The organism is Agrococcus versicolor (assembly GCF_039531815.1).
Taxonomy (GTDB): Bacteria; Actinomycetota; Actinomycetes; order Actinomycetales; family Microbacteriaceae; genus Agrococcus; species Agrococcus versicolor.
Genome location: NZ_BAAAQT010000001.1, coordinates 241,807 through 299,477, shown reverse-complemented (window position 1 = coordinate 299,477; position 57,671 = coordinate 241,807). Strand labels below are relative to the sequence as shown.

General features: G+C 72.5%; 49 protein-coding genes (1 of these 49 running past the window's edge). 28 read left to right on the top strand and 21 right to left on the bottom strand.

What is annotated here, in order from left to right:
- Together ABD249_RS01430 and ABD249_RS01425 are read left to right on the top strand one after the other, a co-directional pair.
- Positions 1 to 515, top strand: partial view of a hypothetical protein gene (locus ABD249_RS01430; RefSeq protein WP_344339556.1) — the 3' portion only. Its footprint begins 127 nt before the window's first position; 515 of the gene's 642 nt are visible here — the last part of the coding sequence; its start codon lies beyond the left edge, outside the window; its stop codon occupies positions 513 to 515.
- Positions 512 to 2,536, top strand: a complete 2,025-nt coding sequence (locus ABD249_RS01425; RefSeq protein WP_344339554.1) for a YhgE/Pip family protein — start codon at positions 512 to 514, stop codon at positions 2,534 to 2,536. The genes ABD249_RS01430 and ABD249_RS01425 overlap by 4 nt, the downstream gene beginning before the upstream one ends.
- A gap of 570 nt (positions 2,537 to 3,106) precedes the next feature.
- Here ABD249_RS01425 and ABD249_RS01420 read toward each other — a convergent pair.
- Positions 3,107 to 4,609, bottom strand: a complete 1,503-nt coding sequence (locus tag ABD249_RS01420; protein WP_344339551.1) for an Ig-like domain-containing protein — start codon at positions 4,607 to 4,609, stop codon at positions 3,107 to 3,109.
- A gap of 180 nt (positions 4,610 to 4,789) precedes the next feature.
- Here ABD249_RS01420 and ABD249_RS01415 point away from each other — a divergent pair, with 180 nt between their 5' ends.
- Positions 4,790 to 6,022, top strand: coding sequence for an Nramp family divalent metal transporter (locus ABD249_RS01415; protein ID WP_344339549.1), 1,233 nt, complete (start codon positions 4,790 to 4,792; stop codon positions 6,020 to 6,022).
- Positions 6,023 to 6,028: 6 nt separating this feature from the next.
- Here the strand turns inward: ABD249_RS01415 and ABD249_RS01410 are convergent, their stop codons facing one another.
- Positions 6,029 to 6,691 carry a TrmH family RNA methyltransferase gene (locus tag ABD249_RS01410; protein ID WP_425546268.1) on the bottom strand — a complete coding sequence of 221 codons (663 nt, stop codon included), beginning with the start codon at positions 6,689 to 6,691 and terminating at the stop codon, positions 6,029 to 6,031.
- Positions 6,692 to 6,791: 100 nt separating this feature from the next.
- On the opposite strand from ABD249_RS01410, the gene ABD249_RS01405 reads away from it, so the two are divergent.
- Positions 6,792 to 7,616 carry an HAD-IIA family hydrolase gene (locus ABD249_RS01405; RefSeq protein WP_344339547.1) on the top strand — a complete coding sequence of 275 codons (825 nt, stop codon included), beginning with the start codon at positions 6,792 to 6,794 and terminating at the stop codon, positions 7,614 to 7,616.
- A 79-nt stretch (positions 7,617 to 7,695) separates the two neighbouring features.
- Here the strand turns inward: ABD249_RS01405 and ABD249_RS01400 are convergent, their stop codons facing one another.
- From ABD249_RS01400 to ABD249_RS01385, 4 genes are all read right to left on the bottom strand, one after another.
- Positions 7,696 to 8,346 carry a hypothetical protein gene (locus ABD249_RS01400; RefSeq protein ID WP_344339545.1) on the bottom strand — a complete coding sequence of 217 codons (651 nt, stop codon included), beginning with the start codon at positions 8,344 to 8,346 and terminating at the stop codon, positions 7,696 to 7,698.
- Positions 8,343 to 8,702, bottom strand: a complete 360-nt coding sequence (locus tag ABD249_RS01395; RefSeq protein ID WP_344339543.1) for a PadR family transcriptional regulator — start codon at positions 8,700 to 8,702, stop codon at positions 8,343 to 8,345. The genes ABD249_RS01400 and ABD249_RS01395 overlap by 4 nt, the downstream gene beginning before the upstream one ends.
- 85 nt (positions 8,703 to 8,787) lie before the next feature.
- On the bottom strand, positions 8,788 to 9,384 hold the full coding sequence (locus tag ABD249_RS01390; protein ID WP_344339541.1) for a hypothetical protein: 597 nt from the start codon (positions 9,382 to 9,384) through the stop codon (positions 8,788 to 8,790).
- Positions 9,385 to 9,388: 4 nt separating this feature from the next.
- Positions 9,389 to 10,813, bottom strand: a complete 1,425-nt coding sequence (locus ABD249_RS01385; RefSeq protein ID WP_344339538.1) for a sugar porter family MFS transporter — start codon at positions 10,811 to 10,813, stop codon at positions 9,389 to 9,391.
- Positions 10,814 to 10,913: 100 nt separating this feature from the next.
- On the opposite strand from ABD249_RS01385, the gene ABD249_RS01380 reads away from it, so the two are divergent.
- Positions 10,914 to 11,303, top strand: coding sequence for a hypothetical protein (locus ABD249_RS01380; protein WP_344339535.1), 390 nt, complete (start codon positions 10,914 to 10,916; stop codon positions 11,301 to 11,303).
- 11 nt (positions 11,304 to 11,314) lie between these two features.
- Positions 11,315 to 13,132 (top strand): GAF domain-containing protein, encoded by a 1,818-nt coding sequence (locus ABD249_RS01375; RefSeq protein WP_344339533.1) that lies wholly within the window; start codon positions 11,315 to 11,317, stop codon positions 13,130 to 13,132.
- A gap of 125 nt (positions 13,133 to 13,257) precedes the next feature.
- On the opposite strand, the gene ABD249_RS01370 is transcribed toward ABD249_RS01375, so the two are convergent.
- A complete protein-coding gene (locus ABD249_RS01370) occupies positions 13,258 to 13,620 on the bottom strand; it encodes a hypothetical protein (protein WP_344339531.1) in 363 nt (120 codons plus the stop codon).
- Between the two features lie 384 nt (positions 13,621 to 14,004).
- Here ABD249_RS01370 and ABD249_RS01365 point away from each other — a divergent pair, with 384 nt between their 5' ends.
- The 5 genes from ABD249_RS01365 to ABD249_RS01345 all read left to right on the top strand — a co-directional run bounded on the left by ABD249_RS01365 (position 14,005) and on the right by ABD249_RS01345 (position 19,884).
- The gene (locus ABD249_RS01365; RefSeq protein WP_344339529.1) at positions 14,005 to 15,618 is read left to right on the top strand and encodes an LPXTG cell wall anchor domain-containing protein; all 1,614 of its coding nucleotides are present in this window, start codon (positions 14,005 to 14,007) and stop codon (positions 15,616 to 15,618) included.
- A gap of 237 nt (positions 15,619 to 15,855) precedes the next feature.
- Positions 15,856 to 17,124 carry a hydroxymethylglutaryl-CoA reductase, degradative gene (locus ABD249_RS01360; RefSeq protein WP_344339527.1) on the top strand — a complete coding sequence of 423 codons (1,269 nt, stop codon included), beginning with the start codon at positions 15,856 to 15,858 and terminating at the stop codon, positions 17,122 to 17,124.
- The gene (locus ABD249_RS01355) at positions 17,121 to 18,071 is read left to right on the top strand and encodes a hydroxymethylglutaryl-CoA lyase (protein ID WP_344339525.1); all 951 of its coding nucleotides are present in this window, start codon (positions 17,121 to 17,123) and stop codon (positions 18,069 to 18,071) included. Before ABD249_RS01360 ends, ABD249_RS01355 begins: the two co-directional genes overlap by 4 nt.
- Positions 18,068 to 18,502: a hypothetical protein gene (locus tag ABD249_RS01350; RefSeq protein WP_344339523.1), complete on the top strand. Its 435-nt coding sequence runs from the start codon at positions 18,068 to 18,070 to the stop codon at positions 18,500 to 18,502. Before ABD249_RS01355 ends, ABD249_RS01350 begins: the two co-directional genes overlap by 4 nt.
- Complete coding sequence (locus ABD249_RS01345; RefSeq protein WP_344339521.1) at positions 18,502 to 19,884, top strand: tripartite tricarboxylate transporter permease; 1,383 nt, start codon at positions 18,502 to 18,504, stop codon at positions 19,882 to 19,884. Before ABD249_RS01350 ends, ABD249_RS01345 begins: the two co-directional genes overlap by 1 nt.
- Positions 19,885 to 19,964: 80 nt before the next feature.
- Here the strand turns inward: ABD249_RS01345 and ABD249_RS01340 are convergent, their stop codons facing one another.
- From ABD249_RS01340 to ABD249_RS01315, 6 genes are all read right to left on the bottom strand, one after another.
- The gene (locus ABD249_RS01340; RefSeq protein ID WP_344339519.1) at positions 19,965 to 20,240 is read right to left on the bottom strand and encodes a hypothetical protein; all 276 of its coding nucleotides are present in this window, start codon (positions 20,238 to 20,240) and stop codon (positions 19,965 to 19,967) included.
- 592 nt (positions 20,241 to 20,832) lie between these two features.
- The gene (locus tag ABD249_RS01335) at positions 20,833 to 21,756 is read right to left on the bottom strand and encodes an AEC family transporter (protein WP_344339517.1); all 924 of its coding nucleotides are present in this window, start codon (positions 21,754 to 21,756) and stop codon (positions 20,833 to 20,835) included.
- A gap of 95 nt (positions 21,757 to 21,851) precedes the next feature.
- Positions 21,852 to 22,403, bottom strand: a complete 552-nt coding sequence (pyrE, locus tag ABD249_RS01330) for an orotate phosphoribosyltransferase (RefSeq protein ID WP_344339515.1) — start codon at positions 22,401 to 22,403, stop codon at positions 21,852 to 21,854.
- 61 nt (positions 22,404 to 22,464) lie between these two features.
- Positions 22,465 to 22,806: a hypothetical protein gene (locus ABD249_RS01325; protein WP_344339513.1), complete on the bottom strand. Its 342-nt coding sequence runs from the start codon at positions 22,804 to 22,806 to the stop codon at positions 22,465 to 22,467.
- A gap of 57 nt (positions 22,807 to 22,863) precedes the next feature.
- Positions 22,864 to 23,415 (bottom strand): maleylpyruvate isomerase N-terminal domain-containing protein, encoded by a 552-nt coding sequence (locus ABD249_RS01320; RefSeq protein ID WP_344339511.1) that lies wholly within the window; start codon positions 23,413 to 23,415, stop codon positions 22,864 to 22,866.
- A 231-nt stretch (positions 23,416 to 23,646) separates the two neighbouring features.
- Positions 23,647 to 24,336, bottom strand: a complete 690-nt coding sequence (locus ABD249_RS01315) for a metal ABC transporter ATP-binding protein (RefSeq protein WP_344339509.1) — start codon at positions 24,334 to 24,336, stop codon at positions 23,647 to 23,649.
- Between the two features lie 43 nt (positions 24,337 to 24,379).
- Here ABD249_RS01315 and aztB point away from each other — a divergent pair, with 43 nt between their 5' ends.
- The 7 genes from aztB to ABD249_RS01280 all read left to right on the top strand — a co-directional run bounded on the left by aztB (position 24,380) and on the right by ABD249_RS01280 (position 32,660).
- Entirely contained in the window at positions 24,380 to 25,276 is an 897-nt protein-coding gene (aztB, locus tag ABD249_RS01310; RefSeq protein WP_344339507.1) for a zinc ABC transporter permease AztB, read from the top strand.
- Positions 25,273 to 26,472, top strand: a complete 1,200-nt coding sequence (locus ABD249_RS01305) for an ABC transporter (RefSeq protein ID WP_344339505.1) — start codon at positions 25,273 to 25,275, stop codon at positions 26,470 to 26,472. Before aztB ends, ABD249_RS01305 begins: the two co-directional genes overlap by 4 nt.
- The gene (aztC, locus tag ABD249_RS01300) at positions 26,469 to 27,383 is read left to right on the top strand and encodes a zinc ABC transporter substrate-binding protein AztC (protein WP_344339502.1); all 915 of its coding nucleotides are present in this window, start codon (positions 26,469 to 26,471) and stop codon (positions 27,381 to 27,383) included. The genes ABD249_RS01305 and aztC overlap by 4 nt, the downstream gene beginning before the upstream one ends.
- An 83-nt stretch (positions 27,384 to 27,466) precedes the next feature.
- Positions 27,467 to 28,684 (top strand): hypothetical protein, encoded by a 1,218-nt coding sequence (locus tag ABD249_RS01295; RefSeq protein WP_344339499.1) that lies wholly within the window; start codon positions 27,467 to 27,469, stop codon positions 28,682 to 28,684.
- A gap of 639 nt (positions 28,685 to 29,323) precedes the next feature.
- Complete coding sequence (locus ABD249_RS01290; RefSeq protein WP_344339496.1) at positions 29,324 to 30,136, top strand: exodeoxyribonuclease III; 813 nt, start codon at positions 29,324 to 29,326, stop codon at positions 30,134 to 30,136.
- Positions 30,137 to 30,379: 243 nt separating this feature from the next.
- Positions 30,380 to 32,194, top strand: a complete 1,815-nt coding sequence (locus tag ABD249_RS01285; protein WP_344339494.1) for an LPXTG cell wall anchor domain-containing protein — start codon at positions 30,380 to 30,382, stop codon at positions 32,192 to 32,194.
- 112 nt (positions 32,195 to 32,306) lie between these two features.
- On the top strand, positions 32,307 to 32,660 hold the full coding sequence (locus tag ABD249_RS01280) for a hypothetical protein (RefSeq protein ID WP_344339493.1): 354 nt from the start codon (positions 32,307 to 32,309) through the stop codon (positions 32,658 to 32,660).
- Positions 32,661 to 32,715: 55 nt separating this feature from the next.
- On the opposite strand, the gene ABD249_RS01275 is transcribed toward ABD249_RS01280, so the two are convergent.
- Entirely contained in the window at positions 32,716 to 33,258 is a 543-nt protein-coding gene (locus tag ABD249_RS01275; RefSeq protein ID WP_344339491.1) for a hypothetical protein, read from the bottom strand.
- A gap of 240 nt (positions 33,259 to 33,498) precedes the next feature.
- Here ABD249_RS01275 and ABD249_RS01270 point away from each other — a divergent pair, with 240 nt between their 5' ends.
- Positions 33,499 to 34,875, top strand: coding sequence for a DUF6421 family protein (locus ABD249_RS01270; RefSeq protein WP_344339488.1), 1,377 nt, complete (start codon positions 33,499 to 33,501; stop codon positions 34,873 to 34,875).
- A 311-nt stretch (positions 34,876 to 35,186) separates the two neighbouring features.
- Positions 35,187 to 41,243, top strand: a complete 6,057-nt coding sequence (locus tag ABD249_RS01265) for a cell wall-binding repeat-containing protein (RefSeq protein ID WP_344339486.1) — start codon at positions 35,187 to 35,189, stop codon at positions 41,241 to 41,243.
- Between the two features lie 249 nt (positions 41,244 to 41,492).
- On the opposite strand, the gene ABD249_RS01260 is transcribed toward ABD249_RS01265, so the two are convergent.
- Complete coding sequence (locus ABD249_RS01260; RefSeq protein WP_344339484.1) at positions 41,493 to 41,987, bottom strand: DUF427 domain-containing protein; 495 nt, start codon at positions 41,985 to 41,987, stop codon at positions 41,493 to 41,495.
- Between the two features lie 506 nt (positions 41,988 to 42,493).
- On the opposite strand from ABD249_RS01260, the gene ABD249_RS01255 reads away from it, so the two are divergent.
- The 3 genes from ABD249_RS01255 to dcm all read left to right on the top strand — a co-directional run bounded on the left by ABD249_RS01255 (position 42,494) and on the right by dcm (position 45,371).
- Positions 42,494 to 43,279, top strand: a complete 786-nt coding sequence (locus ABD249_RS01255; RefSeq protein ID WP_344339482.1) for a DUF998 domain-containing protein — start codon at positions 42,494 to 42,496, stop codon at positions 43,277 to 43,279.
- A gap of 38 nt (positions 43,280 to 43,317) precedes the next feature.
- Complete coding sequence (locus ABD249_RS01250) at positions 43,318 to 43,929, top strand: SDR family NAD(P)-dependent oxidoreductase (protein WP_344339479.1); 612 nt, start codon at positions 43,318 to 43,320, stop codon at positions 43,927 to 43,929.
- 77 nt (positions 43,930 to 44,006) lie between these two features.
- Entirely contained in the window at positions 44,007 to 45,371 is a 1,365-nt protein-coding gene (gene dcm / locus ABD249_RS01245; protein WP_344339477.1) for a DNA (cytosine-5-)-methyltransferase, read from the top strand.
- Here dcm and ABD249_RS01240 read toward each other — a convergent pair.
- The 4 genes from ABD249_RS01240 to ABD249_RS01225 all read right to left on the bottom strand — a co-directional run bounded on the left by ABD249_RS01240 (position 45,368) and on the right by ABD249_RS01225 (position 49,371).
- The gene (locus ABD249_RS01240) at positions 45,368 to 46,573 is read right to left on the bottom strand and encodes a hypothetical protein (RefSeq protein ID WP_344339476.1); all 1,206 of its coding nucleotides are present in this window, start codon (positions 46,571 to 46,573) and stop codon (positions 45,368 to 45,370) included. The two genes, dcm and ABD249_RS01240, sit on opposite strands and share 4 nt — an antisense overlap.
- A gap of 9 nt (positions 46,574 to 46,582) precedes the next feature.
- Positions 46,583 to 47,044 carry a very short patch repair endonuclease gene (locus ABD249_RS01235; RefSeq protein ID WP_344339474.1) on the bottom strand — a complete coding sequence of 154 codons (462 nt, stop codon included), beginning with the start codon at positions 47,042 to 47,044 and terminating at the stop codon, positions 46,583 to 46,585.
- A gap of 5 nt (positions 47,045 to 47,049) precedes the next feature.
- The gene (locus ABD249_RS01230; RefSeq protein WP_344339472.1) at positions 47,050 to 48,906 is read right to left on the bottom strand and encodes a DUF262 domain-containing protein; all 1,857 of its coding nucleotides are present in this window, start codon (positions 48,904 to 48,906) and stop codon (positions 47,050 to 47,052) included.
- A gap of 171 nt (positions 48,907 to 49,077) precedes the next feature.
- Positions 49,078 to 49,371 (bottom strand): hypothetical protein, encoded by a 294-nt coding sequence (locus tag ABD249_RS01225; protein WP_344339471.1) that lies wholly within the window; start codon positions 49,369 to 49,371, stop codon positions 49,078 to 49,080.
- Between the two features lie 161 nt (positions 49,372 to 49,532).
- On the opposite strand from ABD249_RS01225, the gene ABD249_RS01220 reads away from it, so the two are divergent.
- The 5 genes from ABD249_RS01220 (at position 49,533) to ABD249_RS01200 (ending at position 55,281) form a co-directional block, all read left to right on the top strand.
- A complete protein-coding gene (locus tag ABD249_RS01220; protein ID WP_344339469.1) occupies positions 49,533 to 50,981 on the top strand; it encodes a sensor histidine kinase in 1,449 nt (482 codons plus the stop codon).
- A complete protein-coding gene (locus tag ABD249_RS01215) occupies positions 50,978 to 51,658 on the top strand; it encodes a response regulator (protein WP_344339468.1) in 681 nt (226 codons plus the stop codon). Before ABD249_RS01220 ends, ABD249_RS01215 begins: the two co-directional genes overlap by 4 nt.
- Positions 51,659 to 51,854: 196 nt before the next feature.
- Entirely contained in the window at positions 51,855 to 52,739 is an 885-nt protein-coding gene (locus ABD249_RS01210) for an ABC transporter ATP-binding protein (RefSeq protein WP_344339467.1), read from the top strand.
- Positions 52,736 to 53,848, top strand: coding sequence for an ABC transporter permease (locus ABD249_RS01205; protein ID WP_344339465.1), 1,113 nt, complete (start codon positions 52,736 to 52,738; stop codon positions 53,846 to 53,848). Before ABD249_RS01210 ends, ABD249_RS01205 begins: the two co-directional genes overlap by 4 nt.
- A 134-nt stretch (positions 53,849 to 53,982) precedes the next feature.
- Entirely contained in the window at positions 53,983 to 55,281 is a 1,299-nt protein-coding gene (locus ABD249_RS01200) for a heparan-alpha-glucosaminide N-acetyltransferase domain-containing protein (protein WP_344339464.1), read from the top strand.
- Between the two features lie 85 nt (positions 55,282 to 55,366).
- Here ABD249_RS01200 and ABD249_RS01195 read toward each other — a convergent pair whose 3' ends face one another.
- Positions 55,367 to 57,340, bottom strand: a complete 1,974-nt coding sequence (locus ABD249_RS01195; RefSeq protein WP_344339462.1) for a primary-amine oxidase — start codon at positions 57,338 to 57,340, stop codon at positions 55,367 to 55,369.
- Positions 57,337 to 57,671, bottom strand: a 335-nt coding sequence (locus ABD249_RS01190; protein ID WP_344339460.1) for an aldehyde dehydrogenase family protein, incomplete at its 5' end; no start/stop codon positions are given. The genes ABD249_RS01190 and ABD249_RS01195, both read right to left, overlap by 4 nt.

Here is a 57,671-nt window from a genome sequence, read left to right as displayed (position 1 = left end):
TCGCCGCGGGGCGCATGGTGCCGAGGGCGGGGCGCGTGCTGCTCGACGGCGTGGAGGATCGCCGCGGGCTGCGCGCACGCGTCGCCCTCGTCGACGCCCCGCGCGCCTCCGACCCCGACCCGGCCATCACGCTCGCGGGCGTGCTGGCGGAGGAGCTGCTCTTCGCGGGCGTGCCCGGCAGCCCGCGCAGCGTCCGAGGCTGGGCGGCGCAGCTCGACGTGCTCGCCGACCTCGACGTGCCGATCGCCGACGTCGCCCCCGCCGTGCGCACCCGGCTGCTCGCCGAGCTCGCGATCCTCCGCGACGACGTCGAGGCGATCGTGCTCGCGAGCCCCGATCGCCACGGCGGCGATCCGCACGACTGGTGGGCGCTCGCGCGCTCGCTCGCCGACCGCGGCTTCGCGGTGCTCGTGCTCGCGAGCCCCGCCTCGGCGCGCGTGCTGTGTGCCGCCGACGCATCCGCGCGGCATGCGGCGCCCCGCACCGCGCTCGAGACCCAGGAGGCAGCGGCATGACCGTGCCCCAGATCGTGCTCGCCGAGCTGCGCAGGCTCGTCGCGACGCCCATGGCCCGCATCGCGCTGCTCGCGCTGTGCACCGTGCCGCTGCTCTACGGCGGCCTCTACCTGTGGGCGAACCAGGACCCCGAGGGCAGCCTCGACGCCGTGCCCGTCGCGCTCGTCGTCGCCGACGCAGGCGCGACCGACGCCGACGGCGCCGCACGCGTCGTCGGCGACGAGGTGGCCGAGCGGCTCGTCGCCTCCGACGACTTCGACTGGCATCGCGTGACCGCCGCGAGCGCCGCCGCCGGCGTCGAGGACGGCACGTACGACTTCGCCGTGACGCTGCCGACGACCTTCTCCGCCGACCTGCTGAGCGCCGCCGGCGACGACCCGCGCCGTGCTCGCGTCGTGCTCGAGACGAACGACGCCAATGGCTACCTCGCGGGCACCATCGGCGAGCGCGCGACCGACGCGATCCTCGCCTCCGTGCGCGAGTCGGTCGGCGAGGAGGCGGCCGGGCGACTGCTGCTCGCCATCTCCGACATCCGCACCGGGCTCGTCGACGCGTCCTCGGGAGCGACGAGCCTCGCCTCGGGCGCGACGCAGGCGCATGACGGGTCGACGGCCCTCGCCGACGGCACGGCGCAGCTGGCGACCGGTGCGGATGCGCTCGCCGCGGGCGCAGGCGACCTCGCGTCGGGCGCACAGCAGGTGGCCGACGGCGCGGCACCGCTGGCCTCCGGGCTCGCGGCCCTGCAGTCGTCCACCGCCTCCCTGCCGGCCGACGCCGCCGCGCTCGCCGCCGGCACGCAGCAGGTCGCGGACGGCGACGCGCAGGTCGCGACCGTCGGCGCGCAGGTCGCCCAGGTCACGAGCGGCCTGGCCGCCGACGTGCCGCAGACGCGCGCCGACGTCGTCGCCGCGCTGCAGGCGGCGGGGCTCGACGACGCGCAGGTCGCGGACGCCCTCGCACCGCTCGACGCGCTCGGTGCCGCGATCGTCGACGGCGACGGGCAGGTGCAGGCCGCCTCCGGGCAGCTGCAGCAGCTCGCCGCGGGCGCCCAGCAGGTCGCCGACGGTGCGAATCGGCTCTCCGCCGCCGCCCCGCAGCTCGCCGACGGCATCGCGCAGGCGTCCTCGGGGGCGTCGCAGCTCTCGTCGGGTGCGACGACGCTCGCCTCCGGCGCCGCGTCGGCGTCGGCCGGAGCGACGACGCTCGCCTCCGGCGCCCACGACGCCGCCGACGGCGCCGCGAGCCTCGACGCCGGCATCGCGCAGCTCGACGACGGCGCGTCGCAGCTCGCATCGGGCCTCGACGACGCCGTCGCCGAGATCCCCGACTCGAGCGCATCCCTGCGCACCGACCAGGCGCAGACCATCGCCGATCCCGTCGGGCTCGACGCCGACGCCGTCACGAGCGCCGGCTCCTACGGCGAGGGGCTCGCGCCCTTCTTCCTGTCGCTCGCGGCCTGGATCGGCATCTACGCGCTGCTGCTCATCGTGCGTCCCGTGTCGCGACGGGCCGTGACGGCGCTGCGCTCGCCCATCCGGGTGGGCATCGCCTCCTGGCTCGCGCCCGCGTCGCTCGGCGCGCTGCAGATGGTCGCGCTCTTCGGCATCGTGACGCTCGCCCTCGGCTTCACGCTCGCGGTGCCGCTCGGCGTGCTCGGCGTCATGCTGCTCGCCTCGGCAGCGTTCGCGGCCATCATCGTCGCGCTCAACGTGTGGCTCGGATCCGTGGGCCAGTTCCTCGGGCTCGTGCTCATGGTGGTGCAGCTCGTCACCGCGGGCGGCACCTTCCCCTGGCAGACGCTGCCCGGTCCGCTCGCGGCGCTGCACCACGCGATGCCGATGACGTACGCCGTCGAGGCGCTGCGCCAGGTCATGTACGGCGGATCGTCCGCCGTCGCCTGGCACGACGTGCTCGTGCTCGCGCTCTTCGGGGCCGGGGCGCTCGTGCTCGTCATCCTCGGCGTCGCGCGGATGATGGATCACCGCACGCTGCGGGACCTGCAGCCGAGCCTGATCGGCTAGCCCTTCGAGACGGCTGCTCGCTCCGCTCGCGGCCTCCTCAGGGAGCGGGTGGGGCGACCCCCCAAACCGCTCCCCGAGGCGCGAGCGCAGCGAACGAACGGGGCGCAACCGCCCCCCGAGGTGCGAGCGCACCCCCAACCGCCCCCTGAGGCGCGAGCGCACCCCCAACCGCTCCTGAGGTGCGAGCGCACCCCGAACCGCCCCCTGAGGTACGAGCTACCCCGAACCGCTCCCTGAGGTGCAAGCGCACCCCGAACCGCTCCCTGAGGTGCAAGCGCACCCCGAACCCTGAGGTGCGAGCGCACCCCGAACCGCTCCCTGAGGTGCGAGCGCAGCGAGCCTCGAAGGGCAGCCGCTCAGCGCCACGGGCGACCCACCCGGCGCCCGCGCCGCGCGCGGCCACCCCAGGAAGCGGACGGGCGACCCCGAACCGCTCCCCGAGGCGCGAGCGCGCCCCCAACCGCTCCCTGAGGTGCGAGCGCACCCCGAACCGCCCCCGAGGCGCGAGCGCACCCCCAACCGCTCCCTGAGGTGCGAGCGCAGCGAGCCTCGAAGGGCAGCCCGTCCGCGTCAGGGGCGACGCACCCGGCGCGCGACGAGCCCGGCGGCACCCGCCGCGACGAGCAGCATCGCGAGCCCTGCGAGCCACATCTCGACGCCGTCGCCGGTGCGCGGCAGCGCAGCACCGGCCTGATGCGCAGCGACGGCGGGCGCCGTCGCGGCGGGCGTCGCAGCCGGTGCGGACGGCGAGGCGGACGGAGCCGGGACGGCCGGCTCCGACGGCGGGGTGGACGGGACCGGAGCGGCCGGAGCGGTGGCGGTCGCCGTCGTGGTCGCGGTGCCGGTCGCGTAGGTCGCGTCGCCCGAGTACGTCGCCGTCACGGTGGTGGCGCCTGCGGGGAGGGCGATGCGACAGGTCGCGACGCCGTCGACGAGCGGCGCGGCGGCGCACACGGCGTCGCCCGCACCCGTCCCGATGGCGACGGTGCCCGTGGGCGTGTCGAGCTCGCCGTCCACGCGCACCGTCGCGAGCACGACGTCGCCCGCCGTCGTCGTGGCGGTCGCATCCGTGGTCACCGTCACGGTCGGCGTCGCGCCCTGCACGACGACGCGCTGCGGAGCGGAGGTCGACGCGAGCCGGAGGTAGTCGCCGCTGTACGTCGCGGTGATGTCGGACGTGCCGACCGGCAGCGAGATCTGGCACTCGATGGGGGCGTCCGTGATCGTGATGGAGCAGAGCACGGCGTCACCGGCGCGCACCTCCACGGTGCCGGTCACCGGGTTGAAGTCGAAGACGTCGGTGTCGGTCGGTGGGTTCTGCACGTCGACGCGCACGGTCGTGGGCTCACCGATGGACGGCGTGCCGTCGGTCACGACGGTCGCGGTCGTCGTGGTCTGCGCCCTGAGCACGGAGATGGACGCCGGCTCGCTCACGGCCTCCCCGTAGGTCGCGTCGCCGCTGTAGACGGCCCGGATGCCGAAGGTGTTGGGGAAGGCGGTGCCGAGGGACGTGCATCGCGACGTGCCCTGCTGCAGCGGGGTGCAGGAGAAGAGGACGCCGCTCAGGTACACCGAGCCCGTCGGCGTGCCGTCGGCACCCGTGACGGTGACGTCCGCGACGATCCGGTCGCCGACCGCGATCGGATTCCGGACGTACGTCAGGGTGACGGCGGCCTGCGGCACCACGTCGTACGTGACGGGCGTCCCGAATCCCGAGGTCTCGTAGAAGCAGGCGAGCAGGATGTCCGCGGACCGCGGACCCGAGTAGTCGAATCGGTACCGGTCGTCGCCGAGCGGCGACGCCAGCAGCTCGTTCGCGCCGTCGACGATCGCGTAGGCGAGGGTGAAGTCGCGGTCGCCGTCCGTCGGCGCGCAGGTGAACTCGTAGGTGACGGTGGCGCCGGGCGCGACCGCACCCTGCGGGGTGGTCACGACGGAGGTCGGCGCGTCGGCGCGCGCGGCCGGAGCGGAGGCGACGAGCGCGAACGCGGCCAGCAGGCACGCGAGCACGAGGAGCACGGTCGCTCGCAGCGCGGGCAGGCGCGATGCGGCGAAGGCGGAGGAGGGGGACATGCACGGCCTTTCGAACCCGGCATGAGCGATCCTCATGCGTGGCCGAACCTATGCCCCAGGGCACGGTCCTCCAATGCAACGCCGTCCGCTTCGTCCCCCGAATCGCCTCGTGTCGAGCCGTCCCCCTGCCCGTGACGAGACGGGTTGCCCTTTCGCTCGGCCTCCGTCTACAGTTTCGGCATGCCGAAACTCGCCGCGCTCGGCCGCCCCCGCCCGCTCTGGCTGCTCGGGCCGGCCCTCGTCGCGGGCGTCGCGTACCTCGACCCCGGCAACGTCGCCGCGAACATGACGGCGGGCGCCCGCTTCGGCTACCTGCTGCTCTGGGTCGTCGTGCTCGGCAACCTCATGGCCTGGCTGATCCAGTACCTCTCGGCGAAGCTCGGCATCGTCACGGGCAGGTCGCTGCCCGAGGTGCTCGGCGAGCGGTTCGGCTCGCGCGCCGGGCGCATCGCGTACTGGCTGCAGGCGGAGGCCGTGGCCATGGCGACGGACGTCGCGGAGGTCATCGGCGGCGCCGTCGCCCTCTGGCTGCTCTTCGACATCCCCCTCGTCGCCGGTGGCGCCATCACCGGTGCGATCTCGATGGCGCTGCTGTGGATGCAGACGCGGCGCGGGCCGAAGGTCTTCGAGGTCGTCGTCACGGGGCTGCTCGTCGTCATCGCCGTCGGCTTCACGGCCGGCGTCGTCGTCGCCCCGCCCGGCGCAGAGGCGCTCGGCGGGCTCGTGCCGCGGTTCGAGGGGCCCGACACCGTGCTGCTCGCTGCATCCATCCTCGGCGCCACGGTCATGCCGCACGCGATCTACGCGCACTCGAGCCTCACGCGCGACCGCTTCCAGCATCGCGAGCGCGACGGCCTCGCCATCCCCCGCCTGCTGCGCGCGACGCGCTGGGACGTCTCGATCGCGCTCGCCATCGCCGGCACCGTCAACGTCGCGATCCTCGTGCTCGCCGCCGCGAACCTCGCCGGCGTCGAGGGCACCGACTCCCTCGAGGGCGCGCATGCCGCCATCGGTGCGGCGCTCGGCGCCGGCATCGCGACCCTCTTCGCCGTCGGGCTGCTCGCCTCCGGCCTCGCCTCGACGGCGGTCGGCGCCTACGCGGGCTCGGAGATCATGCAGGGGCTCGTGAAGGTGCGGGTGCCCGTGACGACGCGTCGGCTCGTGACCCTCGTGCCGGCCCTCGTGATCCTCGCGCTCGGCGTCGACCCGACGCTCGCGCTCGTGCTGAGCCAGGTCGTGCTGTCGTTCGGCATCCCGTTCGCGCTCGTGCCGCTCGTGTGGCTCACGTCGCGTCGCTCGGTGCTTGGCGAGCACGTGAACCGCTGGTGGACGACGGCGCTCGGCGCGCTCTTCGCCCTCGCGCTCGTGACCCTCAACGTGCTGCTGCTCATCCTCACCCTCACGGGCGCCTGAGCGGGCTCAGCCGACCGGCGCGTGCACCCGCAGCCACTCGTGCATGACGACCGCCGCCGCCGCGGCCGCGTTCAGCGAGCGCGTCGAGCCCAGCTGCCGCACGTGGACGTGCTCGACCGCGGCGGCGATCGCCGCCTCCGTCAGCCCGGGGCCCTCCTGCCCGAGCAGCAGCACGCACGTCCGCGGCAGCGGCGCCGCGTCCACCGGTCGGGAGGCCGGATGCGTGTCCACGGCGACGATCGGCAGGCCCGCCTCGGCCGCCCAGGCGGCGAGCGCCTCCACCGTCTCGTGGTGCCGCACGTGCTGGTAGCGGTCGGTGACCATCGCGCCGCGACGGTTCCAGCGCCGCCGGCCGACGATGTGCACCTCGGCGGCGAGGAACGCGTTGGCCGTGCGCACGATCGAGCCGATGTTGAGGTCGTGCTGCCAGTTCTCGATCGCGACGTGGAACGGATGCCGTCGCCGGTCGAGGTCGGCGACGATCGCCTCCATGCTCCAGTACCGGTAGGCGTCGACGACGTTGCGGCGATCGCCGTGCTCGAGCAGCTCGGGGTCGTACCGGTCGCCGCTCGGCCACGCGCCGACCCAGGGGCCGACGCCCACCTCGGGCGCGGCCTGGTCGGGCGCGGCGTCCTCCGGCGGCACGTCCTCGGGTGGCGATGCGTGCACCGTGCACCTCCCCCGCGTCGACGGGAGCGCCCCGTGCGTGCATGCGACCAGCATCCCACCGGCACTGCCGCGCCGGCGGCATCCGCGCTAGCGTCGAGGAATGCGCGATCGCACCGACATCGAGTGCTGGCTGACCGACATGGACGGCGTGCTCGTGCACGAGAACCATGCGCTGCCAGGAGCTCAGGCCCTCATCCAGCAGTGGACCGACGCGGGCACCGAGTTCCTCGTGCTCACGAACAACTCCATGTTCACGCCCCGCGACCTCGCCGCGCGCCTGCGAGCCTCCGGCCTCGACGTGCCCGAGTCGCGCATCTGGACGTCGGCGCTCGCGACGGCCGACTTCGTCAAGCAGCAGATGCCGGGCGGATCGGCGTACGTGCTGGGGCAGGCCGGCATCATCACCGCCCTGCACGACGCGGGCTTCACCATGACCGAGACCGACCCGGACTTCGTCGTGGTCGGCGAGGTGCGCGACTACTCGTTCGAGGCGATCACGAAGGCGATCCGCCTCATCGACGGCGGCGCGCGCTTCATCACGACGAACCCGGACGCGACGGGCCCAAGCCCCGAGGGCCCCCTGCCCGCGACGGGATCGGTCGCAGCGCTCATCACGGCGGCCACGGGCAAGCTGCCGTACGTCGTCGGCAAGCCCAACCCGATGATGTTCCGGTCGGCGCTCAACAAGATCGGCGCGCACTCGGAGACGACGGGCATGATCGGCGACCGCATGGACACCGACATCATCGCCGGCATGGAGGCGGGCCTGCACACGGTGCTCGTGCTCACGGGCATCACGACGCAGTCGTCGATCGACCAGTTCCCGTTCCGCCCCGACGAGATCGTGTCGGGCGTGCACGAGCTCGTCGAGGCGGAGCCGCATGAGTCCGACGTCGACGCGGAGCCGCCGCACGCCGACGTCTGACCGCGGGACCGCCTGACGCCGCGACGCGTCGGGGCGACCCCGACGCGACGCGCATCGCAGGCGCCCGCCCGCCTCGCGATCAGGCCTGCGGGAACCGGATGGGGTCGTCGAGCTCGCTGCCGCGACGCCTGGCGACGAGCATGAGCGCGCCGAAGCCACCGAGCAGCAGGATGCCGGCGCCGAGGACCGGCACGGCGGGGAGCGCGAGCGCGGGGCCCGCGAGCGCCACCGCCAGCAGGACGACGAGGGCGCTCGCTCCGCCGAGGAGGAGGATTCCGAGCACCGGGCGCTCGACCGCGAGACGCAGCACGACCTCCCCCTTCGCGACGAGCGCCAACGCCACGACGACGCTCGAGAGGACGAGCGCGACGGTCGTGCCGATGGCGATGCGGGCATCGCCCCCGGATGCGAGCGCCGCGGCGCCGCCGACGAGCAGCTGGATGCCCAGCGTCACGAGGGCGCTCTGCGCGCAGACGCGGACGACCTGCGGTGCGGTCCATCGCGCCGTGTCGGGAAGGTCGAGGGATGCGGCGTACTCCTTCGCCTCGCCGAAGGCCTCGACGACGGATCCTCCCTGCTCGGCCATGTGGGTCTCGACCTCGAGCAGGGCGTCGCCCACCGTCGCGCCCGAGACGCCGCGCAGGCGCAGCTCGACGATCAGCGCCTCCGCCCATGCGGCGTCCACGTGCGGCGCGCGCTCGCGCACCTCGTCGTCCAGCGAGATCCTCATCGGTGCCTCTCCTCCTGCGATGCGGTGACCACGGTGCTCGTGATCGTGGCGAATGCCGACCAGCGCGCGGCGTCCTGTCGGAGCTGCTGCGCGCCGTGCGCGGTGATGACGTAGACCTTCCTCGCCGGGCCGTTCGCCCCGGCGAGCCACTCGGTGGTCACGAGCTCGTCGCGCTCGAGCCGAGCCAGCAGCGGGTAGAGCGTGCCCCCGCCGATCGCCCCGAGCCCGGCCTCGTCGAGCCGCTGCGCGATCGCGTAGCCGTGCAGCGAGCCGTGCTCGGCGATCACCGCCAGCGCGCACAGCGCCAGCGGCCCGCGCAGCCATTGGGCCGGCCACTCCTGGATCTCGTCGGTCACGAGATGAGCATATGGCGACCTAGATGGCGATGCAACCTAGATCGCGACGAGACCTTCCGCGGCCGCAGCCGACCGCTCGTGCACGTCAGCCGGACGCGAGCAGCCGCGCCGTGTGCACGGCGAACGCCGCCGCCGCGGCGAACGACGCGACCGCGACGACGGGCAGCAGCGCCTCGACGCCGCGCATCGGCACCTCGCGGCCCGAGAGGCCGTCGAGGCGCACCCAGCCGTAGACGGCGGCCTTGCCCTGGGAGAGGGCGACGATGCCGAGCAGCAGCGCGAGCGCGAGCACCGCGGCTCCCGCGACGAGCAGGCCGAGCGGCACCTCCCCCTCGCCGAGCAGCGCGCCCAGCAGCATCCCGGCGCCGAGCGCCGCCGCGCCGACGGGCAGCGCCCACCAGCGCACGGGCGGACCGAAGCCGCGAGCGATGACGATCGAGAACAGCAGCGAGACCGCCACCGACGTGACGCCGGCCACGACGCCGCCCCACGCCGCAGCGCCGCACACGCGCTCGGAGGCGGCGCATGCGAGCGTCAGATCCGCGAGGCCCGAGCCGGACAGCGCTGCGAGCACCGCGCCGAAGCCCAGCAGCACCCACGACGAGACGAGCCCGAGCCAGCCCGTGCCCGCCTGACCGAGGACGACCCGCCGCGGCGTCGGGTAGAGGCGATCGCGCAGCATCCGGCTACGAGCGTCCCTTGCGCGCGGCGAGCTCCTCGGGCATGTCCTCGAGCTCGACGCCCTTCGTCTCCGGCACCTTCAGGAACACGAACACGAACGAGAGGGCGGCGAACAGCGCGTAGAACCCGTAGGCGAACGTGAGGCCGATCTCGGCGAAGACGGGGAAGGTCGTCGAGATGAAGAAGTTGGCGAGCCACTGCGCGGCCGCCGCGACCGCGAGCGCACCCGCGCGGATGCGGTTCGGGAACATCTCCCCCAGCAGCACCCACACGACCGGGCCCCACGTCGCGCCGAAGCCGACGACGAAGAGGTTGGCGGCGACGAGCGCGATCGTCGACCACGGCGCCGTGAGCACCGCCTCGCCGTCCTGCAGCGTCGCGAACGAGAACGCGAGGGCCATCGTGCCGAGCGAGACGGCCATGAGCGCCGAGCCCGCGAGCAGCATCACGCGCCGACCGACCTTGTCGATGATGAGGATGGCGACGATGGTGACGGCGATGTTCGTCACCGAGGTGATGACGCTCGTGAGCAGCGCATCCGACTCGTCGAAGCCCACCGAGCGCCACAGCGTCGTCGAGTAGTAGAAGATCACGTTGATGCCCACGAACTGCTGGAACACCGACAGCAGGATGCCGACCCAGACGATGGGCTTCAGGCCGAGCGTCTTCCCCAGCAGGTCGCGCAGCGACTCGCGGTCCTCGCGCTCGAGCGACGTGCGGATCTGCTCGATGCGCAGGTTGACGTCGGGCTCGCCCGTGAAGTCGAGCAGCACCTGCGAGGCCTTGTCGACGTCGCCGCGCGCCACGAGGAAGCGTGGCGACTCCGGCAGCCGGATGGCCATCACCCCGTAGATCACGGCCGGGATGGCCTCGGCGATGAACATCCAGCGCCAGGCCTGCAGCCCGACCCACAGCTCGCCTGCCGCACCGCCGGCGAAGGCCGCGAGCGCCGCATTCGACAGCAGCGCCGTGAAGATGCCGAGCACGATCGCGAGCTGCTGCAGCGAGCCGAGCCGGCCGCGCACGTGCGCGGGCGACACCTCGGCGATGTAGGCGGGGGCGATGACGGAGGCGGCGCCGACGCCGAGGCCGCCGATGACGCGCCACACGATGAGGTCGACGACGCCGAATGCGAGGCCCGAGCCGATCGAGGAGGCGAGGAAGAGCAGCGCGGCGACCATCATCACGGGGATGCGGCCGAAGCGGTTCGCGATCTGCCCGGCGAACCAGGCGCCGGCGACGCAGCCGAGCAGCGCCGACGACACGGCGAAGCCCTTCACCGCCGCCGAGAGGTCGAACTCGCCGGCAAGCGCATCGACGGCGCCGTTGATGACGGCGGTGTCGAAGCCGAAGAGGAAGCCGCCGAGGGCTGCCGCGATCGCGATGCCCACGACCCTCGCGTTGACCCGCCTGTGCCCGTCGCTCGCCATGGCATCCTCCTCGTCGCCCCGTCTGCCTCGGTACGGTACGCCCCTCGCGCGCGAACCGCGCAAGGCTGCGGCGCCGGGTCTCGCGCGGTAGGGTCGCGCCGTGATCCCCGACGAATGGATGCCGCATCGGCGCGCCGACGGCGAGACCGTCGGGTACGTGCACCTCGCCGACGGCGGCCTCTTCCAGGGCATCGACCTGCTGGGTCGGCCGCTCGGCGAGCCGGGCGAGTGGCTCGCGGTCGAGACGATGCTCGACGACCACTCGATCGCGTGGCTCGACGGCTCGTGGTCGCTCGCGCTGCCCGACGGTCGCACGGTGCGGGCGCGCATCGCCGAGCTGTCGAGCGCCCACGTCGTGCTCGTGGAGGACCGCCTCGGCTCGATCGACGGCGCACCGCCGGCACGCTTCGAGGTGCCCGTGCCCGTGGCCGAGGGCGTGCTCGAGCCGGCGCCGCCGCTCACCGAGTGGCCGCCCGCGGCCACGGCGTAGGCGCACCGGCCGTGGAGGCGTCGCCGCTGTCGCGGATCCTCGACGACGCGCTCGCAGGCGCCTCCGTCGACGACGCGCGCATCCGCGAGGCGCTGCCGCAGCCGGAGGAGGCGGCGGCGATGCGGCGGCTGCTCGACGAGCGCGAGCGCCTCGTGCGGCGCGACCTGCAGCTCGGCGCCATCATGGCCTCGACGCGCGACCTGCTCGACGTGCACGAGGTCGACGCGATGCTGCAGCGCATCGTCGACCGGGCGTTCGAGCTCATGGGCGTCGACGTCGCGTACCTGTCGACGTACGAGCCGCACGAGGATCAGCTGTACGTGCGGGCGACGCGCGGCATCGCGTCGCCGCGGTTCCTCGGCATGGTCGTGCCCGCCGGCGTCGGCGTCGCGAGCCTCGCCGTGCGCACGCGGACGCCGCAGTGGGTGCTGGAGTACGCGCGGACGACGCTGCCCCACGACGCGATCATCGACGACGTGCTCGCGGAGGAGGGCCTGCGCTCGCTGCTGGGCGTGCCGCTCGTGGCGCACGACCGCGTGCTGGGCGTGCTGTTCGCGGCGACGCGGCACGCGCACCGGTTCTCCGCCGACGAGATCGCGCTGCTGTCGACGTTCGGCGGTCACGCGGCGATCGTGCTGCAGGTCGCGAGCCTCTTCGAGGACGTCGCATCGGCGTCGCAGCTCGCCGAGGATCGCCGCAGGCATACCGAGTGGGCCGCCGACCTGCATGCCGAGCTCGCGCGCGCCGCCGTCGACGGCGCCGATCCCGCAGCGCTGACCGCCACCCTGTCGGCGGCGCTCGAGCGACCCGTCGCGCTGCTCGACGCCGACGGCCGGCTCGTCGCGGGCGACGGGATGCTCGCGGATGCGGTGCCGTCGCTCTCGCGCGCGCTCCGGGCGTCGCGTCGCGAGGGGGTCGCGGTCGTCGTGGCGGGCGCGGTCGAGCTCGTCGCACCCGTGCTCGCGAGCCGCGAGCGCCCGGGCGCGCTGCTCGTCGGCCGGGCGACCGATCAGGTGGCGCTCGACGGCGTGCGGCGCCGCACGGTCGAGCGCGCGGCCCTCGTGCTCGCGTTCCTCGCGGTGCAGCGCGACGCGGTCGCGGATGCGGAGGATCGCGTGCGCGGCGAGCTCGCGCTCGACGTGCTCGACGGCGCCCCGCCCGCGGCCGTGCGTCGCGCGGCGGCCCGTGGCTTCGCCGTCGACGCGCCCTGGGTCGCCGTCGCCGTGCCTGCGACCGCCGAGACCCGCGCCCGCTGGGTCGCGGTGTCGGGGCGCCGTGCGGCGTGGCTCACGGCGGCCACGCCCGACGGCCTCGTCGTGCTCGTGCCGCACGCATCCCCCGCCGCCGCTGCCGCCGAGGTGCTCGCGACGCTCGGCGCCGAGGGCGCGCTCGCCGTCGGCGCCGCATCGACCGCCCTCTCCGGCGCCGCGACGGCGGCGACGCTCGCGACGACGACCGCGCGCCTCGCCGCCGGGCTCGGCCTCGACGGTGCCGTCGACGCGGCGAGCCTCGCTCCCTACGCGGGGCTCTTCGGCGGCGACGGCGCCGCGGCATCCGCCTCCATCGCCGCGGTGCTCGCGCCCGTGCTCGCCTGGGACGCCGAGCGCGGCACGGCCCTCGTCGAGACGATGCGCGCCCTCCTCGACGCGCGCGGATCGGTGCAGTCGGCGGCAGCGGCCCTGCGCGTGCATCCGAGCACCGTCAAGCAGCGCGCCGCCCGCGTCGGCGTGCTGCTCGGGCCCGCGTGGACGGACCCCGAGGCGCGCTTCCGCGTCGAGGTCGCCGTGCGGCTCGAGCTCGCGCGCCGTGCGCTGCGGTCTCCGGGCTGACCCGCGCCGCGTCGCTCCCTCCTCCTCCTCCGAGGTGCGCTTCCTGCAACCAGGGGCGGATGCATCCGCACCCCGGCGCAGCAGGCGCACCTCGGAGGGGCGGGCGTCGGGGCGAGCGCGAGGGCTCAGACGTCGTCGGGCGTCTGCCCCGCCTCCGTCGCCGTGAACCAGCCGAGCCATCCGGCGTCGGTCTCGACGACCTCGTACGGTCCGCACAGCAGCACGGTGTCGGGCAGCTCGTCGCCGGAGGCGAAGCCGCCGTAGCGACCGTCGAAGGGCAGCGAGCGACGCGTCCCCTCCTCGCAGCCGACCGGCGCGGTGCCGCCCCGCACCGCGATGACCGCGTTCGTCTCGTCGTTCGTCGCCGTCGTCTCGATGCCCTCGGCGTCGGCCGGCAGCCAGGCCGGCGCCGAGACGCCGACCCACCCCTGCTCGGCGGCGGCCACGTCGTCGTACGACTCCGAGTGCACGTGCTGCATCGCGTCCATGGCGCTCGTGCAGCCGCCGAGAGCCAGGGCGAGGGTCGCGCCGACGGATGCCGCGAGCGCGGCGCGATGCCGCCGACCCGATCGCGAGGAGCCGACGTGACGGTCGGAGGAGGCGGGGAGGGGAGACGGTGAGGTTCGCATGCTCACAGCCCACCGCAGGCCGCGTCGCCGCGCGTCCTCCGCGGAGCCCGTCCCCGTCATCCGGGAGGACGACCGCGGGATCCCGCACGCCCGCCTCCCACGACACGCCGGGCGTGAGGAATGTTCGACTCGGCCGGTAGGCTCGCGATCATCCGGGCCTCCTCGCGCCGGCTCACCTGCCGCCGGAGCGCTCGGATGCGTCCTGCGCGGCTCGATGCGGCCTGGCCGCACAGGAGTGGATCCATGCGTCGGACCCTGCACCGCACGGCGGCAGCCGTGCTCACCGCCGTGGTGGCGATCGGCGGCGCGCTCGCGCTCGGCGTCGCACCCGCGAGCGCCGCCACCTTCGGCTACTCGGGCTCGCTCTCCGACGGCGTCACGACCCTCGGACCGGGCTGCGCCACCTTCCCCGAGTCGTCGGCCTTCTCCGACGTCCAGCAGTTCGCGGTCACCGCCGCCGGCGAGTACGACCTGTCGATCACGCAGGCATCGCGGATCGGCCTCGAGCTGCATCTCTTCCAGGGCGCGTTCGACCCGCAGTCGGCCAGCGGATGCATCGCGGCCGCATCGAGCTCGCAGACGGCGCTCGCATCGATCGACGCGACGCTCGCCGCGGACACCCAGTACTTCCTGGTCACGAGCGGCCAGTCGAGCCAGGGGCAGGCGTCGTTCACGAACGCCATCTCGGGCCCGGGCGACATCGTGCCCGTCGCGCCGACGGTCGCCGTCACCCTCGCGGAGGGTCAGCCCTTCAACGCCGCTCGGCTCCCCATCCGTCTCGCCGTGACGTTCTCGGAGCCCGTCACGGGCTTCGGCCTCGACGACGTGCGCGTGCTCGGCGGCGCGACGAGGCCCGATCCGGCGTACGTCGAGGCCGGGATGCGCCTCACCGGCTCGGGCGCAGCCTACGAGCTCACGATCCTCGACCTGCCGAGCGCATACCTGGGCAACCACTCGGTGACCGTCGTCGCGGGCGCGGCCGTGACCGCGCGCGGTGCAGCGAACCTCGCGTCGCCCGAGACCATCACCTTCGGCTTCTCCCCGACCTCGCCCACCGCGCAGGTCCGGGCGATCACGGCGCCCGTCGTCGAGCTGCCCGCCACCTTCGAGATCGTCTGGTCGACGTGGGTGCAGGGCTTCGACCTCTCCGACGTCCAGGTCTCCGGCACCGCCGGCCCGTCGGACGTGACGCTCTCGGGCGAGGGCGACACGTTCCTCGTGACGGTGCGCGCTGCCGAGCAGCCCGGCACCATCACGGTCGGAGCCGCCAACGACGGCGCGACGTCGGCGGGCCTCACGAGCCTGTTCGTCATCCCCGCGACGCTCGAGTACCAGCCGACGGCACCCGGCGTCACCATGACGCCGTCGGCGGAGCAGCCCGACCCCGCCGCCGTCGTCTTCGACGTCGTCTTCTCGCAGTCCGTCACGGGCGTCGAGGCGAACGACTTCAGCGTCTCCGGCACGGCAGGCGCGACGACCGTCGCCGTGACCGGCTCGGGCACGACGTACGTCGCGACCGTCACCGGCGCGACCCAGGTGGGCACCGTCGTCCTCGCGATCGCCGAGGGCGCCGGCACGACGACCTCGGGCTTCGGCTCCCTCGCCGCGACGTCGACCGTCGGCGCCGTGACCGCGGTGCCCGTCGTCGAGCCCACGCCGGGCACCCCGGCGCCGTCCGCCCCCGCGCCGTCCGCATCCGCGCCCGGCGCATCGGCACCCGCCGTCGCCGGCGGGCAGGCAGCCGCAGGCGCGGCGTCGCTGCCGCGGACGGGCTTCGAGTCGACGTGGATGCTGCTCGCAGCCGCCATGCTGCTGCTCGGCGCCGGTGTCGGCGCGCGCAGGCTCGCGCGCCGCTGACGGGCCACGGGTCGGCGCCGCCGACCCCGCCACGGCCGTCCGCTCGAGCACGAGCGGGCGGCCGTCGTCGTTCGTGGGGCCTGCGTCGCGCGCGCACGTCACGCGCGACCCTGGCCCGGAGTCGACGAGGACACACCCGTGGCCCGGAATGCATCCGCTCGAGACACATGCCGTGCCGTGCACCACTGCTTGCATTGCCGAGGCAGCGCGACGTCGCGCGCCAGGAAGGCATGCATCGTGGCACGCACCTCCCGCCTCAGCGGGCTCCGCTCCCTCGCACCGCACGAGCGACGCGCCGCCATCGCCGCCGAGCTCGGCATCGAGCCGGGCGACCTCGGCGCCTTCCTCGACGGCGGCATCGACCTCGAGCAGGCCGACCGCATGGTCGAGCACGCGATCGGCACGATCGGCATCCCCGTCGGCGTCGCGACGAACTTCGTGATCGACGGCCGCGAGATCCTCGTGCCCATGGCGACCGAGGAGCCCTCCGTCATCGCCGCCGCGAGCAACGTCGCGCGCATGGCGCGCCCGCTCGGCGGCTTCACGACCACGACGACCGGCCCGATCATGCAGGCGCAGGTGCAGCTGCTCGACGTCGCCGACGTGCACGCCGCCCGCGCCCGCATCCTCGAGCGCGAGGCCGAGGTGCTCGAGCTGGCGAACGCGCAGGATCCACGACTCGTCGAGCACGGCGGCGGAGCCCGTCGCGTCGACGTGCGCATCGTCGAGGGCGAACGGCGCGTGCACCTCGTCGTGCACCTCGTCGTCGACGTGCGCGACGCCATGGGCGCCAACGCCGTGAACACCATGGCCGAGGCCACCGCTCCCCTGCTCGCGAGCATCGCGCAGGGCAGGCACCTGCTGCGCATCCTCACGAACAAGGCCGACCTGCGCCTCGCCCGCGCTCGCGTCGCGATCCGCGCCGAGGACATCGGTGGCCCGCAGGTCGTCGCCGACATGCTGGAGGCGGGCGCGCTCGCCCACGACGATCCGTACCGGGCGGCGACGCACAACAAGGGCATCATGAACGGCGTCACGGCCGTCGTGCTCGCGACCGGCAACGACACCCGCGCCGTCGAGGCGGGCGCCCACGCGCACGCCGCACGCGACGGGCGGTACCGGTCGCTGTCGACGTGGGAGCGGGATGCCGACGGCAACCTGGCGGCGACGCTCGAGCTGCCGATGCCCGTCGGCCTCGTCGGCGGCGCCACGCGCAGCCACCCCGCGGCGCAGGCGGCCGTGCGCATGACGGAGGTGACGACGGCCGACGAGCTCGCGCGCATCGTCGTCGCCGTCGGCCTCGCGCAGAACGTCGGCGCGGTGCGCGCGCTGTCGGCCGAGGGCATCCAACGCGGCCACATGGGCCTGCATGCCCGCAACGTCGCGGTCTCCGCCGGCGCGGCCGGCGACGAGGTGGATGCGCTCGCCGCCCGCATCGTCGCGGCGGGCGCCGTGCGCGCCGACGTCGCCGAGCGCGAGCTCGCCGAGCTGCGAGCCGGCCGATGAGCGTGCGCGACGTGGGGCTGCCGCAGCGCGAGCCCATGCGCGGCACGCCCGACGACGTGACGATCTGGGAGGTCGCGCCGCGCGACGGCCTGCAGGCCGAGGCGACGACGCTCGACGTCGACGATCGCATCCACGCCATCCGCATGCTCGCCGCCGCCGGCCTGCCGGTCATCGAGGTCGGCTCGTTCGTGCGCGCCGACCGCGTGCCGCAGATGGCGCACTCGGATGCGGTGCTCGCGGGGGTCGCGGACCTCGGCATCCGCACGCCCGTGCTCACCCCGAACCTCCACGGCTACCACGACGCCGTCGCCGCCGGCGCGCGTGACGTCGCGGTGTTCCTCAGCGTCACCGAGACGTTCTCGCGCGAGAACCTCGGCGCGAGCCGTGCGGCGACGGAGGCCGCGGCGCGCGAGGTCGTGGCGCATGCGCGAGCCGACGGCGTGCGCGTGCGAGGGTATCTGTCGATGGTCTTCGGCGACCCCTGGGAGGGACACGTGCCCCTCTCGGACGTCGTCCGCGTCGCCACCCTGCTGCGCGGCTGGGGCGTCGACGAGCTGTCGCTCGGCGACACGATCGGCGTCGCGACCCCCGGGCAGGTGCGCGTCGTCGTCGACGCGCTCGCCGCCGAGGGCATCGCACCCGACTCGATCGCCCTCCACATGCACGACACCTACGGCATGGCCCTCGCCAACGTGCTCACGGGCCTCGAGGCCGGCGTGCGCACGTTCGACGCCGCCGCGGGCGGCATCGGCGGCTGCCCCTTCGCGCGCAGCGCCACCGGCAACCTCGCCACCGACGACCTCGTCTGGATGCTCGACGGCATGGGCATCCGCACCGGCGTCGACCTCGACGCCCTCACCGACGCGAGCGCGTGGCTGTCCTCGGCCCTCGCTCGCCCCATGTCGTCGCGCGTCGCACGCGCGCTGTCCACGAAGGAGCACGCATGAGCGAGCAGTCCCGCCTGCTGGAGGTGTGGGGCGACACCGTCGACTCCCGGCACCTCGTCTGGTCGATCGTGCTGGGCGTCGGCCTCGGCGCCCCCACGTACCTCCTGGCCGCGTGGGCGTTCGGGCAGCTCGAGGTCGATCCCGGCCTGCAGCGCTCGTACGCGCTGCTCGCGGGCATCGCGGCGTGCATCGTGGCCGCCGTGATCGCCGCGCGGCTCTTCGCGCCGAAGCGCATCGTCGAGATCGGCCAGGAGACGGCGGGCTCGCGCGACGAGGCGATGGACCGCATCGAGGCTGAGATCGGCCCGCTCGGCGACCCCGACGAGCTGCCCGCACGCCTCGTCGCCGAGGTGAAGGCCCTCGGCCTGTACGACGACCTCGCCGCGCAGCACCGTCGCCGCACCGAGGCAGCGCGGGCGGAGGGCGTCTGATGGATCTCCTCGCCCTCATCCCCTGGGCCATCGGCATGGCCGTCGTCGGCGCGATCGTCTTCGGCCTCCTGGGCCTCGTCTCCGGCACCGACGAGACAGCGACCATCGCCCCCATCACGCTGCTCGTGATCCTGCTGGGCGTCCCGCCCGTCGGCGTCTTCGCGTTCTTCATGGCCGCCATCTCGGCGAAGCACATCACGCACGCCATCCCCACGACCCTGCTGGGCATCCCGGGCGACACGCTCGCCGCGCCGCTCCTGCGCGACGCGCAGCTGCTGCGCGAGCTGGGCGTGCCCCACATCGCGTTGCGCAAGGCCATCTCGGGCGGCGTCATCGCCGCGCTCATCGCCGTGCCCGTCGCCGTGCTGTTCGCCTGGATCCTCACGCCCTTCTCCGACGCGATCACCGCCGTCGCGCCGTGGCTGTTCCTCGCGGCCGCCGCGGCGATCGCCGTGCTGTCGAAGGGCCGCTGGGCGGCGCTCGTCGCGCTCGTGCCGTTCGTGCTGCTCGTCGTCGGCCTGCAGGCGTTCGCGACCGAGGCGCTCGGCAAGGGCCTCTCGATCGCGTTCTTCCTCGGCATCGCGACGGGTCCGCTCATCGCCGACCTGTTCCTCGCCCTCTCCCCGAGCGGCCGTGCCGGCATGCGCCGGGACGCGCCGCGCACGTTCGAGCTCGCCGCCGACTCCCGCACGTGGTCGGGTCGCATGCCCAACCCGCTGCAGGTGCTCGACGCGCGCCAGGCGGCGTCGACCGCCGGCGCCGCGGTCGTGTCGAGCGCGACGTTCGTCTTCTCGCCGGTCGCGATGACAGTGCTCATGGGCGAGACGTTCGCAGGCCGCATCAAGAACGGCTACCGCCGCCTCACGTCGATGATGGCGATCAAGAACGGCACGACCGAGTCGACGTACATCGCCGAGACGCTCATCCCCCTCATCGCCATCGGCCTGCCCCTGTCGCCCATGGCCGCGGGCCCCGCCAACCCGCTCTTCAACGCGCCGCCGGTCTACACGATCGACGCCGAGGCGGGCACGTCGAACAACCTGCACGACCTCCTCGAGCCGTGGCAGTTCCTCGTGTTCGGCCTGCTCGCGGTCATCATCGCCGTGCTCATGACGTACCCGTTCGCCATGACGCAGGCGCACCGCGCGGCCTCGTGGATCATGCGGAAGGTCTCGCACGAGGCCGTCATCGGCGCCTTCGCCGGCCTCATCGCCGTCATCTGCCTCTACGAGGGCGGCCTCATCGCCCTCCTCGTCGCGATCACGGTCGGCCTCGTCGGCGGCATCCTGAACAAGCTGTTCCAGATGCACACGGGCGTCCAGTTCATGGGCTACTACGTCGCGGTGCTGACGGTGCCGGCGATCACGGCGCTGCTCGGCTGATCGGCCGCCTCTCTCGCATGATCGGACAGCTGCGGCTAGTGAGACGCCGCGTCGCGAGCCACGGCTGACCGATCAGGGGCCTAGGCGGACTCCGAGGGCATCTGCGCGAAGATGATCCCTGCGACCTCGTAGCGCTCGCGGAGCGTGATGTCGACGCCGGTGAAGTCGACGAGGACGAACCGATCCCACTCGACCTCCGAGTGTCCGCCCGCATAGGACTCGGCGTCTGCAACGGTCTCGAACCTCAGGAAGAGCCCGACATCAGAGGACCACGCCTCGACACACCGGACCTCGGACGTGCACTCGGTCGCCGTGACGTAGCGAAGGGATGCGGAGGCCCCGTCGGGCAGGGGCATGTCCTCGTTCGTCAAGGGACCTGCGAGCTCGAAGTCCTGAGAGACCGGTGGCTGACCGCAGCCAGCGAGCCCGAGCGACGTCAGGCCGGCTGCGATGCCTACAGCACAAAGCAGCACACGCGGTCTCATCACACGCCACCATCCGCGCGGTTCCAATTGCATCGTTGGTGGACCACATTGTTGACCCAATGTGGATTCAGCTGGTACTCGAAAGACGTCGGCGCCTCAGCGCCATCGATCACGTTGATGAGCTGCGCGCTACCCATGTACGCCTCCCATCAGCTCCAGCAACCGCTGATGCGGCGCATCCGAGGCCATCATGAGCGCGAGAGGCGGTCGAGAGGCCGGTTGAGCAAGAGGTCCGTCAACCTGAGGTGACCACGAGCGCATCAGCGCTCGAACGGATGCCCGAGAGGCGTCGATGGACGGGGCTGGATCGCGGTGCCGACGTCAAGCCATCTACGCTCACGTGGCTGCTCGAGCGGCCCGCGACGAGCGACGCTTCGACGGATGCGTAGACGACGCCATGCCCACCCATCGATTGGTCAGCTGTGGCTCGCCAAGAGGCGTGTCGCGAACCACAGCTGATCAATCACCCGCGGAGGACGAACGCGATCAGCAGCATCACCGGCAGCGACAGGATCGTCGTCAGCAGCACGACGTCGCGGGCGACGACCTGCCCCGTCTCGTACCGGAGCGCGTACTGGTACATGTTCTGCGCCGTCGGCAGGGCGCCCATGATCGTGCAGGCGTAGACGAGCTCGTCGGAGAGGTCGAAGGCGTAGCGGGCGAGCACGAAGGCGATCGCGGGCGCCGCGAACGACTTGAGCGCCGTCGCGAGCAGCACCTCCTTGCGGCCGGTCCCGGGCGACAGCGGCCGATCGCCGCCGAGCGAGATGCCGAACGCCAGCAGCATGAGCGGCACCGCCGCCCCACCCAGGATCTCGAGGGGCGCGAGCACGGGATCCGGGATCTCGAGGCCCGTCGCCGACACGACGGCGCCCAGCACGGACGCGATGAGGATCGGGTTGCGCAGCGGCTGCGTCACGATGCCCCAGAACGACGCCTTGCCCGCCCGCACGACGTCGAGGATGCCGAGCAGCACGGGAGCGAGCACGAGCAGCTGCAGCATGATCATCGGCCCGACGAACTGCGCGTCGCCGATGACGTAGACGGCGACGGGGAGGCCGATGTTGTTGACGTTCGAGTAGCCGGACGTCGACGCGCCGATCGCGATGCGGCCGACGTCCTTCGTGAAGAGCAGGCGCGCGACGAGGGCGTAGATCGCCGCGACGGCCACGAACGACACGAGCGCCACGAGCAGCACGCCGGAGAAGAGCACCGAGATGTCGGACGAGGCGAGCACCGTGAACAGCAGCGCGGGGCTCGCGGCGAAGAACGCGACCTTGTTGAGGACGAGCCGGTCGTCCTGCGACACCACGCGTGCCCGGGCGAGCAGCCAGCCGACGAGGATGACGAACGCGATGATCGCGAACCCGATGAGCACGCCGCCCATCCCGCTCCTCCCGCTCCGCCTGCTTGCTCCGACCCGATCCCTGCGCCCAGCCCGGCGCGCGACCGCTCAGGACGAGCGGGGCGCCGGCGTGCGGGTCAGGAGGGGTCGAGCCCCAGGTCGGCGAGGCCGATCGCCGCGCGGTACTCGACGCCCGTCGCCTCGATCGCGGCCTGCGCGCCCGTCGACCGGTCGACGATGACGGCGACGGCGACGACCTCCGCGCCCACCTTCCGCAGCGCCTCGATCGCGGCGATGGGGCTGCCACCGGTCGTGGAGGTGTCCTCGAGCACGACGACGCGCTTGCCGGCGAGGTCCGGGCCCTCCACCTGGCGGCCGCGCCCGTGATCCTTCGGCTGCTTGCGCACGACGAACGCGTCGATGGCGAGACCGCGCGCGAGGCCGCGGTGCAGCACGGCGTTCGCAAGCGGGTCGGCGCCCATCGTGAGCCCGCCGACCGCGACGATGTCCGGGATGTCGGCGATGAGGTCGAGCAGCACGTCGCCGATGAGCGGCGCCCCGCGGTGGTCGAGCGACAGCTTGCGCATGTCGACGTAGTACGTCGCCCGCTTGCCGGAGGTGAGCACGAAGTCGCCGTGGAACACGGCCTCGTCGCGGATGAGCTGGATGAGGTCGTCGCGCGCGGTCACGCTCCCAGGCTACCCAGGACGCGCGCCGTCGCTTGCGCCGACGGCGATCCCGCTCCTCGCGTCAGCCCAGCCGCGTGATGCTCACCTCGTCGCGACCCCGATACACGAGGTGCATCGCATCCGGCGATGGAGGGATGATCGCGATGGCCACCTGCTCGACCTCGGAGTTGCCTCGCAGCGTGCTGCCGTCGACGTGCTGGAGGTGCACGGAGCAGTGCACCGGGCGCTCGGCCGGGATCTCGAAGAGGCTGCGACCGTGAGGGGAGCGGAACGCTCGACCATCGATCGCGACCACGACGGAGGTCGACCGGCTGCGCTCGGCATCGACGATGACGTCGACGGTCACCAGCCGGCGGCGCCCGTCGTACGCCTCGACATACGGGATGGCCCATGCGTGCTCCATGCCGACAGCGTGCCATGCCTCGCTCGGGACACGGCGGGTTCGACGCGCACGCGCGCCTCAGACCTCCCGGCCCGCCCACGCCATGACGACGGCGGTGCGCGAGGCGCCGGCGGGCGCGGTCAGCGCCGGGGCGAACACGACGTCGTTGCGCACGTGCTCGTCGTGCACGCGCGACGGCAGCCCCTCGGCGAAGGCGAGCAGCGGGTCCGGGAGGTCGAGCGGCGACGCGAGCCCGATGCGAGCGATGCCCCACCGCACGTCCCACGCGTGCATCACGAGGTCCATCGTGGGGAAGTACAGGAGGGCGACCTCGTCGTCGGCGCACGCGTCGACGATCGTCATCGCCTCGCGGGCGGTGCGCTCCCACGCGCCGATGGCGCGGACGGCGGGGAGGTCGGCGCGCTCGGAGGTGGGTCCGACGGGATCGGCGGTGCGTTCGAGCGGGGCGATCACGTTGCTGCGCTGGGTGGCGACCACGTGGAGCACGACGTCGGCGATCGTCCAGCCATCGCACGCGGACGGGAGACCGATCGAGTCCGCGGCCGCGAGCGCCTCGGCGGTGAACAGCTCGAGCGCGTCGAGGTAGAGCTCGCGGAGCGGCAGCGCCATGTCGCCATCCTGCCCGATCGGAGGGCATGGGCTGCGCATGCGCCTCGCGGGTGCGCCGCGGCGAGATGCGTCGCCGAGCGGCGCGGCGCTGGCCATGCGTCCGCGCCTCACCGCTGAGCGGCACATCTCACCAGCCTCGCGCCGAGCGAGCGCGCTGAGATGCGCGGTTGAGCGAGGCGGCGAGGACGATGCGTCCACGGCACACCGCTCAGCCGCGCATCTCGGCGAGCCTCACCCGAGGGCGAGCGCCTCCGCCGCCCGGCGGGCCTGCGCCGCGGCGACGACCGCCGGTGCCCCCTCCACCACGACGCGGCCCCGGTCGAGCAGCACGGCGTGGTCGGCGCGCGCGAGGCTCGCGCGGTCGTGGGTGGCGACGACGACCGTGGCGCCGCGCAGCGCGAGGGCGCGCAGCGCGGCGTCGATGCGGTCGCGCGAGGCGGCGTCGGCGGAGGCGGTCGGCTCGTCGAGGAGCACGAGGGATGCGTCCTGCACGATGCCCTGCGCGACGAGCACGCGCTGCCGCTGCCCGCCGGAGAGGGTCGAGAGCCCGGCGCCGGCGAGCTCGCGCATGCAGACGGCGTCGAGCGCGGCATCGACGCGCGCACGGTCGGCGGCACGCAGGCGGCCGAGCAGCCCGCGCTCGGCCCACAGCCCCATCGCGACGGTCGCGTGCGCCGTGAGCGGCAGGCGGTCGCCGAGGTCGGTGCGCTGCACGACGAGCGCGCGGCGAGCCGGCAGCCCGTCGATGCGGCCGGCGTGCGGCAGGGTGCCGGCGAGGACCTCGAGCAGCGTCGACTTGCCCGAGCCGTTGTCGCCGACGAGCGCCGTGATCGCGCCGCTCGGCAACGACGCGCCGACGTCGTCGAGGGCGGGCCGGGCGCCGCGATGGGCGGTGACGTGATGGAGCTCGATCGTCCTCATCCTCCGATTGTACTTTGAGAATCGTTATCGTTACCGTGTGATCGTGTCCTGGATCCTGGAGCCGTTCGAGACGGCCTTCTTCGCTCGCGCGCTGCTCGGCGGCGTCCTCGCCGCGACGATCTGCGCGATCGCCGGCGCGTGGGTCGTCGCGCGCGGCATGGCCTTCCTCGGCGAGGCCCTCGGCCACGGGATGCTGCCCGGCGTCGCGATCGCGACGCTCGTCGGCGCATCCCCGCTCGTCGGCGCCGCCATGAGCGCCGCCGTCATGGGCCTCGGCATCGGCTGGCTCACGCGCCGCTCCCGCATGCAGCACGACACGGCGATCGGCATCGCGTTCGTCGGGATGCTCGCGACCGGCGTCATCGTCGTGTCGCACTCCGGCTCCTTCGCCACCGACGTCACCGCCATGCTCTTCGGCGACGTGCTCGCGATCCGCGGCGGCGAGCTCGTCGCCCTCGGCGCGGGCCTCGTCGCGACGATCGTCGTCGCCGCCGCACTGCACCGACCGCTCGTCGCCCTCGCGTTCGACGAGCGCGTCGCCACGACGCTCGGCATGCGCCCCCGCCTCGCACGGCTCGGCCTCTCGGCGCTGGTGATCGTCGCCGTCGTCGCCTCGTACCAGGCGGTCGGCACGCTGCTCGTCGTCGCGCTGCTCGTCGCGCCGCCGGCCGCGGCGGCGCTCTGGGCGCGCAGCATGCCCGCCGCGATGGTCGGAGGCGCCGCGATCGGCGCGCTCGCCGTCGTGGGCGGCCTCCTCGCCTCCTGGCATCTCGCGACGGCCGCGGGCGCGTCGATCGCGCTCGTCGCGGTCGGGCTGCTCGTCGCGTCGGCGCTCCTCCACGCGCTCGTCGGCCGCACCGCCCGGGAGACCACCGCCGCCGACGCGGCCGCGACCTCCCCCATCCCGCACCCCGTCACCGTCCCCGAGAGGACCGCATGACCCGCAGCATCCCCCGCACCACGAGCCGCGCCGCGCACGTCGCCGCCGTCGCCGCTGCCGCGTCGCTCACCCTCGTGGCGTGCTCCGCGCAGCCGCCGGGCGGCGGAGCGAGCGCCGAGTCCACGCCCCACGGCTACGTCGCGGGCGCGAGCGAGCACGAGGAGCCGCAGCTCGGCCTCGTGGGCGTCGGCGACGACGGCGCGGTGACGATGCTCGACCTCCTCACGGAGGAGTCGGCGGAGGTCGCGGGGCTCGCTTTCGTGCAGCAGACGGACGCCGACGGCCGCTTCGTCGCCGCCTCGACCGACGACGGCATCGCGATCGTCGACTCGGGTGCCTGGACGGTCGAGCACGGCGACCACTCGCACTACTACCGGGCCGAGCCGCGCGTCGCCGCGACGCTCGACGCCACCGGACCCGTGCGCATCGCCTCGACCGAGACCGTCACGGTCGTCGTGGCGAGCGGCTCGGACGAGGTCATCGTGCTCGACCGCGCCGACCTCGGCCAGGGCGAGGTGACCGAGCTGGGGCGCATCGACGCGGATGCCGTGGCCGCGATCCCGTTGGGCGACGCCATCCTCCTCGCCGACGACGCCGGCGTGCGGCTCGTGGACCACGCGGGCGAGAAGCTCGGCGAGCCCGCGACCTGCACGAGCCCGACGGATGCGATGACGACGCGCGTCGGCATCGCCGTCGCCTGCGCCGAGGGCGCCGTGCTCGCGACCGCCGAGGACGCGCCGCTCGAGGCCATCCCCTACCCCGCTGGCACCGATCCGTCGACGATCGCGACGACCCTCGACGGCCGCCCCGGCCGCCCCTCGGTCGCCGCCGTCGGCGGCACGGTCGGATTCTGGCTGCTCGACACCCGCGAGCGCACCTGGACGCTCGTGCCCACGCCGACGCCGCTCGCGCACGTCGCCGCCGTCGACGACGCCGACGGCCACGTCGTCGCCGCCGCGACGGATGGTCGCATCCTCGCCCTCGACGCGACGGGCGCGCAGCTCGGCGCGACCGAGCCCGTGCTCGCCGCCGCGCTCGCGCGGGGCCTGACGCCGACGATCGAGGTCGACGCCAGCCGCGCCTACGTGCCCGTCGCCACCGACGGCACGGTCCTCGAGATCGACTACGCCGACGCCGCGCGCATCGCCCGCACGCTGCCGCTGGCCGCCGCCCACGTCGCGGAGGTCGGACGATGAGGCGCACCGCCCGCACGCTCGCCGCCATCGCGAGCGCCGCGCTCGCCGCCGGCGCCCTCGCCGCGTGCGCCCCCGCATCCGAGGGGCCGCGCATCGTCGTGACGACGAACATCCTCGGCGACGTCGTCGACGCCCTCGTAGGCGATCAGGTCGAGGTCGCGACCCTCATGCCGCCGAACTCCGACCCGCACTCGTTCGAGATCTCGGCGCAGCAGGCGGCGGCCATGGAGGGTGCCGACCTCGTGGTCGCGAACGGGCTCGGCCTCGAGGAGGGGCTGACGCAGCACGTGGAGGCCGCCGAGGCCGCGGGCGTTCCCATCGTCGAGGCGGGCGACGCCGTCGACGTGCTCGAGTACGCCACGGAGGATGCGTCGGGTCCCGACCCGCACTGGTGGACGGATCCGACGCAGATGCGCTCGGTCGTCGACGCCCTCGAGGCCGAGCTCGCCGAGCACGTCGACGGCATCGACGTCGCGGGCCTCGCCGAGGCCGCGGACGCCTACCGCGCGGACGTCGAGGCGCTCGACGCCGACCTCGCGGCGGCCTTCGAGACGCTGGGGCCGGAGCGACGCGTGCTCGTCACGAACCACCACGTGTTCGGCTACCTCGCCGAGCGCTACGACTTCCGCATCGTCGGCGCCGTCATCCCCGGCGGCTCGACGCTCGCGGCGCCGAGCGCCTCGGACCTCGACGAGCTCGCAGACGCGATCCGCGAGGCGGCAGTGCCCGTGCTCTTCGCCGAGTCGTCGCAGCCCGACCGCCTCATCCAGGTGCTCGCGGAGGAGGCGGGCCTCGACGTGCGCGTCGAGTCGCTCTTCACCGAGTCGCTCACCGAGCCCGGCGGCGGCGCCGCCACCTACCTCGAGCTCATGACCGCGAACGGCGAGCGCATCGTCGACGCCCTCGGCTGAGCCGACCCCACCACCGCCCGCCCCGGTCGGGCGGGCGCATCGACCCCGCGGCATCGCCGCACTCCCCCACCGAGAGGAATCCCATGACCATCCCCCAGCACCGACTGCGACGGCGCGCCACGAGCGCCTTCGCCATCGCGGCCGCGGCGGGCCTCGCCCTCGCCGCCTGCTCGACGGGCTCCGGCGAGCCCGCCGCCTCCGAGTCGCAGTCCGCAGAGGCAGCGGAGGCGAGCGCGCGTCTCGCGCTCACGACCGACGGCGGCGTCGTCGTGCTCGACGCCGAGACGCTCGAGCCGGTCGGCGACGTGCCGATCGACGGCTTCCTGCGCGTCAATCCCGCGGGCGACGGCGAGCACGTCTTCGTCACGACGAGCCAGGGCTTCGAGGTGCTCGCCACCGGCGCCACCTCCGGCGACGAGCCGTCCCTCACCGGCGCCGTCTTCGAGGGCGACGCGGCAGGCCACGTCGTGCTGCACGACGGCCGCACCGTGCTCTTCGACGACGCGACCGGCGACTACTGGGCGTTCGACACGGATGCGCTGACCGACTCGGATGCGCTGCCCGCCGACATGGACGCGTACGAGTCGGCCGCCGCCCACCACGGCGTCGCGGTCGAGCTCGCCGACGGCACGCTGCTGTCGACGCTCGGCGACGAGGAGTCGCGCACGGGCGTGCGGCACCTCGACGCCGACGGCACCGAGCTCGCACGCTTCGAGGAGTGCCCCTCGGTGCACGGCGAGGGCGTCGCGGCCGACGAGCACGTGCTCTTCGGCTGCCAGGACGGCGTGCTGCTCTTCACGGGCGGCGAGTTCCAGAAGCTCGACAGCCCCGACGAGTTCGGCCGCGTCGGCAACGCGTACGTGACCGACGAGTCGCCCATCGCCTTCGTCGACTACCGCGACGACCCCGACGCAGAGGGTTCGCTGCTGCACCGCGTCGGCATGGTCGACACCGCCGCCGGCACGTGGGAGATCCTCGACCTGCCGGAGGGCGTGGAGTACACGTGGCAGGGCGTCGAGCGCGACCACCATGGCGACGCGTGGCTCATCGGCACCGACGGCGCGCTGCACATGCTCGACGGCGAGACCGGCGAGCTCGCGCGGTCCATCCCGGCGATCGACGCGTGGGAGGGCCCGGCCGAGTGGCAGGACGCGCACCCGTACCTGCTGATCGACGACCACACCGCCTACGTGACCGATCCGGCCTCGAGCCGCATCGTCGCCGTCGACCTCGAGTCGGGCGAGATCGTCGCCGAGGGCGAGCTCGACGCGGCGCCGAGCGAGATGGCGCTGGCGGGCTGACCCTTCGAGGCTCACTCCGTTCGCACCTCAGGGAGCGGGTGGCGGACGCTCCGTTCGCACCTCAGGGAGCGGGCGGGAGGACGCCGCACGCCATCCCCTCCCGCTCCCTGAGGAGGCCGCGAGCGCAGCGAGCAGCCGTCTCGAAGGGTCCCTTCGAGGCTCACTCCGTTCGCACCTCAGGGAGCGGTGGGTGGACGCTGCGCTCGCACCTCAGGGAGCGGCGGGCGGGCACTGCGTTCGCACCTCAGGGAGCGGGCGGGAGGAGGAGGCACGCCATCCCTCCCGCTCCCTGAGGAGGCCGCGAGCGCAGCGAGCAGCCGTCTCGAAGGGTCCCTTCGAGGCTCGCTTCGCTCGCACCTCAGGGAGCGGTGGGCGGACGCAGCACTCGCACCTCAGAGAGCGGCGGGCGGACGCAGCACTCGCACCTCAGAGAGCGGCGGGCGGACGCAGCACTCGCACCTCAGAGAGCGGCGGGCGGACGCTGCACTCGCACCTCAGAGAGCGGCGGGCGGACGCTGCACTCGCACCTCAGGGAGCGGCGGGTGGGCACTGCGCTCGCACCTCAGGGAGCAGGTGGTGGAAGCTCCGTTCGCACGGGTGGGAGGCGGGCCGCGGCGCTCGACGAAATAGGCTGGCACCATGCGCGTCGCGACCTGGAACGTGAACTCCGTCCGCACCCGTGTCGGGCGGATCGTCGACTGGCTCGAGCGTTCGGACGTCGACGTGCTGGCGATGCAGGAGATCAAGTGCCGCGTCGACCAGTTCCCGTACGAGGCCTTCGAGGCCGCCGGGTACCACGTGGAGGCGCACGGCACGAACCAGTGGAACGGCGTCGCGATCGCCTCCCGGCTGCCGATGCTCGACGTCGTGCGCCAGTTCGACGACCAGCCCGGCTACGCGAACACCGGCGAGCCCGTGGTCGAGGCGCGCGCCATGGCGGCCACCGTCGAGGGCGTCCGCCTGTGGAGCCTGTACGTGCCGAACGGGCGCGACCTCGAGCACCCGCACCTCGTCTACAAGCTCGAGTGGCTGCGCATCCTCGCCGCGCACGCCAAGGGCTGGAGGCACGAGCGCCTCGCGCTCATGGGCGACTTCAACATCGCGCCGTTCGACCACGACGTGTGGGACATCGCAGCCTTCGAGGGCTCGACGCACGTGAGCGGGCCCGAGCGTGCCGCCTTCCGCGCCTTCGAGGAGGCCGGGCTCACCGACGTCGTGCGCGACCGGGCCGCCGGCTACACCTACTGGGACTACAAGGCCGGGCGCTGGCAGAAGGGTGAGGGCATGCGCATCGACTTCGTGCTCGGCACCCCGTCGTTCGCCGAGCTCGTCACGGCAGCGCGCATCGACTCGGGCGAACGCTCGGGCGACGCCCCGAGCGATCACGTGCCGGTCGTCGTCGACATCGACGTCGAGACCGAGCTCGACGACGACCGGCCGATGATCTTCTAGGGATCAGACGCGCTGGCGACCCGCCAGCAGGTGTTCACCCAACGCATCGATCGAATCATTGGCCGAATCGGCACAGGCCGAACGGGCCCTTCGCGGCGAACCACCAGCACGAGGAGCATCACCCTGCAACCGCTCGGGTGGATGACGCCTCCGAGCATGGAAGAGTCGACGATGACCCACGACATGACCACGAGGGAGCGGCGCGGACGCCGCTCGCTCCGAACGCGATTCGCAGCGACGGGGGTGTCCGTCGCCCTCGTGGCGACCGCAGCCCTCATCGCAGCGCCCGCCGCATCCGCCGTCGAGCAGCCGTTCTCGGTGACGAGCCCCGCGAACCTCTCGACCGTCGACTCGACGACGCCCACCTTCTCGGGCCTCGGCACGACGGGCAGCACCGTGACCCTGACCTACAGCGGGCAGAACCTCGGCTCGTACACCGCGGGCACCGCCATCGTCGACGACGAGGGTGCCTGGTCGACGGCGACGAGCTTCGCATCGGCCAACCCCGGTGAGACGTCGACGCGCGTGCGCGTGACGGAGAACGCGCCCGGCGGCGCCGAGACCGGCGCCTTCTTCATCACCATCGACTTCCCGACGGCGCCGGTCCCGGCCGCCGCCGAGTTCACGCTCGAGTCGCCCCTCGACGGCGAGACCCGCGCAGACTTCCTGAACATCGTGCACTTCGTGGGCACCGGCGACGTGGGCAACACCGTCACGGTGCGCTACTTCGACGGTCGCGGCGGCGTCGCGCTCGCCGGCACCGCCCAGGTCGGTCTCGATGGCCGCTACGACGTCTTCGCGACGTTCCGCGAGCTGCCCGCCGGGCAGACGTTCGCGAACACCTTCACGCGCCAGTTCACGCCGGACGGCACGCCCGCATCCGTCGAGATCGGTCGCACGATCAACTTCGCCATCGCCCCGGTCGAGGCCTCGCCGTTCACGGTGACCAGCCCGCAGAGCGGCGACCGCGTCGCCACCACGACGCCCGCCTTCACCGGCACCGGCGTCGCCGGCGACACCGTCACGCTGCGCTACAGCGGCCAGCAGCTCGGCTCCTACCTCGCCGGCACGACGACCATCGCGGAGGACGGCACCTGGACCATCCCGACGACGGACTTCTCGGACGCGAACTTCGGCGAGACCGAGATCCGCGTCTCGGCGACGGCGACGAGCCCCACCGGCGTCGAGCGCCCCGGCAGCCGCTTCGTCGACATCGTCCTGCCGTCCGCTCCCGCTCCGCTCGTCGACTTCACGCTGACCTCCCCCGAGGAGGGCGACGTCATCGCCGATCCCACGGACGGCGTCGCATTCGTCGGCACCGGCGTCGCGGGCAACACCGTCACGGTGCTGTACTTCGACGGACGTGGCGGCCTCGGCGAGGCGGGTTCCGCGATCGTCGAGGACGACGGCTCGTTCGAGGTCACGGCGATCTTCACGGGCCTTCCCGTCGGCCAGGACTTCGCGAACACGTTCACGCGTCAGCTGGATGCCGATGGCGAGCTCGTGGCGAACGACATCGGCCGCACGATCTTCTTCGGCGTCGCGCCCGGAGTCGAGACGCTGGCAGCCCCCACGCTCGACGCCCCGGTCGTCGACGGCTCCACCGTGACCTTCACGGGCACCGGCGTCGCCGGCGCCACGGTCGCGGTCGCGATCTCGTCGGCGCTCCCGCCGACGGGCGCCGAGGGTGAGTTCGACGGCGCATCCGTCGAGGCCACCGTGGGCGAGGACGGCCGCTGGACCGCCTCGATCGAGCTCGGCGCAGGCGACTACATCGCCACGGCGACGCAGTTCACGGGCGACGGCGCCGACCGCTCGGCACCCACCGACGGCCGTGCGTTCACGGTCGCCGCGGTCGCCGTCCCGCCGACGGCCACGCCGCCGACGGCCACGCCGCCCGTCGCGCCGCCGGTCGCCGGTGGTGCCGGGAACGGCGCGGGCTCGCTGCCCGTCACGGGCGAGGAGATCGGCGGTGCGCTGCTCGCGGCGATGCTGCTGCTCGTCGCAGGCGCCGGCGTGCTCGTCGCTCGACGCAGGGCGGCCGCCACGCAGGGCTGACCCCCTCGCAGCCGCATGCACGACGACGCCCTCGCGGATCCGCGGGGGCGTCGTCGTGCGTGCTCCGGCCGCGGGGCGCGTGCGATGCTGGGCTCGACCGAGGGGGCATCGCATGGACGCAGGCAGCATCTCGCCGCAGCTGGCGCGGGCCGAGAGCCCGATGCGGGTCGTCGCGCTCATGATCCTGTCCGTCGCGCTGCTCGGTGCGCTCGGCACGCTCGCGCTGCTGCCGCTGTTCGTGCTGGCGCAGCCGTGCCCGGTCGACCTGCAGCCGTGCGACACGGCGTCGGGGCCGCTCGCCGCGCTGCTCATGCTCGGCGTGCCGCTCGCCGCCGTCGTGGTGGGGCTCGTCGGGGCCGGCGTGCAGCTCGCCCGCAGGCGCCGCGCGATCCGCTGGCCCGCCATCGCGTGCGGCGTCGCCGTCGTGTCGTGGCTCGCCGGGCTCGCGGTGGCGCTGCTCGCCTGACCGCCGCGGATCCGTCTGACGGCGGACGATCCGTCGCGGATCGGTCCGCCGCGCGTCAGTCCGCCGCGCGCCCCAGGCCGCGTGCGAGCGCGGCGAGCAGGGCGTCGTGCTGCTCGCCGTGGAGCTCGAGGATGGGCGATGCGTCGAGCGTCGACCCGCTGCCCGACCGCGTGACGACCACGTACGTGACGCGTCGCTCGAGGTCCGAGAAGGTGCGCACGGACGGACCGAGGCGATTCGAGCCGAGCTGGATCGGCGTGTAGATCGCGGGGTCGCCGGTGGCGAGGCGCTCGAACGTCTCGTCGGGGTCGGCCGCGATCGGCACGACGCGGTTCGCGAGCGGACGGCCGTCGCGCAGCCGCCATGCGCGCACGCGGCCCGCGACCCACAGCAGCGTGACGGGAGCGACGACCACGAGCACCGCGGCGGCGATGCCGAGCGCGCGCTCCTGCCACACCGTGAGCGCCGCGATCGCGACCCCTGCGAACAGGATCGCGTCGGCGACCGCCATGAGGCGGAAGAGCCGCGCCTGCGGGCCGGCGGCCAGCTCGAACTGCTCGGGGCGTGCCGCCAGCGTCGTGTCGTCGGCGGTGATCATGCCCGCGGTCCTCTCGTCGATCGTGCGCCGACGGTCGCATCCGCCTGCGGCCAGGAGCCTAGCGACGTCGCAGCGCGAACCCCTGAGGGGTCCGACGCAACGCACCTGCGCTCCGCGCCCGGAATCGTCGCGACGCACGGAACGTGCAGGAAAGCCGCCTCCGCGCGCAATGCTTGTGCGGCCGCTCCTTCCTACGCTGGATGGATCCCCCAGCATCGCCACCAGGAAGGCCCTGACGACGTGACCATCGCCACGCCCCTCAGCACCACCGAGCTCGCCGCGCACCCCGCGTGGCAGCGACTCAAGGCCGCCGCCACCGCGCTGCAGCCCCTGCAGTCGAAGTCGGGCGCGATCGAGGACGCCGGCCGGCACGCCGCCGCCCGCGGCCACGTCGCCGACCTCGTCGAGGGCATGCGCGAGCTCGCACCGCTCTTCCCGCACGACGCCGACTACCTCGAGCAGTCGGCCGTCGACTTCGAGCGATGGGCGGATCGGGGCTTCGACGTGCCCGACCACTTCGACGCGCTCATGCGCTTCCAGCCGCAGCAGCACCGCGTCGACGGCCTCCAGCATCTCGTCGTCTTCCCCATGTACACGCAGAACGGGTCGTCGAACCGGCTCGTCGAGGCCGTGCTCGTCGAGGTCATCTGGCCCGACTTCATCGCCGAGCTCGAGGCGACCGACTACTCGAACGCCCTGTTCGTGCCCCTGCGCTTCATCGACTTCACCGCGGGCTACGACACGAACTCCGCCGTGCTCTTCCCCGAGACCGTCGCGATGCGCGAGACGCCGTCGTTCACGTGGGGCGCGATCTTCCAGGACCGCGAGGCCGCCCGCTTCCGCCGCGTCGTGCGCGCCGCCGTCGACGTCACGCGGCTCGAGCTGCCGGCCGACGTCGCCGACATGCTCGACGACCAGCGGCTGACGGAGGAGGTCTTCGTCATGTGGGACCTCATCCACGACCGCACCCACATGCGCGGCGACCTGCCGTTCGACCCGTTCATGATCAAGCAGCGCATGCCGTTCTTCCTCTACTCGCTCGAGGAGCTGCGCTGCGACCTGACCGCCTTCCGCGAGTCGGTGGCGATCGAGCGACGCCTCAAGGCGCAGGACGTGCGCAGCGACGAGGACGAGCTGCTCATCCAGCGCGCGCGCCTCGTGCAGTTCGCCGTCATCTTCGACCGCATCTTCCGCTTCTCCATCACGGGCTCGCGCGTGCGCAACTACGACGGCCTCGGCGGTCAGCTGCTCTTCGCCTGGCTGCACCAGCGCCGTGTGCTGCACTGGACGGACACGCAGCTCGCCTTCGACTGGGATGCCGTGCCCGACATGGTGAACGAGCTGGGCGCCGCGATCGAGCAGCTCTACTGGCGCTCGATCGACCGTCCGAAGATCGCGCACTGGCTCGCGGCGTACGAGCTCGTCTCAGCGACGGTCGAGCCGCACCCGGCGTCGGCATGGAAGGCGGGCGACCTGCCGCTCACGGGCACGCCCCGCGAGATGACCGATCTGGTCATGGACGACGAGTTCCCGCTGTCGATGTTCTTCGAGGCGTTCGAGCGCAAGATGCGCGACGTCATCGCCTCGACGTCGGGCATCACGGCGGACGCCGCCTAGCCCGTCACCCGCTGTCCCCCGAGACGCCCTGGAGCATCGCGCTCCGGGGCGTCTTCGCGCGTCCGGCAGGCGCGTCCGGGCGTGGCGCGACATGAATTCTCGGCGGCGCCACCGACGCTCCTGACCGCATCGCAGGACTCGTCCCCGCCTGATCTCGCGGAATCGCGGATGGCGGACCGGCCAACGAGAGGACACCTCAGGCGGCGGAAGTGTACACCTGGGTCCTGGGCGCCGCGACTCTATGCGCGGGGGGTCGCTCGGGGTACGTTTCGCACTGAGGACACCTCACCCGTCAGCCACAGGGGGCCCCGATGCGACGCACAGCAGCATGGAAGCCGATCGCGGGAGTCGCAGCAGCGACCATCGCGATCGCCGGATTCGGAGTCGCGCCAGCGACAGCCGCGCCAGAGGATCCGGAGCAGGCGCTCGCGCGCGTCCTCGCGTCGAACCTCCTCGACGCCGGACTGCTCGACGGCGCGACGTCGTACACGGGCACGTCCGAGACGCCGAACCCCGAGGCGAACCCCCTCACCCTGGACAGCGCGCTGCTCGGCGCGTCCGTGGGCGTCGCGGGTGGCCTGCAGCTGCCGCTCATCGACAGCGGCACGAACAACGGCCTCCTCGCCCTTGGGCAGGCTGGCACGCTCAGCAGCTACGCGGCCACGACCGCGGGCTCCTCCGTCGCCGCGAGCGGCGTGCTCGGCGCCGACGGCGCCATCGCCGTCGACCCCGACCAGGCGCCCGGCACCCCGCCCGCCGCCACCGTCGACCTGACGCAGGTGCTCGACCAGCTCGGCGTCGCAGGCATCACCGACGCGATCGTCAGCGAGCTGCGTCTCGAGGCCGGCGCCTTCGCCGCTCGCGCCCAGACCGACGGCACGACGGTCACCGACGAGTACGCGCTCGCGAGCCTGGTCCTCGAGTTCGACAGCCCCGCGGTCGCGGGCCTGAGCACCGCGCTCGACGCCGACCTCGCGACCATCACGACCGACCTGAACACGGCGGCCGCGGGTCTCGGAGGTGCCGGCGGCACCATCGAGGACGTCGTCGACCTCCTCAGCATCGACGTGGACCTCCTGGGCGTCGGCCTCCTCGGCATCGACGCGACCGGTGGCACCGCCACCGTGACGCTCGCAGACCTGACGGAGGTCGTCGACGAGCTGCTCGACGACATCCCTGCGACGGACGATGTCGAGCTCGTCAGCGCCGACGGCGTGACGATCAACCTCACGCGAGGCACCGTCTCCCTCGACCTCGAGCTGCTCGCTGGCGGCCTCGACGGCCTCGACCCCAACACGCCCGTGCTCGACGAGGAGCTCCTCACGCGGGTCACGACGGCCGTCACGACGCTGCTCGGTGGCATCACGGGCAACCTGTCCGGGGCGCTCCAGACCGCGATCGACGACTCGGCCATCACGATCGCCATCCCGGCGAACGTCACGGGCCTCCTCGGCGCGACCGTCGCGACGACGCAGATCAACGTGGTGGGCACCCTCGGCGGGTTCCTGGACGGTGAGGGCGTGGTCAGCCTCAGCGACACCGCGCTCGTCGGCATCCCCATCGCCGGCCTCCAGACGGTGATCAACGCGGTCCTCGGTGCAGTCACCGGCCCCGTGCTGGGTGCGGTCGGAGGCATCGTCGATGACCTCCTCCTGGACTCCGACGCCGGCATCACGAGCGCCGTGAGCGACCTCGGCACCGCGGTCGGCGGCGTCGTGGGCTCGCTCGGCGGCGTCTTCGACGTGCTCGACCAGGTGGCATCCATCACGGTCAACGCGCAGCCCACGGTCGCGACGCCCGCGACGCCGAGCGACCTCGGCGCCGAGGGCTTCACCGTCCGCGCGCTCGACGTCGTCCTGCTGCCCGCACTCGTCGACTCGCCGCTCGCGTCGGTCTCGCTCGGCTCCGCCTCGGTGCTGAACGTCGAGCCCACCGCGGTCGACCCGACCCTCACCCTCACCCCCGAGCAGGTTCGCGCGGGCGGCACCACCACCATCGGTGGCGCTGGATGGGACGCGGACGGCGGCGACGTCGTCGTGACGTTCCGCGACGGTGACACGGTGGTCGGCACGCCCGTCACCATCACCCCGGCTACGAATGGCACCATCACCGGCAGCTTCACCGTGCCGGCGGGCACGGGCGTCGGCGAGCTGACGGCCACGGCCGTCCAGGGCGAGGCGGACGCATCCGCCGAGCTCACGATCATCGCCTCCCCGGTCGTCGTCGTGACGCCCGACCCGGTCGACCCGGGTCAGAGCATCACGATCTCCGGCAGCGGCTTCCTCTGCGGCCCCGTCACGGTGACGGTCAGCAGCGGCGCCACCGTGCTCCAGACCATCGAGGACGTCCCGGTCACGGCCGGCACCTGGTCGACGACCTACCTCGTCCCCGCCGACATCGCGGTGAACACGCTCACGATCACCGCGACCGCGACCGCCGCCGCCGGCTGCGGCGACACGGACAGCGAGGACGTCGAGGTGGATCTCGCCGAGACGCTCGTGCTCACCCCCGAGAAGGTCCGCATCGGCGACGTCATCGACATCGCGGGCGGTGGCTGGGCGACCGGCTCCTCCGTCGTCGTGACGTTCACGAACGCGGCAGGCCAGGTCGGCCAGCCCGTCACCCTGACGGTCAGCGCCACCGGCACGATCGACGGCTCCTTCACGGTGCCGACCGGCACCGCACCCGGCTCCCTCACGGGCACCGCCGTGCAGGGCACCACGCCTCCGTCGATCGACTCCGTCGTCGTCTTCGTCGAGCCGACGATCATCGTCGACCCGGACCCGGTCGACCCGGGTGACACCATCACGATCTCGGGCAGCGGCTTCGTCTGCGGACCCGTCGACGTGACGATCTTCGACGGCGAGGACGAGCTCGAGTCCTTCACGGACGTCCCGGTCACGGATGCAGGCACCTGGTCCGTCCAGTACCTCGTCCCCGCCGACATCGACGCCACGTCGCTCCGCATCACCGCGGTCGCCACCGGCACCTGCGATGACGAGGAGGAGACCGAGGTCGAGGTCGACCAGCCCGAGACGCTCGACCTGGCACCCGCCACGGTCCGCGTCGGCGACTCCGTCGCCATCGACGGCACCGGCTGGGCGGCGGGCACCGTGCTCGTCACCTTCGAGAACGCCGCCGGTCAGGTCGGCACCCCCGTCTCCGTGACGGTCGGCGCCGACGGCATCCTCGACGGCTCCTTCGTGGTGCCGGCGGGAACCGCGAACGGTGCTCTCACGGGCACCGCGGTGCAGGGCGACGACGAGGTGGAGGACACGGTCACCGTGATCGGCCAGCCCACCGTCGTCGTCACGCCCGACCCCGTCGACCCCGGTGAGGACATCACGATCTCGGGCAGCGGGTTCGCCTGCGGACCCGTCGACGTGACGATCGCCGACGGCGACACCGTCGTCGAGCTCATCGAGGACGTCCCGGTCGCCGCAGACGGCACCTGGTCGACCACGTTCGAGGTCCCGGCCGACATCGAGGCCACCACGCTCACCATCACCGCGGAGGCCACCGGCACCTGCGGCGACGAGGACACGGTGGACGTCGAGGTCGACCAGCCCGAGACGATCGACCTGTCGCCCGGCGAGGTCCGCGGTGGTGACGACGTCACCATCGACGGCAGCGGATGGGACGCCGACGGCGGCCCCGTCACGGTCGTGTTCACGGACGCCGACGGCGTCCAGGTCGGCGAGCCGGTCGTCATCACCCCCGGTGACGACGGCACGATCGACGGCACCTTCGAGGTTCCGGCAGGCACGCCCGCGGGCTCGCTGACGGGCACCGCGACGCAGGGTGACGACACGACCGCCGAGACGATCGCGGTCTTCGGAGCGCAGACCGTCTCGGTCGACCCCGCCTCCGTCCGCGCAGGAGCGACCGTCGACATCACCGGCGGCGGCTGGCTGCCCGGCGGTGGCGACGTCACGGTGACCTTCCGCGACGGCAGCGGCACCGTCGTCGGCGCACCGGTCGTCATCTCGACCGTCGCGACCGACGGCACCATCGACGGCTCGTTCACGGTCCCCGCAGGCACGGCCCCCGGCGACCTCGTCGCCACGGCGGTGCAGGACGGAGACCAGGCGCTCGACACGCTCACGGTCGCCGTGGAGCCCTTCGTCACCGTCACCCCCGACACGGCTCGCCCCGGCGACGTCGTGACGGTCGGCGGCGGCGGCTGGACCGACGGCACGCCCGTGTCCGTCGTGTTCACGGACGAGGACGGCGTGGAGATCGGCGAGGAGCTCACGCTCACGCCGACCGGTGGCGTCATCTCCGGCACCTTCGCGGTGCCGGCAGGCGTCGACGCCGGCACGCTGACGGCCACGGCCACGCAGGGCGCCGACGACGACACGGCGGAGCTCGAGGTCACCCTCGCGCCCACCGTGTCGGTCTCGCCCGACCAGCTGCACGTCGGCGACGTGCTCACGGTCGGCGGCACCGGCTGGGATCCGGCATCGCCGGTCACGGTCACCGTGGAGGACGCGGACGGCGTGGTGGGCACCTTCCCGCTGACGCCGAACGCCGGTGGCGTCATCACCGGCACCTTCACGATCCCCGCGGGCACCGAGCTCGGCGATCTCACGATCACCGCCGAGCAGGGTGCCGACGAGGCGACCGACGAGGCAGTGCTCGTCGCCGACCCGACGGTCGTCGTCACGCCCGACCCGGCCACGCCGGGTCAGCAGGTCACGATCTCGGGCGACGGGTTCCTCTGCGGCCCCGTCGACGTCACGATCAGCGCCGGCACGACGGTCCTCGCCACCATCACCGGCCTCGCGGTCGTCGATGGCGAGTGGAGCACCGTCTACACCGTCCCGACGACCGTGACGGCCTCCTCCCTCACCATCACCGCGGTCGCCACGGGCGTCTGCGGGGACGAGGGCGGGACCGACCTCGAGATCGACCTGCCCGAGACGCTGACGGCGTCGCCGGACTTCGCGCAGCGCGGCAACGTGGTGACGCTCACCGGCTCCGGCTGGGAGGACGGCAACGTCGCGATCTCGGTGGTCGACGCCGCCGGCGCCCTCCAGGGCATCCTGGTGGTGCCGACGACCGACGGCTCCTTCACCCGCACCTTCACGGTGCCTGCGCTGACCGCGCTGGGCTCGCTCCAGTTCACGGCCACGCAGGGCTCGGACACCGAGCGCGACACGATCACGATCGTCTCCATCCCCACCGGCCCGTCGACGCTCATCGTGTCGCCGAGCACGGTGGAGCCGGGCTCGACCATCGCCCTCGACGGCCTCGGGTGGGACCCGACCGGCGCGGCAGTGGTCGTGACGATCACGACGCAGGGTGGAGCCGTCCTCGGCACCGTCCCGGTGTCGGTGGCGCCTGACGGCCACCTCTACACCGGCGCGTTCACCGTGCCCTCGACGGTCGCGGCACCGCAGACCCTGACGGCGACCGCCGTCCAGGGCTCGCGCACCGCATCCGACACCGTCGCGATCCGCGAGGCGAACCAGCCGGTCATCCGACTGGGCGGTCCGACTCGCATCGAGGTCGCGGTGGAGATCGCACGGGACGTCTACCCGTTCGGCACCCGCGTGGTCTACGTCGCCGCATCCGAGACCTTCCCGGATGCGCTGTCGGCGGCCCCCGCGGCTGCGCAGCAGGAGGCCCCCATCCTCCTGACCTACCAGGGATCGCTGCCCACGATCGTGGCCGAGGAGCTCGAGCGCCTGCAGCCCGACCTCATCGTCCTCGTGGGCGGACCGAACACGGTCAGCCCGAGCGTGTTCGACACCCTGGGGGACTACGCACCGGAGACGATCCGCATCGGCGGCGCCGACCGCTACGAGGTCTCGCGCAACATCGCGGAGTACGCCTTCCCGTCCGCCGACACGGCGTACGTGGCGAGCGGCTCGGTGTTCGCGGACGCGCTCACCGCAGGTGCAGCGGCCGGCATGAACGCCGCGCCGATGCTCCTGACCTACGGCACCTCGCCGCAGCCGGGCCTCGTCCAGACGATGAACGACCTGGGCGTGGATGACATCTACATCGCCGGTGGCCCCATCTCGGTGCCGCAGTCGAACGTCACGGCGTTCGAGTCGGCAGGGTTCGACGTGGTCGAGCGCTTCGACGGAGCGAACCGCTACGAGGTCGGCGTCAACGTCGCCCAGTCGCAGTTCCTCGAGCCGGTGGAGCGGATCTACGTCGCGACGGGCGTCCGGTTCCCGGATGCGCTCGCGGGGTCGGCCGTCGCCGGAGCCGCAGGCCAGCCGGTCTACGTGTCGCCGGTCGAGTGCCTCTGGGAGCCCATCCCGGGTGAGGTCGACCGACTGGGCGACCCGCAGATCGTCCTGCTCGGTGGCACCGCGTCGCTGAGCGACCGGGTGTTCAACCTCGAGACCTGCTAGGTCTCACGCACGACGGAAGGGCTCGGGCCTCGGCCCGGGCCCTTCCGGCGTTCGAGGGCTCGAGCTGCGGCTCGGGCCCTCGGTGCGTTCGGCGTTCGGGCTGCGGCTCGTGCCCTCGTTGCGTTCGGCGTTCGGGCTGCCGCCCTGGTCGTCGTGGCGTGCGGGCATCGGGCTGCGGCTCGGGCGCCCGTGGCACGACAGAGGGCCCGGCCGTTCGGCTCGGGCCCTCTAGTCGACCGGTGCGGCGGGCTACCAGCCCATCGACCCCGGCTCTCCCTTGAAGGGCCCCGAGACCTTCGACGTGATCCAGCCGCCGTAGAAGCCGCCGGCCTGCGGCACGACCTCCTCGCCGTCGACGGTGCACACGAGCGGCGCGCCGGGCATGACGGCCCAGTGGTCGACGATGCGCTCGAAGCCCGGGTTCGGGGTCGGGTACGTCCAGGCGGCACGGGCGACGGAGTGGCCGAGCGCGTGGACGTCGGCGTACCGCGCCCGCCCCTTCCACTCGCACATGCTGCTGCCGCTCGTCGGCACGAGCGCGCCGGGCGCGAACGCGTCGGCGGGGATGTAGTAGGTCGGCGGGTGGCTCGTCTCGAGCACGCGCAGGGCGTCGTCCGTCTCGGCGACGATCGTGCCGGCGAGGCGGATGGTGATGTGCACCCCCGCCGGCTCGAGGCGGGGCGGGCGCGGGTAGTCCCACACCGACTCCTGGCCGGGCTGGGGCGGGATGGGCTTCGGTCGCATGCCTCCACCTTCCTCCGCGGGGCTGTGCTTCGCCAGTGGCGGGCGGTGCCGCGCCCCCCTCGCTCCCTGAGGTGCGAGCGAAGCGAGCCTCGAAGGGCCCGCACAGCCTCCCGCTCACTGAGGTGCGAGCGCCCACGTTCCCCCGCTCCCTGGGCTGCGAGCGCCCACGTTCCCCCGCTCCCTGAAGTGCGAGCGCCCACGTTCCCCGCTCCCTGAAGTGCGAGCGCCCACGTTCCCCCGCTCCCTGAGGTGCGAGCACCCACGTTCCCCCGCTCCCTGAGGTGCGAGCGAAGCGAGCCTCGAAGGGCCGCGCGACCTTGCGAGGTACCCCCATCTCGCGCCCGGGTACCCATCTCGCGCCGCAAGGTACGAACCTCGACGCGAGGTACTGCGATCGCGGTACCTGCAGTCGAGATGCGTACCTCGCAACGCTCGCGCGCCCGCCGCTCCCGCGCGCCCGCCGCTCCCCCGCATCCGGCTCCCGCCGCGCATGCCAGGCTTGTCGGGTGACCGCATCCGCCCCCGACCTCACCGATCGCCGCGTCGCCCGCGGCGGCGTCGCGCTCGTCGCGACCACGCAGTACCTCATCGCCGAGCAGGTGGTGGCGTCGGCGTGGGTGGATGCGCCGTACTCGTTCGGCGACAACTACATCTCGGACCTCGGCGTGCCCGAGTGCCTCGTGCTCGACGACCGCGTCGTGTGCTCGCCGCAGTGGCTGCTCATGGATGCCGCGTTCGTGCTGCAGGGTCTCATCGTGCTCGTGGCGGTGTGGCAGCTCGCGTGGCTGCTGCCTCGGGCATGGCGCTGGGCGGCGACGGTGCTGGGCGGCGTGCATGCCGTCGGCATGCTGCTCGTCGGCCTGTTCCCGGGCTCGATCGCCGAGACGCTGGGTGGCGATGCGACCCGCGGCATGCTGCACGGCATCGGCGCGTCCCTCGCGATCGCGGGCGGTCTCGTCTGGATCCTCGTCGCAGGCATCGGCATGCTCGTGCGGCGCTGGCGGGGCGTCGGCATCCTGTCGATCGTGCTGTCCGTCGTCGGACTCGTCGGCATGGCGGGCCTGCTGCTCGCCCCCACGACGCCCGGCGCCGACCTCGGGCTCGGCATCGGCGGCGTCGAGCGCCTCGCGGTGTACCCGATCATCGCGTGGCTCATCCTCATGGGCATCTCGGCCGTGCTCGTGCATCGTGGCGCGCTGCGGCAGGAGCAGTGGGAGCGAATGCGCGCGGAGGACGAGGCGGCGGCGCAGGCGGCGCTCGGGGCCTCCGGGGCTGCCGCGACCGACGCGTGACGCTGTCGCAGGCGGCCCGGGTTCGACAGACTGGGGCCATGCGGATCCTCATCGCCGGAGCGTCCAGCGCGCTCGGCCGCGCCACCGCCGACGCAGCGCGCGCGGCCGGCCACCACGTCATCGCCGTCGGCTCGTCGGCCGAGCGCCTCGAGGCCGTCGACGCCGACGAGCGCCTCGTCTGCGACCTGACGTCCCTCCCCGAGGTCACGACGCTCGCCGAGTCGATCGGCGAGATCGACGTGCTCGTGCACCTCGTGGGCGGCTGGCGCGGCGGCGGAGGCCTCGCGGGCCAGTCGGACGAGGACTGGCAGTGGCTGGAGTCCCGCGTCGTCGGCACCCTTCGCAACACGACGCGCGCCTTCGCGGACGCGATCGGCGCCTCGACCGCCGGCCGCGTCGTCATCATCTCGACGACGGGCCTCGAGCGACCCACCGCGGGCAACGCCTCGTACGTCGCCCTGAAGGCCGCCGCCGAGACCTGGCTCGCGGCCGTCGGCCACGGGCTCCGCTCGACGCCCGCGACGACCCACGCCATCCGCGTGAAGGCGCTCGTCTCGGCCGAGGAGCGCGCGGCGGAGCCGGAGCGTGCGTTCGAGGGCTATTCGGACGTGGCGGACGTGGCGGCGGAGATCGTCGGGTTGTTGGGTTGAACGACGTCCTCGGCGACGCGACGCCTGCGTCGCCTCGCCTCCCCGCAGTGTCCGAGGAAGCTGGTAAGCTCGAACGCATGTTCAGCTTCGTGGATCTCTTCGCCGGCATCGGCGGCTTCCACGCCACCCTCGGCGCCGTCCACGGCGGACGGGCGGCGTTCGCCTCGGAGTGGGACAAGCCCGCCGCGGAGGTCTACCGACGCAACTGGGGCCTGGCGCCAAAGGGCGACATCGTCCCACTCACGGACCCCGTCGTCACCGTGCCGGCGCACGACGTGCTGGCAGCCGGCTTCCCGTGCCAGCCCTTCTCGAAGTCCGGCTTCCAGCGCGGCATCAACGAGACGCGCGGCACGCTCTTCTTCAACATCATGAAGGTGCTGCACGAGCAGAGGCCGACCGTCGTGCTGCTCGAGAACGTGCGCAACCTCGCCGGGCCCCGCCACCGCGACACCTGGGCGACGATCGTCGACCAGCTGCAGATGGCCGGCTACAAGGTCTCGAGCGCTCCCACCGTCTTCTCGCCGCACCTGCTGCCGCCGCATCTCGGCGGACGGCCGCAGATCCGCGAGCGCGTGTTCATCACCGCGACGTACGTGGGCAGCGAGGAGCGCGCCCGCGCCCTGTCGACGAAGGAGCCGGTCGTCGCGCGAGGACCCATCGGCGGTTGGGACCCGCAGGAGTGGGACATCTACGAGACCGCGCTCGGGCATGACGGGCGCTCGATCGTCCGGCCCGAGGCCGAGACGTCCGATCGGGCCGACTACGTGCTCAGCGAGTTCGACGAGTACGTCGTGAGCGTGTGGGACGAGTTCGTGGCGCGACTCCGCGCCGCCGGGGTGAGGCGCCTGCCCGGCTTCCCGATCTGGGCTGACCACTTCGTCACCGAGGACATGCTGCAGATCGAGCCCGACGTGCCCACGTGGAAGGCCGACTTCCTCCGCAAGAACTCGGCCCTCTACACGGCGCACAAGGTCACGATCGACGAGTGGCTCGATCAGCACGGTGGCCTCCGCGAGCTGCCCGCCTCGCGTCGCAAGCTCGAGTGGCAGGCGCAGGACGCGACGTCCTTGGCCGACACCGTCATGCACATGCGGCCCTCGGGACTTCGCGCCAAGAAGCCGACCTATCTTCCGGCGCTCGTCGCCATCACCCAGACCTCGATCCTCGGCAGCCGGGGTCGCCGTCTGACTCCGCGCGAGGCGGCACGCCTGCAGGGCCTGCCCGAGTGGTTCGACTTCGGGCCGCAGCGCGACGCCCTCACCTACAAGCAGCTCGGCAACGGCGTGAACGTCGGCGCGGCCTCCTACGTGTTCCGCACGCATGTGCAGCAGGATGCCGCGCTCATCGCGGAGCGCGCCCCAGGCATCGTGGAAGCGGTCGAGCGCACGCCCGACAACCCTGACGAGTCGCTCGGCGAGCGCCGCGAGCGAGCGGCAGCCTAGGCAGCGACCGAGCTGGAGTAGATCAGGAAGTTGTCGATCGTGCCCTTCTTGATCATCACCTTCAGGGCGCGGGCGGCGCCATCGGGCTGACGGCCCTGCGTGAAGTCGCCGAGCACGACCCCGAAGTTCGCGGCGTTCACCTCGAGCACCTTCATCGAGACGAACCGAACCGCCTGCTTGAACCGCCCCGCGTAGGAGAGCGGGTCGAAGGGCTTGCGTCGCTCGTACCCGACCGAACGCTTCCACTCGTTCCACTCGATCGTCGCGACGTTCCCGTGGTCGCGAGCGTGCTCGGTCTCGTGCTCGTAGATCACGTACCAGAACCGCCCGAACTCCTCGAGGCAGCGGCGGATGCCATCGGCATCGTTGCCGGGAGACTCTCGCTTCGTGACGTCCGACGACTTGAGGTCCCCGTAGAAGTCGACGACCTCGCCATCCACCATCACGAGGTCGTAGTCGTAGCGACCGCGGCCCTTGTCCTTCTGGAACCTGACGACCTCGTCGTGGCCACGTCGTCGAAGGAACTCGTCCACCCGATGCTCGAGGTAGAAGCCGGGCCACTCGCCTTGGAACGTGTCCGGCCAGCCAACCGCATGCATCTGCTGCACCGCATCGAGCGCCTGCAGTCGCTCGGCGCGCAGGAACTCGTCGTTGAACTCCCGGAAGATGCCGATCCTCTCGTCCTCGGCGTAGCCCAGGGAGAGGTAGGCCGCGAACTCGGAGGCGCGCACGCTCGTCAGACGATTGCCCCGGCCGTCGACGCGGGCGAACTGGCCGAGCGTCTGCGCCTGAAAGAGGTCGTTGGTCGACACATGCGCCGCGGAGTTGTTCGCCTTGCGCTGCACGTACGTCGCCGGGTCGAAGTCGACGAACACGGCCACGCCTCGATACGCGTAGATGCCGACGAAGCGCACTCGAAGGCCGTCGGCTCGTGCCTGGCGCTCGACCTCCAGCCAGCGCTTCGGGATCTGGATGCGCTTCTTGAACGACTCCCAAGGCCGACCGAGGTGCGTCACCTGCTTCTTGAGGATGACCTGGTCACCGTGGCGCACCACTCGCTCACCCGCGTAGCGCCCGACGACGGCACCTGGCAGAGCGTCGAGGAGCAGTGCGTTCTTCTCCGCGTCGCTGAGCTTGACGTCGAAGTCGGAGACCAGGGTCCCGTCCTCGGTGATCTGGTCGACGAGTTCCGTGCCCATCATGACGTTCTATCAAGCACGCGTCGCGGACTTGCTGGAAGCCGCGCCGCGCCGCGGCTTCCCCACGTCGGCTGCTTCGACCGCTGCAGCGATGGTCGTCGCCACGACCTGCGGGTCCTCATGCTCCCAGAAGCGGAGCACCGTCCATCCCGCGTCCTGCAGCGCGAGCGTCACGGCAGCGTCGCGTTCGACGTTGCGCTGCAGCTTCGGCGTCCAGTAGTCGGCGTTCGCCTTCGGCTGCGTCCGATGCCGCGGGCATCCGTGCCAGAAGCAACCGTCGATGTAGACCGCGATGCGGCGCCGCGTGAAGACGATGTCCGGTCGCGATCGCACGCCAGGCTGCGCTGCGAGATCGACGCGGAAGCGAAGCCCCCGAGCGTGGAGCAGCCGGCGTACGGCGAGCTCTGGCCCGGTGTCGCGACGACGGTTTGCCTGCATGATGCGGCGGCTCGCTTCGCTCGAAGCCCAGGACACTCTTGTCAGTCGATCCGAAGAGACGAGAGCAATTGCTGTCGCAAGACGGTCCATCGTGACTGCAGGAAGTTTATGTAGTCCGTGCGGCTCAACCCGATCGGAGGGACAGCCACTTCTTGCACGTCGCAGAATAGATAGCGCTCTAGCCGATCCACCTCCTGCTTGCCGAGGTCGTTCTCCGCTACGTACTCGGCGATCGTCAGTTTCCCCTTCTCACGGTTCAACGCCTTCGCGAATAGGGCGAGGTTACCGATCGAGCTGATCGGCCACCCGAGATCCTCCGGGTCACCTTCGATCGCGTCGCGCAGCCGCGACACAGGAAAAAGGTGCTCGATCTCAAAGGCGATCTGCCGATCGTCGAGGTGAGTGACGCTTCCTGCATAAATGAATCGCAGGAGCAGCAGCGTTGCGGGCTGCACGTACTGACGCGTGCGCTGCAACTTGCTCAGATCACCAGCAAACCACTCGTCGAGGGTCCGGACGACTGCGTCTCGATCTGGCAGCGAGGAGTAGTAGCGGCTGGGCCGAAGTTTGTCATCACTGTCGGTCTCCCAAACGCGCGAGTAGGCCATGGAATAAATCGGCCCGCGCCAAACGGCGGTCAAGACATCGAGCAGGTAGTGCACCGGCGCAGAGGCCTTGAGCGCGTTCCAGTCGCTGACCCAGTCCGGTCGTTCCTTCCATTCGTCGGTCGGATCCCAGCGCCCGACGACAGCGCGGGCGATCAGGGACACGATCTGCAACTCGCCGTGAGCGACGCTCCTCGGAGCCGTTGACCTATTTAGGCGAAGGCTTACGTAGGGCTCCAGCCAACCGGAGACGGCCTCGGCCGAAAGCAAGAGCCTCTCCTGCATCGCGCTCGGATCGATGACGCCATAAGCGTCTTTCGGCATGAGCGTGTGGAGGCGTTCCATTTGAGAGAGTGGCTTGCCGAGAGCGAGACATGCAAGCGAGAACGCGGCAGGTTCGGTCTCTGCGACATCGGCCTTCTCCACAAACAGGTAGGGAGCGCGACGCGTGAGCACTTTCCCGAGACCGAAGAGATACTCAAACAAATTGAATTCAGCAAGCGCCTGATCCGTCTCAAGACCCGCGACTGTAAACCCTTGGTCAATGAGTGCTTGGTACTTCGCGTTGACCGCGTTGCGAACTTCGGCATCCTCCACTGTCACGCTGGCACCGTGCGACCATGTCGCTGCCCAAACCTCGTACTTGCTGAGTTTGGTGCCGCTTTGATTGATCCTCTCGAAGATCGTCGGGAGGTTTTCGGCGCGACCTGAATAGATGACTACGGGAATCGATATTCCACTGACGTCGACCTCTGCCTTGAGCACATCGAGGTGTTCGCCAAGAGCATCGTCGAGACGATCTCGGGTGTCAATGTCAAGGACGCGGCCCAGCGTCGACTCAAACGCCCTGAGGAGCTTGCTGGGCGAGTAGCCGGACTTGAAGTCGGGCGTGCGCGTCTTTTGCAACCAGGATTCAACGAGCCGCTCTGACTCGTTGAGGGGGATTCCGAACGCAGTAGCGAGATCACTTGTTCCGCCGAAGAGCCGGACGTCGGTGTAGACCAGCGGTTCGCGTTGGTAGCGAACCAGGGTGTTCGTGCGCTGCAGCCCGTCAACTACCTGATAGACGTCCTTGCCCGAGTCCTTTCGGCCTGCGTTGAAGAGCAAGAGGGCTCCGACGGGATAGCCCTGGATAAGAGAGTCGACGAGACGCGTCCTCTGTTCCTTGTCCCAGACGAGGTGTCGCTGGAAGCTGGGCACTTCGATGAACGCTTCGGCATTCTCGTCGCGATTGACTGCTTGAACCAAGCGCTCGATCGTCCAGGCCCGGCTTGATGAAGTGTTGGCGGCCACGGTTCTCCAAGGCTCGTTCGAGGCGATCTGCGGAGAGGCAATCGTCGCTGGCCGTTGACAGAGATCCGCCAAAGCCGACAACGCCGTCAGAGTCGGCGAATGGCCGCAGACGGGCGCTTCTGATCCTCGTGGTCGCGACCCCCGCGACCTGAAGATCCCTCGATCACCAGGTCAGCGAAGGAGCGTCTCCACGGCAAGTCGGATCTGCTGCAGACCGCGGATCTCAACCGTGGATCCGCCCTTCGACGGAGTGTTTCGACTATCGAAGAGACTCGCCTCATACGGAAGATTTGCGGCGGTCACGATTCGTTGCGCCTGCTGAGGCATCGTGCCGCTGGCATCGATTCCCAGGCGTTCGCAGACTCCATCGAACAGCGCCTTGGGAACTGAGGAACCGATCCCGAGACCGGGGTCTGTGATGCCGACCATTTGAGCGATGGCTGTGATCTCTTCACGCTTACCCATGGGACGAACGTAGCCCAAGCTTGAAGATGACTCAAGAATCACGTCGAGCGGTGCGATCTCACTCGTCGCACCGCGCGGCGGGCCTCGCGGTGACTACCGAACGCGCACCCTCCCCCATCCGACTGAGGCGCCTCCCACCGACCCGGCCTACCCTGGAGCGCATGCCCGCCACCCGTCGTCGTCCCACGAGGGCCGAGCTGCGCACCGACGTCATCGTCGCGGCAGCGCTGGCGCTCGTCAGCGCCGTGATCGGCGTGCTCAGCTCGCTCGCGCAGTACATGGTGATCCGCGAGGACGTGCCGGCATGGGCGTTCGTGCTGACGTCGGTGGCGATGGCGGCTCCGCTGGCCTTCCGGCGCGTGTGGCCGTGGGCGACCGCGATCCTGACGTCCGGGCTCTACATCGTCTTCGGCCAGCTCGGCATCGCCGAGCTCACCGTCACGCAGGTCGTCATGTTCCTCGCCGTGTACTCGGTCGGGGCATGGGATCCGAGCCGTCGGCGCGCGCTGTGGGTGCGCGTCCTCGTGGTCGTCGCCATGGCGATCTGGCTCGGGTGGGCGTTCTTCACGGTGCTCGCCGAGGAGTCGGCCACGACCGCCATCATCTCCACGATCTTCGTGCAGCTCTTCATCAACATCGCCTACTTCGGCGGCGCCTGGGTCTTCGGCGACCGCGCCTACACGCGGGCGCTCGAGCGCGAGGAGCTCGAGGATGCGCACGCCGAGATCGTCGCGCAGCGCGACCAGCTCGCCGGCCAGGCCGTCGCGCTCGAGCGGGTGCGCATCGCCCGCGAGCTGCACGACGTCGTGGCCCACCATGTCTCTGCCATGGGCATCCAGGCCGGCGCCGCACGCCGCACGCTGCGCACCGACGCCGACCGGGCGGAGACGTCGCTGCGCAGCGTCGAGCAGTCGGCGCGCGACGCGATCGCCGAGCTGCGCACAATGGTCGTCGCCCTCCGCAGCGACGGCGACGGCGACGGCCCCATGCCGACCCTCGCCGACGTGGATGCGCTGCTCGCCACCGCGCGCGAGTCGGGTCAGACGGTCGACCACCTCGTCGTGGGCGAGCCGATGCCCGTCTCGCCCGTCGTCGAGCTGACGCTCGTGCGCGTGCTGCAGGAGTCGCTCACGAACGCGCGCAAGCATGCCGGGCCCAGCGCATCCGTCGACGTGCGCCTGCGCTACCGCGGCGAGATCGTCGAGATCGAGGTCTCCGACGACGGCCACGGCGCCCCCGCCCGCGCCCTCGGCACCGGCATGGGTCTCACCGGCATGCGCGAGCGCGTCGCGGCCGTCGGCGGCACGCTGCACGCCGGGGCTCGTGTGAGCGGTGGATGGCTCGTGCGGGCGACGATCCCGGCGCACCTCGCGGAGGTCGTGGTCGTGAGCCCGTCGCCCGTCGAGCCGGCGTCGGTCGAGCGGGGAGCGGTCGATCCGACGGCGATCGAGACGGCGACGGTCGAGCCGACTGCGGTCGAGTCTGCGAGTGCTGCCCGCGCCACGTTCGACGCGATCCCCCCGTCCGAGCGCGCGAGCGAGGCCGCCGACGCACCCGCACCTGCACCGACCCCCCAGCACGCCACCGCGTCCCCGAGGAGCTCCGAGTGACCCGCATCCTGCTCGTCGACGACCAGTCGCTCGTGCGCGTCGGCTTCCGCACCATCCTCGAGACCGAGCCCGGCTTCGAGGTCGTCGGCGAGGCGTCCGACGGCCGCGAGGCGGTGCGCAAGGCGGCCGAGCTGCGGCCCGACGTCATCTGCATGGACGTGCAGATGCCCGTGCTCGACGGCCTCGCCGCCACCCGCGAGATCTGCGACGGCGACTCCGAGGCGTCGGTGCTCATGCTGACGACCTTCGATCGCGACGACTTCCTCTTCGAGGCGCTGCGCGCCGGCGCGTCGGGGTTCCTGCTGAAGACGGCCGAGCCCGAGCACCTCATCGACGCGATCCACGCCCTCGCGCGCGGGGATGCGCTGCTCGCGCCCGCTGTGACGCGCCGCGTGATCGAGCGATTCGCCTCGCCCGACGCCGCCGCAGCCCTGCCGACGGCGACCGAGCTCGACATGCTCACCGATCGCGAGCGCGAGACGCTCATGCTCCTCGCCCGGGGCCACTCGAACGGCGAGATCGCCGAGCGGCTCTACGTCGGCGAGGCGACGGTGAAGACCCATGTGTCGAACGTGCTCATGAAGCTCGGCATCCGCGACCGCATCCACGCCGTCATCTGGGCGTACGAGCACGGCGTCGTGCAGGCCGGCACGGGCTCGGTGCCGACCGTCGACTGACCGGGCCATCACGTCGCGCCGCGGGCACCGGTCAGGAGGCGGCGAGATGTGCGCGTGAGCGCGCAGCCATGACCCCCTGCGCCGCGCCGACCCCGTGGCGTGCACATCTCGCCCGCCCCTCTCACCCGCTCGGCGGAGCCGCGAATCCACCCGCCGCCGGATGCCGCGGCCGCCGCACCGCCGTAGCGTCGGAGCCATGATCCGACTTCGAGGCATCGACCGGTCCTTCGGCGCCACCCAGGTGCTGCACGACGTGTCGTTCGACATCCACCCCGGGCGCATGACCGGCTTCGTCGGCGCGAACGGCGCAGGCAAGACCACGACGATGCGCATCCTGCTCGGCGTGCTCGACCCGAGCGCCGGCGTCGTCGAGGTCGACGGCGCGCCCATCACCGCCGACTACCGCGCCCGCATCGGCTACATGCCCGAGGAGCGCGGCCTCTACCCGAAGATGCCGATCGACGACCAGCTCGTCTACCTCGCGCGCCTCCACGGCCTCGACGCGACGACGGCGAAGCGTCGCGCCCTCGACCTCCTCGATCGTCTCGGCCTCGGCGATCGCCACCACGACTCGCTCGAGTCGCTCAGCCTCGGCAACCAGCAGCGCGCCCAGATCGCGGCGGCGCTCGTGCACGACCCGGCGGCGCTCGTGCTCGACGAGCCGTTCTCGGGCCTCGACCCCATGGCGGTCGAGACGACGCTCGAGGTGCTGCGCGACGTCGCCCGCACCGGCGCGCCCGTGCTGTTCTCGTCCCACCAGCTCGACGTCGTCGAGCGCCTCTGCGACGAGCTCGTCATCATCGGCGACGGCCGCGTCCGCGCAGCCGGCACGCGCGAGGCGATCCGCGCAGCCCACACCCGCCCCGAGTGGAGGCTCGTCACCACCAGCGACGCCGGCTGGGTGCGGGATGCCGCGGGCGTCGACGTCGTCGACCTCGCCGGCGGCGAGGTGCGCTTCACCGCCGTCGACGAGGCGGCAGCCGACCGCGTGCTGCAGCTGGCCGTCGAGCGCGGAGGCGTGCGCGCCTTCGCCCCCGTGCACCGTCCTCTCACCGAGATCTTCCAGGAGGTCGTCCGATGACCGCTCCCACCGCAGCCCACGTCCACGCCGCGCGGCGCGTGCCGTTCTGGCGGGCCGTCGGCATCGTCGCGCAGCGCGAGATCATGGTGAACCTCCGCTCGAAGGCGTACCTCATCTCCGCGGGCATCGTGCTCGTCGGTGCGCTCGCAGCCGTGATCTTCTCGTCGATCGGGCCGCAGCTGTTCCAGTCGACGACGACCGTCGCGGTGGTCGCCGAGACCGAGGAGCTCGTCGACGCGCTGCCCGACACCGAGACCACCGTCGTCGGATCCGCCGAGGAGGCGCGCGACCTCGTCGCATCCGGCGACGTCGACGGCGCCGTGCTGCCGGGCGACGGGCTCTCGGGCGTGCTCGTCGTCGGCGACCGCGAGGCGCCCGGGTCGCTCGTCGAGATGCTGTCGATCGCACCGCAGGTCGAGCTGCTCGACGCGACGGCGCCCGACCCCGGCATCCTGTACCTCATCGGCCTCGGCTTCGGGATCGTGTTCATGATGGCGTCGATGTCGTTCGGCTACGGCATCGCCGGCTCCGTCGTGGAGGAGAAGCAGACGCGCATCGTCGAGATCCTGCTCGCGACCGTGCCCGCTCGCGCCCTCCTCGCCGGGAAGATCATCGGCAACTCGCTGCTGGCATTCGTGCAGATCGCGCTCATCGCGGCGGTGGTGCTCATCGGCGGGGCGGTGACGGACAACGCGGTCATCCTCGACGGGCTCGGCGCGCCGATCGCCTGGTTCGTCGCGCTGTTCACGGTGGGCTTCGTGCTCATGGCGTCGCTGTTCGCCGCGGCTGCGGCGATGGTGTCGCGGTCGGAGGACCTCGGCAGCACGACGACGCCGATCATGATGCTCGTGATGCTGCCCTACGTCGCGATCATCCTGTTCAGCAACAACCCGCTCGCGCTGCAGATCATGTCGTACATCCCGTTCTCGGCACCGGTCGCGGTGCCCATGCGCGCCTACCTGGGCACGATGGAGTGGTGGGAGGGCCTGCTGTCCTTCGGCATCGTGCTCGTGGCGACGGCGATCGTCGTGACGTTCGCCGGCCGCGTCTACGAGCGCTCGCTGCTGCGCACGGGCAAGCCCGTGAAGCTGTCCGAGGCGCTGCGCTGACGCGCTGACCCGACCGTCGAGGCTCCCGTCTCCTCCGCGCGCGGAGGGCGGGAGCCTCGTCGCGTCGGTGCGGATGCGGATGCTCGGATGGCCCGCAGCGGGCGCGGCGCGTCCGCGGCATGCATGATCGATGCATGAGCGCACCGCAGCCGACCGCCGTCGCGGCGCCCGGCGAGCGCGCTCCCATCGCCCGGGTGGTCGCGATCGACTCCGCGCGATGGCTCGCGATCGTCGGCATGATGAGCGCGCACCTGCTGTCGTCGGTCGCTGCCTCGTGGACGGGCGGCACGGATGCGCAGGCGCACGCGGCCGACGTCGTCATCGCCGGCGCGAACGGCAACGCGTCGTCGCTCTTCGCGGTGCTCGCGGGCGTGAGCCTCGTGCTCGCGACGCGCTCGCAGCTCGCCGCAGGCAGCCGCTCGGCGGCGCTGCGGTCGGTGCTCGGTCGCGCGCTCGTCGTCGGCGGCGTCGGCATCCTGCTCGCGGCCGCGATGCCGCCCGTGCACGTCGTGCTCAACTACCTCGCGTGGGCGATGGTGCTCGCCGCGCCGCTGCTGCTCGCGCCGAGCTGGCTCGTCGCCGGCGTCGCCGGCGCGCTCTGGATCGGCGGCTCGCAGGCGGCGCTCGCCGTGCGCGAGTGGCGCTTCGGGGAGGGGGTCTACCCCTCGGGCGACGTGCTCGCGGGCTCGCCGATGGCAGCGCCGATCGACCTCCTCTTCACCGGCGAGTACCCCGCGGTGACGTGGGTCGCGATGCTCGCCGTCGGCATCCTCGTCGCCCGCGCCGTGCTGGCTGCCCGCTCGGCATCGCGCGCGCGTATCCTGGGTGCGGGGATGCTCGTGCTCGGCGCGCTGCTCGCCGTGGCGGCGGTGCTCGTGTCCGAGCGCACGATGGCCGCGTTCGCGCCGTCGTGGGCGGCCGCGGAGGGGCTCACGGACATGCTGCCGTGGCTCCTGCGGTTCGGCACCGGCACCCCGCCCGACGCCTCGTGGTGGTGGCAGGCGACGGCCGTGCCGCACACCGGCACGATCGGCGACGTCGCGCGCGGCGTCGGCGTCGCGCTCGCCGTCGTCGGTGCGCTCGTGGCGCTGCTGCCGCCCGGCGCACGCCTGCCGCGGGCGCTCGAGCCCGTGCGCGCCGCCGGCGCCGCCCCCTTCACGACCTACACGCTGCACGTCTGCGCGCTGCTGATCGCGTCGGCGGTGTGGGCGGCGACCGGCGGCATGACCTTCGTGGCCGTGGGCACCGACGGCGCCGCCGAGCTGCCGCCCTGGTACGTCGCGGGGTTCGCGATCCTCGGCCTGCACGTGGCCGGGTCGCTGCTGCTCGGCGTCCTCCTCGCCCGCACCGGCGCGAAGGGTCCGCTCGAGCGGGCGGCGAGCGCCGTCGCGCGGTCGGTGTCCGGGCGCGGCGAGGGCGGATCGCCGGGCTGAGGCCGCCGCATCCACGCGTCAGCGCCTCGTCAGACGCGATGCGCGGCCGACGGCCCGCTCACGCGTGGATCTGGCGGCCACCGCCTCACGAATCGGCCGCGGACCCCTCCTCGTGCGAGCAGGTGCACGCCTGTCCACCGCCGCAGCAGCCGCCACCGCCTCCGTGCGCCGCGACGGGCGCAGGCACGTCGAGCGTCGGGTTGCGGTCGAAGAAGCCGTGCGGCACGAGGCTGAAGCCCGTGGCGTCGACGGGCATGATCGGCCAGTCCTCCGTGCGCGGGAAGTGGGTGAGGCCGAAGGTGTGCCAGAGCACGATGTCCTGGCCGTCGATGTCGGCGTCGCGCGCGATCCAGCCGTCGATCGTGCCGTAGCCGTCGTTCTGGTTCACGAGCTCGCCGGAGGGGAAGCGCTCGGTCGGCGAGTAGCGCGTGACCCAGAGGTCCTTGGTCGTGAAGGCCGCCCTGCGCGCGATGGACGACGCCGGGTCGGCGAGCAGGCTCGGCTGCCCCTCGGGGCGCAGGACGTAGCCGACGGGCTTGCCGACGACGTTGCGCGACCCCGGGTTCACCACATGCCAGACGACGCCGCGCTTGCCGTCGGCCTCGCGCACGCCGTCGAGCTCGGTGCGCAGGCGCGTCGTGGAGAGCGTGAAGCCGTTGCCGTACGGGTTGGCGTCGCCCATGGGCACGCGTTGCGCCGCGAGCTCGTCGACGGCGTTCTCGACGCCGTCGACCATCATGTCGAGGCGCGCCGAGAACAGGTGCTGGTGGTACGGGGCGCCGACGCCGGGGGCGATCTCCGAGGCCCATGGGTGCTCGGTGCCGTCGGCGGCCGGGCCCGGGTAGGCGGAGGCGAGCACGACGCCCGTCGCCTTGCACTCGAGCTCGATGCGGCCGTCGAGGTAGAGGTGCCAGTAGAAGCCGTAGTCGTAGTTGCCGACGGTGATGAAGAAGGAGATGACGAGGCGCCGGTTGCGGCGGACGTCGCTCGAGTGGGTGTACTCGTCGGTGTGCTTCCAGAGGATCGACGCGTCCTCCTCGTGCATGCAGATCGCGTTGCGGATGACCTTCGGACGCCCGTCGGTCGCGGCGATCGTCGCGTCGAGGTAGCGGATCTCGCCGAGGCAGTCGCAGCCGAGCTCGAGCGAGTTCGCGACCTTGCCGAGCGAGTACTCGCCGGCGTCGAAGTAGTTCTGCCAGAACCGCAGGGGGCCGGGGTCGCCGTAGGGCACGACCATCTCCGCGATCGACGCCCGGTAGACGATGGGCCGATGGCGGTCGCCGTCGGTGAAGCCGATCTCGTGCAGGGTGAGTCCCTCGACCTGGTTGTAGCCGATGCGGAGGCGCCAGTGCTCCCACTCGACGACGTCGCCGTCGACCGTGAACGACGGCCCCTCGGGCTGCGTGACGACGATGGGTCGCTGCGTGCTGCGCGGCGTCGGCAGCTCGTCGGTGAGGTGGAAGGCCTGCCGCTCCATCGGCACGTCGACGACGGCCTCGTCGATGAGCCGCAGCACGTCGCCCGAGATGAGGTCGAGGTAGGCGACGATCCCGTCGATCGGATGCGCCCAGGCGTTGTCGTGGGGGTCGAGCTGCAGGAAGGACAGGCATCGCACGATCCGCAGCCCCTCCTCGCCGGGCAGGTCGAAGCGGCCGGCCGAGAGGGCGGAGACGCGCACGAGCGAGACGTCGTCGATGCCGCGACGCGCCATCGCGGCGACCCAGCCCTCGTTCGCGCGCAGCAGCGTCTCGACGCGCTCGAACTCCTCGTCGACGATGGGCGGCTGCCCCTCGGCGACGACGTCGACGACTCGACTGCTCTCGAGGACGCCCGCGACGAGCTCGGTGACGAGCTCGGTGACGGTGCCGTCGCGGCGGTCCATGACGACCGTCGCGACGCGACGCTCGGTGGACGAGCCGTCGAGCACCGCGGACTTGTGCGGCTCGACGAGGTTGACGAGCATGAACGCCGTCGCCGTCTCGTCGTGGCCGGCGTCGAGCACGAGCGCGCGGTTGCGCTCGATCTCGGCGATGGTGAGCCGGTCGAGGGGATGCGTCATGCGATGCCTTCCGCAGCGGGGGCGCGACGGCCCGCGAACCAGGTGGTCTTGAGCGCCGTGTAGCCGTCGAGCGCGTGCAGCGAGAGGTCGCGGCCGAAGCCGGACTGGCGGATGCCGCCGAAGGGCGTCGTGACGTCGAGCGCGTCGACGGCGTTCACCGACACGGTGCCCGCTCGCAGCAGCCGCGACACCCGGTGGGCACGGTGCACGTCGTCGGTGAAGAGGGATGCGGCGAGGCCGTAGTCGGTCGCGTTCGCCAGCGCGATCGCCTCCTCCTCGGTGTCGAACGTCGTGATGGCGAGCACGGGTCCGAAGATCTCCTCGCGCGCGA

Coding starts and splice junctions, on each gene's coding strand:
- ABD249_RS01325 (WP_344339513.1), bottom strand. CDS start 22,806: ATGGAGCACGCATGGGCCATCCCGTATGTCGAGGCGTACGACGGGCGC.
- ABD249_RS01320 (WP_344339511.1), bottom strand. CDS start 23,415: ATGGCGCTGCCGCTCCGCGAGCTCTACCTCGACGCGCTCGAGCTGTTC.
- ABD249_RS01335 (WP_344339517.1), bottom strand. CDS start 21,756: ATGGGCGGCGTGCTCATCGGGTTCGCGATCATCGCGTTCGTCATCCTC.
- aztC (WP_344339502.1), top strand. CDS start 26,469: ATGAGGCGCACCGCCCGCACGCTCGCCGCCATCGCGAGCGCCGCGCTC.
- ABD249_RS01250 (WP_344339479.1), top strand. CDS start 43,318: ATGCGGATCCTCATCGCCGGAGCGTCCAGCGCGCTCGGCCGCGCCACC.
- ABD249_RS01315 (WP_344339509.1), bottom strand. CDS start 24,336: ATGAGGACGATCGAGCTCCATCACGTCACCGCCCATCGCGGCGCCCGG.
- ABD249_RS01365 (WP_344339529.1), top strand. CDS start 14,005: ATGCGTCGGACCCTGCACCGCACGGCGGCAGCCGTGCTCACCGCCGTG.
- ABD249_RS01405 (WP_344339547.1), top strand. CDS start 6,792: ATGCGCGATCGCACCGACATCGAGTGCTGGCTGACCGACATGGACGGC.
- ABD249_RS01260 (WP_344339484.1), bottom strand. CDS start 41,987: ATGCGACCGAAGCCCATCCCGCCCCAGCCCGGCCAGGAGTCGGTGTGG.
- ABD249_RS01350 (WP_344339523.1), top strand. CDS start 18,068: ATGAGCGAGCAGTCCCGCCTGCTGGAGGTGTGGGGCGACACCGTCGAC.
- ABD249_RS01195 (WP_344339462.1), bottom strand. CDS start 57,340: ATGACGCATCCCCTCGACCGGCTCACCATCGCCGAGATCGAGCGCAAC.
- ABD249_RS01420 (WP_344339551.1), bottom strand. CDS start 4,609: ATGTCCCCCTCCTCCGCCTTCGCCGCATCGCGCCTGCCCGCGCTGCGA.
- ABD249_RS01220 (WP_344339469.1), top strand. CDS start 49,533: ATGCCCGCCACCCGTCGTCGTCCCACGAGGGCCGAGCTGCGCACCGAC.
- ABD249_RS01290 (WP_344339496.1), top strand. CDS start 29,324: ATGCGCGTCGCGACCTGGAACGTGAACTCCGTCCGCACCCGTGTCGGG.
- ABD249_RS01390 (WP_344339541.1), bottom strand. CDS start 9,384: ATGCTGCGCGATCGCCTCTACCCGACGCCGCGGCGGGTCGTCCTCGGT.
- ABD249_RS01305 (WP_344339505.1), top strand. CDS start 25,273: ATGACCCGCAGCATCCCCCGCACCACGAGCCGCGCCGCGCACGTCGCC.
- ABD249_RS01275 (WP_344339491.1), bottom strand. CDS start 33,258: ATGATCACCGCCGACGACACGACGCTGGCGGCACGCCCCGAGCAGTTC.
- ABD249_RS01345 (WP_344339521.1), top strand. CDS start 18,502: ATGGATCTCCTCGCCCTCATCCCCTGGGCCATCGGCATGGCCGTCGTC.
- ABD249_RS01205 (WP_344339465.1), top strand. CDS start 52,736: ATGACCGCTCCCACCGCAGCCCACGTCCACGCCGCGCGGCGCGTGCCG.
- ABD249_RS01425 (WP_344339554.1), top strand. CDS start 512: ATGACCGTGCCCCAGATCGTGCTCGCCGAGCTGCGCAGGCTCGTCGCG.
- ABD249_RS01340 (WP_344339519.1), bottom strand. CDS start 20,240: ATGCCCCTGCCCGACGGGGCCTCCGCATCCCTTCGCTACGTCACGGCG.
- ABD249_RS01385 (WP_344339538.1), bottom strand. CDS start 10,813: ATGGCGAGCGACGGGCACAGGCGGGTCAACGCGAGGGTCGTGGGCATC.
- ABD249_RS01240 (WP_344339476.1), bottom strand. CDS start 46,573: ATGATGGGCACGGAACTCGTCGACCAGATCACCGAGGACGGGACCCTG.
- ABD249_RS01415 (WP_344339549.1), top strand. CDS start 4,790: ATGCCGAAACTCGCCGCGCTCGGCCGCCCCCGCCCGCTCTGGCTGCTC.
- ABD249_RS01400 (WP_344339545.1), bottom strand. CDS start 8,346: ATGAGGATCTCGCTGGACGACGAGGTGCGCGAGCGCGCGCCGCACGTG.
- ABD249_RS01225 (WP_344339471.1), bottom strand. CDS start 49,371: ATGGGTAAGCGTGAAGAGATCACAGCCATCGCTCAAATGGTCGGCATC.
- ABD249_RS01280 (WP_344339493.1), top strand. CDS start 32,307: ATGGACGCAGGCAGCATCTCGCCGCAGCTGGCGCGGGCCGAGAGCCCG.
- ABD249_RS01355 (WP_344339525.1), top strand. CDS start 17,121: ATGAGCGTGCGCGACGTGGGGCTGCCGCAGCGCGAGCCCATGCGCGGC.
- ABD249_RS01295 (WP_344339499.1), top strand. CDS start 27,467: ATGACCATCCCCCAGCACCGACTGCGACGGCGCGCCACGAGCGCCTTC.
- ABD249_RS01370 (WP_344339531.1), bottom strand. CDS start 13,620: ATGGACGCGATGCAGCACGTGCACTCGGAGTCGTACGACGACGTGGCC.
- ABD249_RS01200 (WP_344339464.1), top strand. CDS start 53,983: ATGAGCGCACCGCAGCCGACCGCCGTCGCGGCGCCCGGCGAGCGCGCT.
- dcm (WP_344339477.1), top strand. CDS start 44,007: ATGTTCAGCTTCGTGGATCTCTTCGCCGGCATCGGCGGCTTCCACGCC.
- ABD249_RS01265 (WP_344339486.1), top strand. CDS start 35,187: ATGCGACGCACAGCAGCATGGAAGCCGATCGCGGGAGTCGCAGCAGCG.
- ABD249_RS01210 (WP_344339467.1), top strand. CDS start 51,855: ATGATCCGACTTCGAGGCATCGACCGGTCCTTCGGCGCCACCCAGGTG.